The 57,671-nt window shown below is 37.4% G+C and carries 54 protein-coding genes and 1 pseudogene (2 of these 55 cut by a window edge); 17 read left to right on the plus strand and 38 right to left on the minus strand.

The annotated features are described in order from the left end of the window. Positions 1 to 567: the 5' portion of an SDR family oxidoreductase gene (locus I7H67_RS13145; RefSeq protein ID WP_198078530.1), read on the minus strand. 219 nt of this gene lie to the left of the window's left edge; the window shows 567 of its 786 coding nt (coding positions 1–567); the start codon lies at positions 565 to 567; its stop codon lies beyond the left edge, outside the window. An 11-nt stretch (positions 568 to 578) separates the two neighbouring features. Then, positions 579 to 1,829: a dienelactone hydrolase family protein gene (locus I7H67_RS13150; RefSeq protein ID WP_198308047.1), complete on the minus strand. Its 1,251-nt coding sequence runs from the start codon at positions 1,827 to 1,829 to the stop codon at positions 579 to 581. A 368-nt stretch (positions 1,830 to 2,197) separates the two neighbouring features. On the opposite strand from I7H67_RS13150, the gene I7H67_RS13155 reads away from it, so the two are divergent. Both I7H67_RS13155 and I7H67_RS13160 read left to right on the plus strand, forming a co-directional pair. Further along, positions 2,198 to 3,409: an OprD family outer membrane porin gene (locus I7H67_RS13155; protein ID WP_413784434.1), complete on the plus strand. Its 1,212-nt coding sequence runs from the start codon at positions 2,198 to 2,200 to the stop codon at positions 3,407 to 3,409. A 16-nt stretch (positions 3,410 to 3,425) separates the two neighbouring features. Beyond that, the gene (locus I7H67_RS13160; RefSeq protein ID WP_198308049.1) at positions 3,426 to 4,769 is read left to right on the plus strand and encodes an MFS transporter; all 1,344 of its coding nucleotides are present in this window, start codon (positions 3,426 to 3,428) and stop codon (positions 4,767 to 4,769) included. A 70-nt stretch (positions 4,770 to 4,839) separates the two neighbouring features. On the opposite strand, the gene I7H67_RS13165 is transcribed toward I7H67_RS13160, so the two are convergent. The 8 genes and pseudogenes from I7H67_RS13165 to I7H67_RS13200 all read right to left on the minus strand — a co-directional run bounded on the left by I7H67_RS13165 (position 4,840) and on the right by I7H67_RS13200 (position 11,226). Further along, the gene (locus I7H67_RS13165; RefSeq protein ID WP_086497619.1) at positions 4,840 to 5,826 is read right to left on the minus strand and encodes an AraC family transcriptional regulator; all 987 of its coding nucleotides are present in this window, start codon (positions 5,824 to 5,826) and stop codon (positions 4,840 to 4,842) included. Between the two features lie 325 nt (positions 5,827 to 6,151). Continuing rightward, positions 6,152 to 6,937: a 3-hydroxybutyrate dehydrogenase gene (locus tag I7H67_RS13170; RefSeq protein ID WP_198308050.1), complete on the minus strand. Its 786-nt coding sequence runs from the start codon at positions 6,935 to 6,937 to the stop codon at positions 6,152 to 6,154. Positions 6,938 to 6,970: 33 nt separating this feature from the next. Continuing rightward, positions 6,971 to 8,392, minus strand: a complete 1,422-nt coding sequence (locus tag I7H67_RS13175) for a GntP family permease (protein ID WP_198308051.1) — start codon at positions 8,390 to 8,392, stop codon at positions 6,971 to 6,973. Positions 8,393 to 8,855: 463 nt separating this feature from the next. Continuing rightward, positions 8,856 to 9,272 (minus strand): hypothetical protein, encoded by a 417-nt coding sequence (locus I7H67_RS13180; RefSeq protein WP_151988127.1) that lies wholly within the window; start codon positions 9,270 to 9,272, stop codon positions 8,856 to 8,858. A gap of 127 nt (positions 9,273 to 9,399) precedes the next feature. Continuing rightward, positions 9,400 to 9,657 (minus strand): hypothetical protein, encoded by a 258-nt coding sequence (locus I7H67_RS13185; protein ID WP_227602585.1) that lies wholly within the window; start codon positions 9,655 to 9,657, stop codon positions 9,400 to 9,402. 219 nt (positions 9,658 to 9,876) lie between these two features. Continuing rightward, positions 9,877 to 10,230, minus strand: a complete 354-nt coding sequence (locus I7H67_RS13190) for a hypothetical protein (RefSeq protein ID WP_198308087.1) — start codon at positions 10,228 to 10,230, stop codon at positions 9,877 to 9,879. Between the two features lie 173 nt (positions 10,231 to 10,403). Next, positions 10,404 to 10,676 (minus strand): annotated as a pseudogene (locus I7H67_RS13195) (glutamate 5-kinase); the annotation flags it as partial. 106 nt (positions 10,677 to 10,782) lie between these two features. Beyond that, positions 10,783 to 11,226 (minus strand): BLUF domain-containing protein, encoded by a 444-nt coding sequence (locus tag I7H67_RS13200; RefSeq protein WP_198308052.1) that lies wholly within the window; start codon positions 11,224 to 11,226, stop codon positions 10,783 to 10,785. 230 nt (positions 11,227 to 11,456) lie between these two features. Here I7H67_RS13200 and I7H67_RS13205 point away from each other — a divergent pair, with 230 nt between their 5' ends. Together I7H67_RS13205 and I7H67_RS13210 are read left to right on the plus strand one after the other, a co-directional pair. Then, entirely contained in the window at positions 11,457 to 11,720 is a 264-nt protein-coding gene (locus I7H67_RS13205; protein ID WP_198308053.1) for a hypothetical protein, read from the plus strand. Positions 11,721 to 12,345: 625 nt separating this feature from the next. Beyond that, positions 12,346 to 12,759 carry a hypothetical protein gene (locus tag I7H67_RS13210; protein ID WP_198308054.1) on the plus strand — a complete coding sequence of 138 codons (414 nt, stop codon included), beginning with the start codon at positions 12,346 to 12,348 and terminating at the stop codon, positions 12,757 to 12,759. 252 nt (positions 12,760 to 13,011) lie between these two features. On the opposite strand, the gene I7H67_RS13215 is transcribed toward I7H67_RS13210, so the two are convergent. Then, on the minus strand, positions 13,012 to 13,413 hold the full coding sequence (locus tag I7H67_RS13215) for a J517_1871 family lipoprotein (protein ID WP_198308055.1): 402 nt from the start codon (positions 13,411 to 13,413) through the stop codon (positions 13,012 to 13,014). Between the two features lie 276 nt (positions 13,414 to 13,689). Here I7H67_RS13215 and I7H67_RS13220 point away from each other — a divergent pair, with 276 nt between their 5' ends. The 5 genes from I7H67_RS13220 (at position 13,690) to I7H67_RS13240 (ending at position 18,929) form a co-directional block, all read left to right on the plus strand. Then, a complete protein-coding gene (locus tag I7H67_RS13220; protein ID WP_198308056.1) occupies positions 13,690 to 14,571 on the plus strand; it encodes a LysR family transcriptional regulator in 882 nt (293 codons plus the stop codon). Positions 14,572 to 14,817: 246 nt separating this feature from the next. Continuing rightward, positions 14,818 to 15,522 carry a CoA transferase subunit A gene (locus I7H67_RS13225; RefSeq protein WP_005040846.1) on the plus strand — a complete coding sequence of 235 codons (705 nt, stop codon included), beginning with the start codon at positions 14,818 to 14,820 and terminating at the stop codon, positions 15,520 to 15,522. A 1-nt stretch (position 15,523) separates the two neighbouring features. Then, positions 15,524 to 16,165, plus strand: a complete 642-nt coding sequence (locus I7H67_RS13230; RefSeq protein ID WP_004642758.1) for a 3-oxoacid CoA-transferase subunit B — start codon at positions 15,524 to 15,526, stop codon at positions 16,163 to 16,165. A gap of 116 nt (positions 16,166 to 16,281) precedes the next feature. After that, a complete protein-coding gene (locus tag I7H67_RS13235) occupies positions 16,282 to 17,691 on the plus strand; it encodes a short-chain fatty acid transporter (RefSeq protein ID WP_198308057.1) in 1,410 nt (469 codons plus the stop codon). Positions 17,692 to 17,756: 65 nt separating this feature from the next. Then, on the plus strand, positions 17,757 to 18,929 hold the full coding sequence (locus I7H67_RS13240) for a thiolase family protein (protein WP_132069951.1): 1,173 nt from the start codon (positions 17,757 to 17,759) through the stop codon (positions 18,927 to 18,929). Between the two features lie 49 nt (positions 18,930 to 18,978). Here I7H67_RS13240 and I7H67_RS13245 read toward each other — a convergent pair whose 3' ends face one another. The 4 genes from I7H67_RS13245 to I7H67_RS13260 all read right to left on the minus strand — a co-directional run bounded on the left by I7H67_RS13245 (position 18,979) and on the right by I7H67_RS13260 (position 22,068). Further along, entirely contained in the window at positions 18,979 to 19,872 is an 894-nt protein-coding gene (locus tag I7H67_RS13245; protein WP_003651675.1) for a LysR family transcriptional regulator, read from the minus strand. A 243-nt stretch (positions 19,873 to 20,115) separates the two neighbouring features. After that, complete coding sequence (locus I7H67_RS13250; RefSeq protein WP_198308058.1) at positions 20,116 to 21,009, minus strand: LysR substrate-binding domain-containing protein; 894 nt, start codon at positions 21,007 to 21,009, stop codon at positions 20,116 to 20,118. Between the two features lie 543 nt (positions 21,010 to 21,552). After that, positions 21,553 to 21,774, minus strand: coding sequence for a hypothetical protein (locus I7H67_RS13255; protein WP_080645707.1), 222 nt, complete (start codon positions 21,772 to 21,774; stop codon positions 21,553 to 21,555). Positions 21,775 to 21,885: 111 nt separating this feature from the next. Beyond that, a complete protein-coding gene (locus I7H67_RS13260) occupies positions 21,886 to 22,068 on the minus strand; it encodes a hypothetical protein (protein ID WP_005305057.1) in 183 nt (60 codons plus the stop codon). A gap of 413 nt (positions 22,069 to 22,481) precedes the next feature. Here I7H67_RS13260 and I7H67_RS13265 point away from each other — a divergent pair, with 413 nt between their 5' ends. Next, on the plus strand, positions 22,482 to 23,900 hold the full coding sequence (locus tag I7H67_RS13265) for an aspartate ammonia-lyase (RefSeq protein WP_198308059.1): 1,419 nt from the start codon (positions 22,482 to 22,484) through the stop codon (positions 23,898 to 23,900). 55 nt (positions 23,901 to 23,955) lie between these two features. Here I7H67_RS13265 and I7H67_RS13270 read toward each other — a convergent pair whose 3' ends face one another. Beyond that, entirely contained in the window at positions 23,956 to 26,163 is a 2,208-nt protein-coding gene (locus tag I7H67_RS13270) for a TonB-dependent siderophore receptor (RefSeq protein ID WP_198308060.1), read from the minus strand. Positions 26,164 to 26,687: 524 nt separating this feature from the next. On the opposite strand from I7H67_RS13270, the gene I7H67_RS13275 reads away from it, so the two are divergent. Beyond that, the gene (locus tag I7H67_RS13275) at positions 26,688 to 27,974 is read left to right on the plus strand and encodes an MFS transporter (protein ID WP_049836597.1); all 1,287 of its coding nucleotides are present in this window, start codon (positions 26,688 to 26,690) and stop codon (positions 27,972 to 27,974) included. Positions 27,975 to 28,013: 39 nt separating this feature from the next. Here I7H67_RS13275 and I7H67_RS13280 read toward each other — a convergent pair whose 3' ends face one another. The 9 genes from I7H67_RS13280 to I7H67_RS13320 form a co-directional block, all read right to left on the minus strand. Continuing rightward, complete coding sequence (locus I7H67_RS13280) at positions 28,014 to 28,295, minus strand: DUF971 domain-containing protein (protein WP_198308061.1); 282 nt, start codon at positions 28,293 to 28,295, stop codon at positions 28,014 to 28,016. Further along, positions 28,279 to 29,277, minus strand: coding sequence for a HEAT repeat domain-containing protein (locus I7H67_RS13285; RefSeq protein WP_198308062.1), 999 nt, complete (start codon positions 29,275 to 29,277; stop codon positions 28,279 to 28,281). The genes I7H67_RS13280 and I7H67_RS13285 overlap by 17 nt, the downstream gene beginning before the upstream one ends. Further along, on the minus strand, positions 29,274 to 30,113 hold the full coding sequence (locus I7H67_RS13290; protein WP_198308063.1) for an ABC transporter ATP-binding protein: 840 nt from the start codon (positions 30,111 to 30,113) through the stop codon (positions 29,274 to 29,276). The genes I7H67_RS13285 and I7H67_RS13290 overlap by 4 nt, the downstream gene beginning before the upstream one ends. A gap of 1 nt (position 30,114) precedes the next feature. Then, positions 30,115 to 30,969 carry an ABC transporter permease gene (locus I7H67_RS13295; RefSeq protein ID WP_198308064.1) on the minus strand — a complete coding sequence of 285 codons (855 nt, stop codon included), beginning with the start codon at positions 30,967 to 30,969 and terminating at the stop codon, positions 30,115 to 30,117. Between the two features lie 34 nt (positions 30,970 to 31,003). Next, positions 31,004 to 32,434, minus strand: coding sequence for an ABC transporter substrate-binding protein (locus I7H67_RS13300; protein ID WP_198308065.1), 1,431 nt, complete (start codon positions 32,432 to 32,434; stop codon positions 31,004 to 31,006). A gap of 19 nt (positions 32,435 to 32,453) precedes the next feature. Next, positions 32,454 to 32,699: a ferredoxin family protein gene (locus tag I7H67_RS13305; protein ID WP_000864073.1), complete on the minus strand. Its 246-nt coding sequence runs from the start codon at positions 32,697 to 32,699 to the stop codon at positions 32,454 to 32,456. 20 nt (positions 32,700 to 32,719) lie between these two features. Next, entirely contained in the window at positions 32,720 to 34,453 is a 1,734-nt protein-coding gene (locus I7H67_RS13310; protein ID WP_133224511.1) for a fumarate reductase/succinate dehydrogenase flavoprotein subunit, read from the minus strand. A gap of 28 nt (positions 34,454 to 34,481) precedes the next feature. Then, complete coding sequence (locus I7H67_RS13315; RefSeq protein WP_198308066.1) at positions 34,482 to 35,225, minus strand: GntR family transcriptional regulator; 744 nt, start codon at positions 35,223 to 35,225, stop codon at positions 34,482 to 34,484. A gap of 319 nt (positions 35,226 to 35,544) precedes the next feature. Next, complete coding sequence (locus I7H67_RS13320) at positions 35,545 to 36,399, minus strand: helix-turn-helix domain-containing protein (RefSeq protein WP_005305027.1); 855 nt, start codon at positions 36,397 to 36,399, stop codon at positions 35,545 to 35,547. A gap of 166 nt (positions 36,400 to 36,565) precedes the next feature. Here I7H67_RS13320 and I7H67_RS13325 point away from each other — a divergent pair, with 166 nt between their 5' ends. Then, entirely contained in the window at positions 36,566 to 37,483 is a 918-nt protein-coding gene (locus I7H67_RS13325; RefSeq protein WP_198308067.1) for a DMT family transporter, read from the plus strand. 33 nt (positions 37,484 to 37,516) lie between these two features. Here the strand turns inward: I7H67_RS13325 and I7H67_RS13330 are convergent, their stop codons facing one another. The 4 genes from I7H67_RS13330 to I7H67_RS13345 form a co-directional block, all read right to left on the minus strand. Then, entirely contained in the window at positions 37,517 to 38,521 is a 1,005-nt protein-coding gene (locus I7H67_RS13330) for a homoserine dehydrogenase (RefSeq protein ID WP_198308068.1), read from the minus strand. Positions 38,522 to 38,631: 110 nt separating this feature from the next. Continuing rightward, complete coding sequence (locus I7H67_RS13335; protein WP_198308069.1) at positions 38,632 to 39,423, minus strand: sulfite exporter TauE/SafE family protein; 792 nt, start codon at positions 39,421 to 39,423, stop codon at positions 38,632 to 38,634. Positions 39,424 to 39,633: 210 nt separating this feature from the next. Further along, positions 39,634 to 41,289 carry a bifunctional protein tyrosine phosphatase family protein/NAD(P)/FAD-dependent oxidoreductase gene (locus I7H67_RS13340; RefSeq protein WP_198308070.1) on the minus strand — a complete coding sequence of 552 codons (1,656 nt, stop codon included), beginning with the start codon at positions 41,287 to 41,289 and terminating at the stop codon, positions 39,634 to 39,636. Positions 41,290 to 41,298: 9 nt separating this feature from the next. Beyond that, a complete protein-coding gene (locus tag I7H67_RS13345) occupies positions 41,299 to 41,994 on the minus strand; it encodes an MBL fold metallo-hydrolase (protein WP_198308071.1) in 696 nt (231 codons plus the stop codon). A gap of 191 nt (positions 41,995 to 42,185) precedes the next feature. Here I7H67_RS13345 and I7H67_RS13350 point away from each other — a divergent pair, with 191 nt between their 5' ends. Both I7H67_RS13350 and I7H67_RS13355 read left to right on the plus strand, forming a co-directional pair. Further along, entirely contained in the window at positions 42,186 to 43,457 is a 1,272-nt protein-coding gene (locus I7H67_RS13350) for a sigma-54 interaction domain-containing protein (RefSeq protein ID WP_198308072.1), read from the plus strand. Positions 43,458 to 43,526: 69 nt separating this feature from the next. Then, positions 43,527 to 44,438: a bestrophin family protein gene (locus I7H67_RS13355; protein ID WP_198308073.1), complete on the plus strand. Its 912-nt coding sequence runs from the start codon at positions 43,527 to 43,529 to the stop codon at positions 44,436 to 44,438. A 47-nt stretch (positions 44,439 to 44,485) separates the two neighbouring features. Here I7H67_RS13355 and I7H67_RS13360 read toward each other — a convergent pair whose 3' ends face one another. From I7H67_RS13360 to I7H67_RS13385, 6 genes are read right to left on the minus strand one after another with little or no spacing between them, the layout of a single operon-like run. Further along, a complete protein-coding gene (locus tag I7H67_RS13360) occupies positions 44,486 to 45,544 on the minus strand; it encodes a 2,3-butanediol dehydrogenase (RefSeq protein ID WP_198308074.1) in 1,059 nt (352 codons plus the stop codon). A gap of 29 nt (positions 45,545 to 45,573) precedes the next feature. Continuing rightward, positions 45,574 to 46,359: an acetoin reductase gene (locus I7H67_RS13365; RefSeq protein WP_198308075.1), complete on the minus strand. Its 786-nt coding sequence runs from the start codon at positions 46,357 to 46,359 to the stop codon at positions 45,574 to 45,576. Between the two features lie 26 nt (positions 46,360 to 46,385). Beyond that, complete coding sequence (lpdA, locus tag I7H67_RS13370; protein ID WP_151283163.1) at positions 46,386 to 47,789, minus strand: dihydrolipoyl dehydrogenase; 1,404 nt, start codon at positions 47,787 to 47,789, stop codon at positions 46,386 to 46,388. Between the two features lie 10 nt (positions 47,790 to 47,799). Further along, positions 47,800 to 49,335 (minus strand): 2-oxo acid dehydrogenase subunit E2, encoded by a 1,536-nt coding sequence (locus I7H67_RS13375; protein ID WP_198308076.1) that lies wholly within the window; start codon positions 49,333 to 49,335, stop codon positions 47,800 to 47,802. 1 nt (position 49,336) lies between these two features. Then, on the minus strand, positions 49,337 to 50,356 hold the full coding sequence (locus tag I7H67_RS13380) for an alpha-ketoacid dehydrogenase subunit beta (RefSeq protein ID WP_049836581.1): 1,020 nt from the start codon (positions 50,354 to 50,356) through the stop codon (positions 49,337 to 49,339). 13 nt (positions 50,357 to 50,369) lie between these two features. Beyond that, positions 50,370 to 51,332, minus strand: coding sequence for a thiamine pyrophosphate-dependent dehydrogenase E1 component subunit alpha (locus tag I7H67_RS13385; protein WP_198308077.1), 963 nt, complete (start codon positions 51,330 to 51,332; stop codon positions 50,370 to 50,372). 352 nt (positions 51,333 to 51,684) lie between these two features. On the opposite strand from I7H67_RS13385, the gene lipA reads away from it, so the two are divergent. Together lipA and I7H67_RS13395 are read left to right on the plus strand one after the other, a co-directional pair. Beyond that, positions 51,685 to 52,671: a lipoyl synthase gene (gene lipA / locus I7H67_RS13390; RefSeq protein ID WP_198308078.1), complete on the plus strand. Its 987-nt coding sequence runs from the start codon at positions 51,685 to 51,687 to the stop codon at positions 52,669 to 52,671. Between the two features lie 156 nt (positions 52,672 to 52,827). Next, positions 52,828 to 53,967, plus strand: a complete 1,140-nt coding sequence (locus I7H67_RS13395; RefSeq protein WP_198308079.1) for a transcriptional regulator — start codon at positions 52,828 to 52,830, stop codon at positions 53,965 to 53,967. Between the two features lie 50 nt (positions 53,968 to 54,017). Here I7H67_RS13395 and I7H67_RS13400 read toward each other — a convergent pair whose 3' ends face one another. After that, on the minus strand, positions 54,018 to 54,770 hold the full coding sequence (locus I7H67_RS13400) for a TenA family transcriptional regulator (protein WP_005304987.1): 753 nt from the start codon (positions 54,768 to 54,770) through the stop codon (positions 54,018 to 54,020). A gap of 320 nt (positions 54,771 to 55,090) precedes the next feature. Here I7H67_RS13400 and I7H67_RS13405 point away from each other — a divergent pair, with 320 nt between their 5' ends. After that, complete coding sequence (locus tag I7H67_RS13405; protein ID WP_005304984.1) at positions 55,091 to 56,320, plus strand: GGDEF domain-containing protein; 1,230 nt, start codon at positions 55,091 to 55,093, stop codon at positions 56,318 to 56,320. A gap of 242 nt (positions 56,321 to 56,562) precedes the next feature. On the opposite strand, the gene I7H67_RS13410 is transcribed toward I7H67_RS13405, so the two are convergent. After that, positions 56,563 to 57,288 carry a hypothetical protein gene (locus I7H67_RS13410; protein ID WP_198308080.1) on the minus strand — a complete coding sequence of 242 codons (726 nt, stop codon included), beginning with the start codon at positions 57,286 to 57,288 and terminating at the stop codon, positions 56,563 to 56,565. Positions 57,289 to 57,621: 333 nt separating this feature from the next. Then, positions 57,622 to 57,671, minus strand: partial view of a chorismate synthase gene (gene aroC, locus I7H67_RS13415; RefSeq protein ID WP_151768570.1) — the 3' end only. It continues 1,042 nt past the right edge of the window; 50 of the gene's 1,092 nt are visible here — the last part of the coding sequence; its start codon lies beyond the right edge, outside the window; the stop codon is at positions 57,622 to 57,624.

Consider the following 57,671-nt stretch of genomic DNA (forward strand, 5'->3'; position numbering starts at 1 on the left):
TGCAATGACTCGAGACCATGTCCAACCCGGTGAAACGGAGTTGACGCGAATACCATCGCCAGCAAAATCCATTGCCATGCTTTGTGTGAGTTGACGTATCGCGGCTTTAGAAACCGGATATAACCAGCGCCCTGTTTGTGCCACTTTGGCCGAGATTGAAGTAAAATTAACGATTGAACCTTGCTGCTTTTTTAGGTCATGGTATAAAGCACGGCTCAGCTCAACTGTAGAGACCAAATTAATATCGAGTGCTTGTAACCAGTCTTGACGTGAAGATTTGAAACCTTCATCTAAATATGTACATGCCAGATTGACCAAGTAACTCACTTCACCTAAATGTTGGTGAATATCTGCCACAGCTTGTTGAATAGCCGCATCGCTGGTTAAATCGGTTTGAATAAACATCACGTCATGGTTAAAGCTTTCTGCAATCGCTTTGCCTTTGGCATCAATATCTAAAATAGCGACATGAGCACCTGCACTGACCAAAGCTTGTACAACAGCTTTACCAATAAGTGTTGCGCCGCCGCTCACCACAGCGACTTTTCCTTTTAAATCTATATTCATTGCAATACTCCTTAATTGACTGGCTTGCCTTCACTACTTGACCAAGATGGCATCAACATATTTGAAGGAAGATCTTCATCAAGAAGTTTTCGTGCTGTCTCGACACCTGCAACTGGCAAGCCTGTTGGGTCTAATAAACCAATTTGAACGAGCACCGACGCTTGGTCCCAGTAAATATGCTCATGGCATAACTTTGAACCTCTAAACTGAATTACACCCAACATTGGAATTTCTACATATTTACCAGTCGGTTTTACACCCGGTAATAACCAGTCAATTTCTGCATCGTGGGTAAAGCTCATAATGAATTCGTCTACCACTTGCGTTGAGCCAACCGTACGAGAGATCGAAGTGATCTTCATATCTTTCGGGTTTTGATGAACAAAGTGATATTGATAAAAACGGGCAAGCTGGCTTTGGCCTACACCACCAGTTAAGGTTGGAATATGGTTGACATAAGGTTCAGTAACCATTGTTGCCATGGTTGCTGTGACGTCACGCGTATCGAACTCATGACGAATATGCTCTTCCCATAAGGCAACTAAGTCATATTTCGGTCCAATCGTATCATGTAGAGCGGTTACTGTACGTTCGTGGGCAAAGCGTGCTGAAGGTTTGTGATAATGATTGCTCTTGGGGCGTGCAAAGGCATGATCAACACCTTTATAAACATAAGCTTGTACATTTGAATATTGGTTGGCTGCATCAACAATCGTTTGTCTCGCATCTGGCGGTGTAAATTGGTCCAGTTCTGCAATATGTAAAACCAAACGTCCTTTTACGTTGGCTAACTCATCTAACGCTTTTTCAATGCCTACACCGTAATAACCTACAGCACATGCCACTTCCGAAAGTCGACAGCCTGCTAGATACGCAAGCTTTCCACCTAAACAATAGCCCACTACGCTGAGGCCTGTAGAGGTGTCGCATTCTGGTCGAGTCTTTAAAAAAGATAGGCTGTCCTGAATATCTTCAATACCGAGGTTTTCATCATATTGCTGATAAAGCTCGAAAGCCTTTTGAAAATCTTCTGGTGTGTAACCCAGTTCGATATTAGGTGCTACACGCCAGAATAAATCAGGAACTAAAACGGTATAGCCTTCTTCTGCAAGAAATTCTGCTTTTTCTCGCATGGCTGCATTTACCCCAAAGATTTCCTGACAAAGCACCACTCCAGGTCCTTTTCCTGTTTCTGGTGTTGCTAGATACGCACTGAACTGTTTTCCAGATACTGTTTTAATTTGAACGGTTTGACCAGCCATAGTGTCAACTCCTGACATTGTTATGGCTTTATCTTCTATCCGAATATTTTTTTAGGCTGTCCAAAAGCTGCAAGCACTATCCAATCTCTGCGCAATTATCAAAATCCATCAAACTGGATAAAAACTTAAAAAACAAGAAAAACTTATATTTCAAAAGTTTAAACTAAAAAATTAAATTAATACTTTTTATCTAATTTGGAAAAACTGGATGAAGATTAGGACTTATTGGATAGTGACGATTGGCTAAAAATAGTTCAATCAAGTCATGTAATTAGTTTGATTACATAAAAAAAGCCCAGTCATTTTCTAAATTAAGGCGTTTATTTATGCATCGACCATGGCCAATTTATGGACAACAAAAAACGTTAATGCTCATCAATATTTTATGTTGTAGTGCATTCTCTACTCAGGCTTATTCAGCGGATGAAGAATGGAAATTTACATCAAAAAATGCATATATAGACAGAAATTATGACAATCCAGATGTAAAAGACACCGGTAGTTGGTCACAATCAGCTTCTCTATTTTACAACTCAAATATGCATGATACACCGTTAGAAATTGGAGGAACCCCGATTCAAATTGGCGCAAATGCTTCAGCACAATATGCGGTTCGTTTAAGCCAAGATAAACATGTTGCAGATACGGTATTACCTTTTGATAAAGCGACGCAGTCTCAAGCACCTGATTATCTAAAATATGGTGCGACCTTAAAGTTAGGCTATAACAAGACGCTACTAAGCATTGGTGAATTATGGCTGGATTTACCCGTAACCACTGTAGATGCAAGTCGACAACTCCTGACGTCTTATTGGGGAACTAATCTTAAGAGCCAGCTAAACGATAAGCTTTTTGCTGAAATCGGCCGTATTGAAAAAGTATCACCACGAAATGAAGAAGATTTCCATCGATTTTCTTTTACTTCAAAAGGTGTGACTGCCTATTCCGATGGACTTAACTACATAGATCTTCGCTATCAATTTACGCCTACGTTGAAGGGTGAATATTACTTTGGGAATATGGAGGATTTATATAACAAACATTATGTCGGCGTTGACCAACTATGGAAAAATTCTAATTTTTCGGTTAATTCAAAATTCAAATATTTCAATGCTAAAGATAATGGAAATCTTTTTGACATCGACGCACAAAATATAGGATTGCTAGAAACGCTTAAAGTAAAAAATCATAGCTTTGGTTTGGGTTATCAGCAAATTATTGGTGAGTCTGCTTACCCGTTACCAGATGGTTTCTTGCCTGAAACTTATTTCATTAACTGGAACACCACTGGTTTCTTCAAACAAGATGAAAAGTCTTATCACTTCATCTATGGCTATGACTTTAAAGATTATGTGCCTGGTTTAAATACGACTTTCAAATATGTATATGGCGATCACTTCAAAACAGCAGATGGCTTAAAAAATAAAGAAAGTGAAGCAAACGTTATTGTCAATTATGCCCTTCAACAGCCTTTTCTCAAAGGTCTGGCTCTTCAGTACATCTTCATCAATTACGACGTTAAGCATGGAAACGATTTCTCTGAAAACCGTTTCTTCGTCAATTACAGCAAAAAATTTTAATGAATAAGGAATACATATGAAAACGATAGATGCAAACACGATTATCAACCGTGAGAAACTGTCTACGCTACAGTGGATGGTTTTTATCCTAGGCTTTTTTGTCTTCTTCTGCGATGGTCTAGATACAGGGATTATTGGTTTTATTGCTCCTGCATTATTAGATGATTGGGGAATTACCAAGCCGCAACTTGCTCCGGTTTTAAGTGCTGCTTTAGTCGGTATGTCGATCGGTGCAATCATTTCGGGGCCTCTGTCCGATAAGTTTGGACGTAAAGGCGTCATTGTTTTTACAAGCCTTTTATTTTCAATATTTACAATTTTGTGTGGCTTTGCCGACTCAACCCAAGATTTAATGATTTATCGTTTTATTACAGGTGTTGGTTTAGGCGCAGCCATGCCAAACATCAGTACGATTGTCTCTGAATATATGCCTGTAAAACGTAAAGCATTCTTAACAGGTCTTGCTGGCTGTGGTTTTATGTTGGGTATTTCTTGTGGCGGTGTGCTATCAGCTTATCTATTAGAAAGTTATGGCTGGGCAAAAGTGATTATTATTGGCGGAAGTATTCCCCTAATTTTAGTGGTTGCTTTATTACTTAAATTACCTGAATCAACGCAATACTTAATTACACGTCATCAACAAGACAAAGCTCAGCGTATTCTAGAAAATATTCAAGGCCACTCGTTCCAAGAACCAGTAAAACTTGTTTTAACTCAAGCAGAAAATGCTTCAGATGAAAATCCGGTTAAAGTGGTTCTAGGTAAATACCTTTGGGGCTCAAGCATGCTTTGGCTCTGCTGCTTTACCAGTCTATTGGTGTTTTATCTTTTAACAAGCTGGATGCCAACAATTCTAAAAACAGCAGGTTTTAGTACTCAACAGTTTAGTTTAATTGCCGCAATTTTCCCTTTTGGTGGTGTGATTGGCGCAACCATTATGGGATGGTACATGGATAAACTAAACCCAACTACAGTGATTAAATATTCATATCTCATCGCTTTTGGACTATTCATTGTTGCAGGTCTAGTGAGCTCAAATATTTTCTTGTTAGGTCTTACTATCTTCTTAATTGGTGCATTACTCGCTGGCGCTCAGTCTTCATTACTGCCACTTGCAGCTATGTTCTATCCAGCAGTGTGCCGCGCGGTTGGTGTTTCATGGATGCATGGTATTGGTCGTATCGGTGCAATTTTAGGTGCTTTCTTTGGCTCTCTTATTTTTGCTTTCAACCTAAGCTTAAGCGGTATTTTCTTTATTCTCGCACTGCCAACCTTCATCTCATTTATTGCACTTAGCCTGAAAGTGATTTATGAGAAATCTAAAAACAAACAAGTGTTAAAGCTTGAAGAAAGTCTATAAATATTAATCAATAAATAAAAAAACTGATTTAGTCACCTAAATCAGTTTTTTTATTTGGAAAAATTAAATATTAGAAAATTTTGCCTTTAGTTTCACTTGGATTTTCTCCGAACTCTTCACGATATTCTTGAGAAAAACGACTTAAATGATTAAAGCCCCAGTCATACGCAAGCTTTGAAATAGAAACCTTTCTATCTGCTCCTGTGGTGCTCAAGATTTTGTAAATCTGTTGGAGGCGATATTTTTTTAAATACGACATTGGACTGGTGCCGTAGTACTGTTGAAATTCGTCATACAATTTTGATTTTGAAACCCCAGCCAGACGTTGTAAATCTTCTGCACAGATTTCTTCGTGCGCATGTTCAATAATAAAATTACGAACCTTACGAATATACGCTGGCTCATCCTGATGTGAGAGAGACTTTAAAGCTTCAGAGTAGTTATTTTCTTGAGACAACAATAACGCTTTAATTACAAAATTTTCATAGTCTTCAGACAACATCTGCAAACCATAAAAATTACTATATTGCGATTTTAACTGTACAAAATTTTGAATGTTCTTCCACCATGCACCAATCAATTGCTCAGAGTCTAAGTGCATTTCTGGGTTAAAAATGATAGGCGTTTCTATGGGTTTATTTAATAGATCCGCAAGGACAATCTGCATACTTCTCTCAGGAATAACCACCTGAAATTTTCTGCAATCTTTATCGATAATCAAATCTTGTTGATCGTTATTTGAAACAATAAGGCCCCTGTTTTCATCAGATTGATAATGAGCGCCACGAATGTTGAGAGCTTGTCGGCCCTGTATAGGTAAGCTAATGCTATACGCTTTTAAATTTGAGATGTTAATGGCAACGTTTGCACCATAACTGATTGTACCGATTGCCATTTTTTTATTAGGCAAACGCATTCCGTCATAGTGAAAATCGAGAGTGTCTTTGTAAATTGTGTCTAGACGGTGTTCACCACAAATTGTGGACATGAGATTCTGCGCAAATTCAGCTTTGCGTGAATAATGATTGAGTTCCGTCTGTTGGCTGAGTGATATCATATCCTTTTCACCTAGCTAAATAACTTATTACTTAAAAAGCAACTTGTATGCCAATTAATATCCTTTAATTGACGAGTTTTCCTGAAAAATATCGAATCAAGAAAGAGAGTAAAGATTACTTTCTCATACTCTATTAAATTTTAAAAATGGAAATAAGTTAAATACCTTTAAAGTATAATTTCATACCTTAACAAACTTATTTTATTAGCTTTTTTATAAAGAAATAGAGTAGAGATAAATCATTATTTTGAAAAGTAGACTATCGTAAATTTTAACGAATAAAAAAACCGCCTATTTAAAATAAGCGGCTTTTAAAACACTTAAATTATTGAGCTGTGTAGCCGCCATCCATAACAACAGCTTGGCCTGTTACCCCACCAGCTTTGCTACTCGCAAGGAAAATCGCATAGTCAGCAATTTCTTCAACAGACAATAAACGCTTTTGAGGAACCATTGCCAAAATTACATCTTCAAGTGCGCTATCTAAACTCACATTACGCGTTTTAGCCAAATCTGCAATTTGCCCACGAACCAATGGCGTATCTACATAACCGGGGCATAAAGCATTTACTGTAATACCGTCACGTGCACATTCCAATGCCGCAACTTTTGTTAGGCCAATCACGCCGTGTTTAGCACTGTTATAACCCGCCTTTCCAGCGAAACCAATCAAACCATTAATTGAAGCCATATTAATAATACGGCCATATTTTTGAGCTTTCATGATTGGAAAAACATGTTTAATACCAATAAATGCCCCTGTTAACATGACCTGAACTAGCTTTTGAAAAACAGCCGTTGGAAACTCTTCAATAGATGCAACATGTTGGAAACCAGCATTGTTAATTAAGATATCAACGGTACCAAAGGCCTTTTGAGTCAGCTCAATGGCTTGTTTATAAGCATCTTCATCAGTTACATCACATGGCGCAGATAGTGCATCAAAACCTTGCTCTTTAAGTAAGTTCGCCGTTTCTTGGCACTTTTCGGCATTCATATCAGAAATGACAACTTTGGCACCTTCTTGAGCAAATTTCTTAGCAATCTCTAGACCGATACCGCTTGCAGAACCTGTAATAAAAGCGACCTTACCGTCTAAAAGTTTTGTCATTTATTTACTCCTTAATACTTATAACGCGCTGATTTAAACAATACCTGTTACGGTAAAGACCGTAATCACCACAAATACCGCTAATGTCTTAATTACTGTGACTGCAAAAATATCTTTATACGATTGTTTATGGGTTAAGCCTGTAACAGCGAGTAAAGTGATAACAGCACCATTATGCGGAAGCGTATCCATACCACCCGATGCCATTGCAACCACACGGTGCATAACTTCTGGTGGAATACTTGCGGCTAAAATCGCGGCGTTATAATGTTCAGCCATCGCACTTAAAGCGATACTCATACCACCAGAAGCTGAACCAGTAATACCAGCTAATACGGTTGTGGTCACCGCCCCATTCACTAAAGGATTTGTAAAGGTACTGCTCATTGCATGACTAATCATGGCAAAGCCTGGTAATGACGCAATAATTGCACCAAAGCCATACTCAGAAGCCGTATTCATCACTGCTAAAAGTGAGCCACCAATACTGGCATTAATACCTTCTTTAAAGTTCATCACTACACGTTGATAATCAAATAAAATTGCAGAAATAATTCCTACAATGAGCGCAAGGCCAACTGCCCAGATCGCACCAGTTTTTGCTACATCTACGGTGTAGTCAGCTAAACCGACAGTGGCAAAATCAAAGCCATTTGGGTACCACTCTTTGATTGCTTTAGACAAATATTTGTTCATTACTGCAACAAGAATAAGAGGTACAAACGCTAAAAACTGACGTGCAGTACTTCCATTAGTCTGCAGTGCCATATCGGCTTCAATTTCTTGAGATGATGTATCGTCTACACCAAACCCAGAGAAGCCTTCACCAGTTTTTGCAGCAGCACGACGACGCCATTCTAAGTAGCTCAAACCCATGCATAGAACAAAAATAGCACCAATAATTCCTAGAAATGGTGCAGCATAAATATTGGTGCCAAAGAATGTAGTTGGAATTACGTTTTGGATTTGTGGCGTACCCGGCAAAGCATCCATCGTAAATGTAAATGCGCCTAGCGCGATGGTTCCCGGAATTAAACGTTTTGGAATATTAGCTTGTCTAAATAGTTGGTTGGCAAAAGGATAAATTGCGAATACAGCAACAAATAAACTTACTCCACTGTAGGTCAAAATTGCACCTAAAAGTACAACGGTTAAAATTGCCTTTTTCGCCCCAATCCATCTCACAATGGTTCGAGCAATAGACTCAGCAATTCCTGACATTTCAACGACTTTACCGAAAATTGCCCCGAGCAAAAACACAAGAAAGTAATCTTTAATAAAATTCACCATTTTCGGCATAAAAACACCCGAATAAAATGGTAAAACATTGGCTGGGTTAATGAGTAAAACTGCAAGTAAGGCACAAATTGGTGCCATGAGAATGACGGAAAAGCCCTTGTAAGCTGTATACATTAACAGCCCAAGCGAAAGTAGAATTACAAATAATTCCCACATATATTCTTTCTCCCTAAAGAATAGATACTAGGTTCAATAAAATTACCAAAAGATATTTAGGTTATCCCAAACCTAAAATGATAAAAATCACAGTATCTATGAGTGGTAATAGATAAATGAGCTTAAAAATAAAATACCACTAAAATATTTAAAAACAATGTAATTTATTTAAATTTAAAAATACCAATAAAATACAATAGTTTATATTCTTTAATTGGTAAAATATCACCATTTTAAAGCCTTTATTTTTTAATAAAACCTATTAATTATTGAGTAAATTAAATTAATACCTCTATATTATTTAATAAAGACAATTAAATAATATAGAGGTATTAATTTGGTGAATATTTTCTTAGCTAAGATCAGTAATCTTTTATAAGTAATAAAAAACCCACTTAATGACGAGTGGGTTCAATTAAAATTTAATATTACTCGACTGCCTTAGACACAAGCTCTTACGCTTTTATTTCATTCGAGTTAGTCTTAAATTAAAGTCAGATGGAAGTAAAATTCGATATTCTATCTCCGAGCCTGGTTTAACTTCAGTTTCTTGAGAAGTGGCAATATTTGGGCACATTCCACCGCCTGTTTCCAATCTAAAAATATAGTATTTGGGCTCAAGATAAATCGTAGCTATTTCATTTGAACGAATCGAGAATACTTTTTCGTTATTAACATACATATCATGACTACAACCAGATCCTAAAAAACCTTTATCTCTTAAAAAAGTAACTTTTGCTTGTTCAGGAGTGTGTTTCTTTAAATAGTTCTGATTGTATATTCTCTCATTAGGTACTGGCTTGGCTGTATTTGAAGCAACTGGAGCTGTTGAACACCCAATTAAGCTGAGAACTAGTCCTAAAAAAATAATGTTTTTCATGAAATTATCCCTTTTAATAATGAGTAAAATTTAACAGTTCAGAAAACGAAAAACCACCCAAAGGTTGCTTTAAACTTAATGAAATTTTAGTAGTGAGAATAAAAACTTAGTTAGTGTTAAATTAAAGTTAAATACTGTACTGAATTGAAACAGTTTTACCTAAAAATTTAGAATTAGGATTTGGTGATTGTATTCCTACACCATTAAAGCCAATATTTTTAAGAACATTTTCAGCAATTAAATTAAGATATCTATAATTTGTGCCGTTGATGATATGCCCCATTTTTTTACTAACCTGATTAGAGTAAAGTCCAACTCTAAATTTGCCATCTATTGGCATAGAAACAGAGATTGCTTTTTGATCAATTTCTTTGGCAATAACCACTCCTGAAGTATCTCTTTTTGACTTCTAGCCAGCGTTTACTGCACATGCTGAAATAGCGATAATGCCATAAAGGGATATAATCTGTACTTATCAACTTAACTCCTAAATTGCTCACACTAAAAAAACCACCGAAGTGGGTTTGAACTTATATCTATAAATTAATATTACAATTTGAATGCCCTCATACATTTTGGTTCCGTATCCACCTGGCTCGAAACTTTAATATTTAATCGATATCCATATTCCGGAAACAAAACTAAAAATTAGATAAATAAATGCAGCAATAATTACGGAAATAAAGACTATGATAATCCCGTCAGAAATATGATCTCCATTGGTATCATTCTCAGGATTTTCCTTGGGATTAATTATGATTGGAGTATTTAAAGATTTTTTCGCCTCATAGAATCCCCATCCTATACCCAGCAAAACAATTAGTATCGCGAAACCCACTCCAAGATCATAAATAACCTCTTCAGCAGCATATTTATCATTTGAAGCTGAAACACATTTATCAAAATATTTTTTTTCAGGTTCAGAAAGTGTAGAGATTGCTTTTTGATCTTTAAACAGATCTTTAAAATGGATATTGCATGTCTCAATAAATTCTTCTTTATCGTCAGTTCCATCTCCCTCGTAATTGCTTGGACGGGAAATATATATTGAACTATGTGTAGTTGTAGCCATCTAATTACAGTAATTTATATATAAATTGATATTTTAATTGATAGTGAAAACTATTCAATTTATACCTTCCTCAATTGGCATTTCCAAATAGTAGAGGCAGGATCCTGCTGAATATGAATGACCCGAAAAGAACCTAAGGAAGTTATCCACTCATCATCAAGTTTTGGAATTATAGTCAATTTATTCTGCAACACAGTTACCTTTTTATCTGTGGCCAAGCTCCAAAGGGTTTAGATTTTATATTGATTGTATGAGCAAAATAGAATTAAACAATCTGAGTAATTTTCTTTAACTCCATTTTTAGAGTTTTCATTTGTTTTTTCTGGTCGTTCTTCATCCAGCCCTTTAATACGTAGAAGAATCCATATAACTTAAATAGCCCTTTTCAAAGGGCTATTTAAGTAGAAAAAACTACTCTAATCCATATCCTATCGTTGATTAAATCTGATATTGATCAGCTTTAAGATTTGGTTGATCTACAAGCAGTTCAATAAAAGGTGGAATTGAGGTAGTGTTAAGCAAATACGGGTTAAACTCATCGACATGATGATGAAAAAAGAAATCTTTTATTTTGGTATTTATAGGCGCAAATTTCATACTCCAATGCTTAAATAACCGCTGCTCGGATGGTTCCGAAAAGATAATTTCACAGTTCTGATGCCGCGAATCTTTCAAAATTGAATTATAAAACAGTGATTCAACCTGTTCTTTCTCACCCTCTAAATACTGCAAGAAATACCCATTACCATAGTAAAGTACTCCCGTAATATCATTATAAGAGTTGAATTTGACTGCTTCTGTGAGGATATCAATTAAATCTTGTTTTACTTGACTATGTTCACTATTGGTTTTACTTGCATACATAAAGCCTATTAAACTCATAGCGATAACTCGAAGATATATGTCAGTTGGACATTTTGACAGCTACACACCACCCTTACAACCTGACCTATTTAAAACCTTGTATTTCAAGAGTAAAGATTATTATCGTTTTGAAAATGACAAACTTTAACAACCAGAAATCTTTTGTAAATTAATATCAACTTAACAAACTAACTAGAAAATATTAATTTCAGTAAAATCAAGAATTGTCTTTAATTTGTGGATGTCTAATGGAGAACCATGAAATTATTCTTCAAGACGAACATCATAAACAACTTAAGATTGTCAAAGTTCAGGATGTACGTTTTGATGTAAATACCCTTAACAATAGTTATCAATGGTTATGGGTATTTGATCATAGCTCAGAGTTTTTCCCATTTGAATTATGGGATCAGCTCGACAATGCAACTGTTCATCAAAAGATAAAGCTAGATAATCAAGTTTTTAAAATTATCAAGATTTTGACAAAGAAAACTAAAGTCATGCCGTCATAACATATAGCTGTACAGATACGATGGAAGCTAAGAAAAGGATAATTCTTCAAGGTTTTTGAATCATTATATGAAAATACCACTCTTATTATATTTAATGACTATTAGCCTTACATCTTGTATGTTAAAGCCTACTATAGCTACTAATGAAGATATCTTTATTCAACCTGTACTTATCACAAGCAATGTGAGAAGTAATATTTCAATGATGGCTTCAGCACAAGGAAAGCTCATAGTAGATAAAAATGGATGTATCAGACTTGAAGATCAAACGGCTCCACTAATTATTTAGCCCTATGGCAGCAAATTAGAAAACTTAGAAAACTTAGAAAACTTAGAAAACTTAGAAAATGGTAAATTTAAAATTACGAATGGTTTTACAAATCAATCTGCTGTAATTCGTGAACAGATATCACTAGGTGGTGGGTTATATGAGGTGAAATCTACTCAAGTTACTCCTTCTATTCCTAATAGCTTGCGCAGATTATGGTTATTGGTTAGCTGGCGCTATGGAAGTAAATTAAGCTCTTATTTGGCTTAATATCATCGTAAAATTAAGTCTTGGATATTATTGTGAGAAATTTGTTATTTGATAGAATCTTCTTAAAATTTTGAAAAGAGTTGAAAAATGATAAAAAAGACAATTTTAATTATTATTCTTTCCTTAATATCTTATAAATTTACCCATGCAGAACAAATTATTTACATACCTAAAAATGATTTGAATTGGCAGGGTTTTGATTTTCATTACGTATTCTTTTCGGATGGTGAAAAAGCATCTAGAGAAATTTTTGACCAAAGAATGAAAAAACAGGTTGATATCTTTAAAGCTCACCATGAACCAAGAATTAAATTTGCAAAGAATTTACAAGATAAACTTCAAGCAGAATGTGATTATGTTGCAGATGCTCAAAAACTTCTGGCAGTGTATATGCAGTACTATCCAAAGCTTTTACAACAGAAAGATGCGAAACCAATTTTCTTTCAATTTCAGGAATATTTAGATCATTTCAAAACCAATAATTCAAAATGTGAAACTTAAAGACGATTAAGTATTCTTTATTACATATTAATATCTTTTAGGTGCAATCATTAAGTGCTTGCTTTATTTTTCGTTTACTGTTCTATAGATTAGCAACCATTAAAAAAAGTAAAACTTGAAACTAACCCTAAAAAATAATTTTTTCATGAAATTATCTACGCTAACAATAAAAATGAACTGACGTGATTCTTATGCCATCTTTACTTTCCTCCAGACAATAAAAAACGACTACTGGTTTATGAAGATGGTTATCTATAATTCTTTGACACACTTTAATGAAGCTGCCTTTAAGTCATTATCAGCTTTGTAGATCATATTTGAACTAGAGGCACTTAAAATTGTTCTAGCTTCAATTATATCTTTGTTAAGAGTCTTAACGTCTAGAATCATACCATTTTCAATGTAAATCATATTATTTGCATACTTAACTTTGTTGAATACAACATGGCCACTAGTATCATCACAAAGTATTCCATTGCCATCAGCTTCTAGTTTTATGGTTGATATGCTTGGGCCGATTGAAATCGTCCATATACCTGATATTGAAGGTGTTGAAGGCTGCTCTTCGTTAAATTTATTATTAACCATTTGAGCAGTTGGGCTTACACACCCACTTAATAAAAAAAATAAGCTTAATGCAATGATCTTTTGCATGATAATTATCCATTTTAATTATGAATAAAATTTAACAGTTCAGAAAATGAAAAACCACCCGAAGGTAGTTTAAGTAATGTATTTAATATTTATTAATCTTACATTTCAGTTTTTAATGTAGGTACTAGCGGTGAAAGTTCGGTTTTATGTTTTATGAGTTAATCTGTATCATTGTTCTCTACATCTTTTTCATAATTTTTTTCAAAAAACATCTTATTAGACAAATTTTCGTATAAATTACAGCACTAGGCTGGAACTGTAATCTAAAGGAACGAAATGACGCTTAAACAACTAAAAGCTTTTTTGGCCCTTGCTCGTACCCTCAACTATGCCAATGCCTCTTTAGATTTACATCTTAGCCAGTCCGCTTTAAGTCTCACTATCAAAAGTCTAGAAGAAGAATTAGGTGGGAAACTATTTAACCGTAATACACGCCGTGTTGAACTTACTCAGGAAGGTAAATCACTTATTCCCTATGCAAAAAAATTAATTGCCAATTGGGATGAAATGGAAAATGATGTTAAACAAAGGTTTAAGCTTAATCGTGGAACCTTAAGTATTGCCTCTATGCCATTTGTGACTCATGCAATTTTGCCTAAAGTCATTCATGAGTTTTTGAGCCTCCACCCAAACCTTAACTTTTCAATTCATGATATTCCTAATGAAACCATCATCGAAAAAGTACAGGATGGTATTTTTGAGCTTGGCCTATGTTTTGAGCCAGATCTCACTGAAGGTTTAGAGTTTAAACCGCTTTTTGAAGAAGATTTTTTAGCTCTATTACCAAAGACTCATCCCCTTGCACAGGCTTCGTCAATTACATGGCAGCAGCTTTGTTCTAACCCATTTGTGACTTTGCAAAAACCTTCGATTGTTCGTTATTTGGTTGAGCAAAATTGTTTACGAAATAATATAACTCTTGATTTGAAAGTTGAATGTCATCAAATTTCATCACTTTCAAGTTTTGTTGCTTATGGAATTGGGGTAAGTGCAATTCCAAGACATTTTGCGTCTCACATTGATAAAGAACATAATGTTTTAATTGAGCTAAAAGACGAAGCTATTCATAAAACAGTTGGAATTGTCTATAAAAAGAACTTTGAAATTTCAAATATTTCAGCTCAATTTATTGAGGCATTGCTTCAATATAAATTTTAAAAAATTAAATACTGTATTTTAGGATGAGCTAAGCTTACGGCTAAGGTAAATTTCTTAATCATTATAAATTTCAATGCTATGAAATGATTTTTTTTAAGATTTTGTGCTTTTGTACTTCTTATCTTTTGTTGTTAATTTGATGCGATTCATTGATTATACTTATTAATCCTTTTAAAAAATTAACTTCTATAACATAAAACTAGATGCTAAAACTAAAACCACTAAGGGATATAGGAAAACAATAGAATGAATAAAGTTTATGCCAATGCAGAGGCAGCACTGAAAGATGTTATTGCAGATAATCAAACACTTGCCGTTGGTGGTTTTGGTTTATGCGGAATTCCTGAAAAACTGATTGTTGCAGTTAAACAAAGTGGTGTAACTGGTCTCACTTGTATTTCTAATAACGCAGGTATAGATGACTTTGGCTTAGGTATTTTGCTTCAAACCAAACAGATTAAAAAAATGATCTCTTCTTATGTTGGAGAAAACAAAGAATTTGAGCGTCAGTATTTAAATGGTGAACTTGATGTAGAACTCACCCCACAAGGTACTTTAGCTGAAAAGTTACGTGCTGGTGGTGCTGGAATTCCCGCGTTTTATACTCAAACTGGCGTAGGTACACTGATTGCTGAAGGTAAAGAAGAACGTACCTTTAAAGGCAAAAACTACATTTTAGAAGAATCTTTAACAGCCGATGTAGCACTTGTTAAAGCATATAAAGCCGATAAAGCGGGTAATTTAGTTTTCCGTAAAACTGCTCAGAACTTTAACCCTGAATGTGCAATGGCTGGAAAAATTACAATTGCTGAAGTTGAACAGGTTGTTGAAATTGGTGAATTGGATCCAGATGAAATCCATTTAGCGGGTATCTATGTAAATCGCATTGTACTTAATGCATCACCTGAAAAACGCATTGAGCATAAAACTTTAAGCACGGAGGCAGTATAAAATGGCTTGGTCACGCAATGAAATGGCACAACGTGCTGCAAAAGAACTTGAAGATGGTTTTTATGTCAATTTGGGTATTGGCTTACCTACCCTAGTTGCCAACTATATTCCTGAAAATATTAATGTTTGGCTTCAGTCTGAGAACGGTTTATTGGGTATTGGCGAGTTTCCAACTGAAGAAACTGTTGATGCCGATTTAATTAATGCAGGCAAACAAACAGTTACTGCTCGCCCTGGCGCTGCTTTTTTCTCAAGTTCAGCGTCATTTGCCATGATCCGTGGCGGCCACGTAAACATTGCAATTTTAGGTGCAATGGAAGTTTCCGAAAATGGTGACTTGGCTAACTGGATGATCCCAGGCAAGAAAGTAAAAGGGATGGGCGGCGCAATGGACTTGGTTGTTGGTGTTCAAAAAGTTGTAGTTCTTATGGAACATTGTGCAAAAGACGGTACGCCAAAAATTGTGAAAAACTGTAGTTTACCTTTAACCGGTAAAGGCGTGGTTCACCGCGTAATTACTGACTTAGGTGTAATGGACATTACCCCACAAGGTGTTGAACTGATTGAACTTGCTAAAGATGTCACTCTAGAACAGATTCAAGCTGTTACAGGCGTCGAATTCTATAAAACCTTAGTTGCTTAAATTTTAATTTTTAATTAGCCAAACAAGACTTAAGTTAGAAAGTGAGCTTAAGTCTTAGCCTCTTTAAGCACCGGATGTGCTGTCAACGAATAAGAATGAGAAGGATTTTTTCAGCTATGGAAAAACAGCAAGGAATTTTTGAAAGATTTGCCCTTCGGATTAGTGACTGGTCTGAAAAGTGGTTTCCAGATTCATATATTTTTGCTCTACTCGGCGTCATTATTGTTTCTATTGCCGCTTTGGGTATTGGTGCTCCAATCCAAGATGTAGCGACGTCATTTGGTAATGGTTTTTGGAGTCTTATTCCATTTACTTTGCAAATGACCATGCTAATTATTGTGGGTTATGTCGTTTCCGTATCTAAGCCCGTAAAATTCCTGATTCAAAAAATGGCGCGTATTCCAAATTCTGGACGTGGTGCTATTGTTTTGGTTGCGACCGTCAGCTTGTTAATTTCGCTGGTCAATTGGGCGGTAAGTACCATCCTTACTGCACTTTTGGTGATCGCATTGGCAAAACGTAAAGAACTCAATATGGATTATCGTGCTGCTGCCGCCGCTGCGATTATTGGTATGGGTGCAACTTGGGCGTTGGGAATTAGTTCGTCAGCAGCACAGCTTCAAGCGAATAAAAGCAGTTTGCCTGAGTCGATTTATAATTTGACCGGTGTTATTCCATTTACAGAAACAATCTTTCTTTGGCAATCAATTGCGATGACCATTATTTTGGTGATTGTTTCAATCGCAATCGCGTATTGGTCAGCTCCCAAAGGTGATAACGTTAAAACGATTGATAGTTTTAATGTGCAATTTGAAGAAGAAAAGCCACATGAAGAGAAATCTACCCGTCCGGGTGATTGGTTAGAAAACTCGCCTATTTTAACGATTATTGTGGTGGCTTTAGGTTTAATCTGGATGTTTTTTGAATTTTCAAAAAGTAATCCTATCATTGCCATTTCAAGCCTAAACACCTACAACTTTGTCTTTTTAATGCTAGGTCTAGCATTACATGGAACGCCACGAAACTTTTTAAATGCTGTTGCAAAGGCAGTTCCAGCTGTATCAGGCATTTTAATCCAGTTCCCGTTGTACGGAAGTATCGCGTTTATTATGACGCAAGCTTTAAACAGTCAAGATTTATCGTTGTCGCATTATGTTGCCGAATTTTTCGTCTCTATCGCTTCAAAAGAAACTTTTGCAATTGTGATGGGAATTTACTCTGCCATACTCGGGTTCTTTGTACCTTCTGGCGGTGGAAAATGGATCATTGAAGCCCCATATGTCATGCAAGCGGCAAATGATTTAAAAGTTCATTTGGGCTGGTCAGTACAAATTTATAACGCAGCTGAAGCTTTACCAAATTTAATCAATCCATTCTTCATGCTTCCAATGTTGGGTATTTTGAAACTAAAAGCAAAAGATGTGATTGGTTTTACAGTCACTCAGCTCGTCGTGCATTTTCCTTTAGTTTTATTTTTATTGTGGTTTTTTGGAAGAACGCTTAGTTACACCCCACCTACTTTTTAATTTACTGGCGCCTTTAGTTTCGGCTAGAGGCAAATTTAGCAAATACACCAATAAGAGATATTAAGATGAGTTCAATTGTTATAGTTTCAGGTAGTCGTACTGCAATGGGCGGTTTTCAGGGCAGTTTATCCTCTTTAACAGCTCCAGAGCTTGGTGCAGCAGTAATTCGTGAATCGATTAAACGTGCAGGTGTTGCACCAGACCAAGTAGATGAAGTTATTTTTGGTTGCGTACTGAGCGCAGGTATAGGCCAAGGACCAGCTCGTCAGGCTATGCGTAAAGCAGGTGTGCCCGATCATGTAGGTGCAGTCACCATTAATAAACTGTGTGGCTCTGCCATGAAAGCGGTATTAATGGCATCAGATACCTTAAAAGCTGGTAGTGCTAACATTATTGTTGCGGGTGGTATGGAATCTATGACCAATGCGCCTTATATTTTGCCCAAAGCTCGCGGTGGTTACCGTATGGGACATGGCGAAATTAAAGACCACATGTTTTTAGATGGTCTTGAAGATGCTGAAACTGGCCGATTAATGGGTTCTTTTGCTCAGGACATGGCAAACACCAAAGGCTTTACACGTGAGCAAATGGATAATTTCGCGATTTCTTCACTTAAAAAAGCGCAAACTGCGATTACAGAAGGTTACTTCAAGGAAGAAATTGTTCCTGTTGAAGTAAAAACACGTAAAGGTGTTGAAGTTGTTGATCAAGATGAACAACCATTAAAAGCGAATCTTGAGAAAATCCCAACTTTACGCCCTGCTTTTAGTAAAGACGGTACAATTACAGCGGCTAACTCAAGCTCAATTTCTGATGGTGCTGCTGCATTAGTACTCACCACTGAAGAATATGCTCAGTCTCATGGTTTAAATACTTTAGCAAAAATTGTGGCGACTTCTAGTCATTCACAGCATCCAAGCGAGTTTACAATTGCTCCAATTAGCGCAATTCAAAAAGTACTTGAGCGTGCTGGTTGGTCTGTTGACGAGGTAGATGCTTGGGAAATTAATGAAGCTTTTGCAATGGTCGCAATGGCGCCAATTCATGAGCTAGGCATTGATGAAGCAAAAGTCAACGTACATGGCGGTGCGTGTGCTTTAGGACATCCAATTGGCGCAACGGGTTCAAGAATTATCCTTTCTCTGATCTATGCTTTAAAACGCCTAGGTAAAAAGAAAGGTGTTGCTGCACTATGTATTGGTGGCGGTGAAGCTACAGCGGTCGCAATTGAAATCTAAAAATCAAACCACACAGAAGAAGATGTAGGGGTTTTTCTTACATCTTCTTTTAGACTTTAAAAAGTTCATAACAGGTTTGGCGGAACCATTTATGGCTACTTTTATGATGACAAGACATATGCCAATGTTGTTTAACATCATAAGTTGGGAAGTCGAGAGGTGCTGGTAAAATCTGTAAATTTTCTCTGACCAATAAGACTTGGCTCAAATAATACGGTACGGTTGCAATCGCATCTGTTTCTTGAACGACTAAACCAACGCCTAGATAACTTGGTAAGCGAATTAAGATATTCCTATCTAATCCTTTGTTCTGTAATTCATTTTTAATGTGGTAGTGACCGATTCCTGCATCAATATCGATATGATATTCGCGCATATAATCATCTAAAGTAAAATTATTTGGGTCTAAACGAGGATGGCTCTTAGAGCTAATCACCACATAATGTTGTTTGAAAAACTTCTGTTGATAAAAGCCTTCTTCTAATTGAGGTAAAAAGCCAATTGCAAGGTCAATTTCACCATTTGCCATTTGATAACTGGTTTCTGGAGTAATTGGCCGAATATTCAAACGAATTAAAGGAGCTTTCTCTTTTAAATAGTTTGTTAATTGCGGCAATAAGACCAGATGAGATACATCTGTCATCGCAATTGTAAAAAGTTGATCCGAAGTAAGTGGGTCAAAGTTCACACTAAAGTTGTTAATACTTTCAACTTTATCAATCACTTCACTAATGAGTGGAAAGATTTCTTTAGCTAATTCGGTTGGAATCATTTCATTCCCAACACGAATAAAAAGCGGGTCATTAAAATGCTGACGGATTTTATTCAGTCCATTACTAACACTCGGTTGGGTAAGACCAATAGCATCAGCAGCCATTGAAACGCTTTTAAACCGATAAATATGATAAAAAATATTTAGTAATCTACTATCTAGATCAAACAAAATTGTCTCCGTCTGGATCAAATAATCCATTCAAAAGGAATGAAAGCAGGTACAGCATATATAAAAATGCTCACTAGATTTCTGAATTATTGATATATGGTCTAAATTAACAAAGAATCTAGACCATGAGCAATGCTTTATAAAGCCTTTCGTCATAAAGACAAAGGGATGGGCACTTTAATTGATTACTTTGTATGTAAATATGTTGAATACAATACATATCCTTATAAGTTTTTATAAATTTTAATCAGGCTGAGTTTGGAAGCCCTTCCAGATTTGCTGGACTGCTTTGTTATCACTCAAATTATTTTTAAAAATGTAAATATCTTGAGGAAGACAATATTCATGATGATCCAACATGACCAGTTTTCCGTTAGCAAGATCTTCCTCTACATTAATTTTTGGAATCCATGCCACCCCTAGGCCTTGTAATACGAGCTCTTTCAAATTCGTTGCATTATCAGTCTCGTATAAGGTTTTATAATTCAACTTGCCTTCGATCAGTTGATCTACCAATTTTCGTAAATAAGCGTGTTTACTATAAGCAAGCAAAGAAAAATTAGTTTGAATTGTATGCTTAGGCGTATGATCCACTTCGGTAGCTGAGACAGGAACAATCTCTGTTTCAGCAATCTTGATCCCGCTTAAAATATCATCACCAACACGATTAATATTAGATCGATCTGCATAACAAATCATAAAATCGCAGGCACCTTCTTTTAAAAGAGATAAGCCCTCACCACTGTTCGTTGCGACAATTTCGATTTTTAAATCACGCATAAACGTTGGGAATTTTTTTAAAAAAGTCGTTAAAAAACCAGATGCTAATGAGTGAACAACACAGAAACGAATCGTAGATTCGGTTTCATTTTTGATGTTTTTAATCAGCTTGGCTGTTTCTTCTACCTGCTTCTCAATATTTTTAGACATGACCAGCATAATTCGGCCGATGTCTGTAAACTCAATATTATTTTTATTATTTCTAATAATAACTTCAGCTCCAATCATCTCTTCTATTTGCTGAATTCTACGCGTAAAAGCAGATTGGCTAATAAATCGTTTTTCGGCTGCTTTTGAAATAGAACGCTCTCGTTCAAGTGTCAAAAGGTCTTCTACCCAACGTACTTCTAAGTTCATTTTTGCATTCCCTTTTTATAGTTATGTCCTTAATTTGTTTGCTTGGGAAGCTGAATAAATAGCTGAATAGATGAATGAAAAATATAAAACATGGGAGTACCTGCAAAAATGCGATGGAAGGATGGCAAAGCCAAACGATAAAAGTAAGTATTTAATAATTCTGACATAGAAAAGAGTGTAAGAGAATAAAAGACTTTCATTTAGCGCAACAACTCATACAAATATAAAATTATTATTCTAAAAATTATTTTAAATCAAAAAGTAAGGTTGATATAAATCAAGTAAATAACCATTTAAGCTTTAATAAAAACCAAAAATACCCTCATCGTTTTATCAAGTCTTAATTTTTATAAAAAAAGTCCGCACCTTGGGGAAGAATACGGACTGTAAAACTAAAATTTTGCTAATTTGATTATTTCAGGATTTAAGCTTTCTGACCTAATCAACTAGTTCAAATCAGAAGATATATTTGCAGTATAGTTCAACTAAATAAACCTGACTATTCTACTAAAGTATCTATCCGAGATTGGCCTGAAAATTTTTTTAATATTCACCAATCAGATAATATAGCTTTCTTGAAATTTCAACCATCATATTCGCTGTATATTGAGTAATTTCAAAAACTTGCTTTTTCTGCGGATTGAATACCATATTATCTTTTTCATCACTAAAAAAGATATAAGTGGTGTATTTATCCATGTGATGGATATGCTCTTTTAAGCTTACTTTTTCCCCAGAATTGGGATCATAGGCGATAAACTTCATTCTCATGAATTTTGTCTCTATACATACAGTCTTTTATCAAAATTTTAAGAAAATTTAGATAAAACAATATTTTGATGGTTAATATAAAATAGTTAGGCTGAATAACCGTGGCTATTTATAAGATATTGGTACAATACTATTGGCTTTGTTTACTGAACTTTCAGCAGAAGCAATCGATTGCTCCGCGTCTTTAAGTAAACGGGAAGTTTTAGACTCACTTTTCTCTTCACCATGAAAAAGTACATAGTATGTAAAACTACCCAAAATGATTAATGCGGCTGTGACTTTTAACATAAACTTAAAAACTAAGATTTTTTCGTATTATAGTGTCTTTTATGTGAAATGCATCACATTTTTATATAAATTTGTTAGATAAGCTACACTTCTGATTTAATTACCCTCATTAAATTAGTTGATATTTCACTTAAATTAACAAGTCTAAAATTTTGTATGCAGCTCTTTTTCAAATTACATCTTCATTTAGTTCATCATAGAACTTTTTATTTTTAATTTATCTAAAAAGTAAACCATTAATTTATAAAATAAAATTTAGATGTAATGTGTGAAGGAAAAAGTTTTTCTATTTTTAGGTTTAGAAAAGGAAAAAACTGATATGCAAAAAATGCATAATTAACTTGATAAATGCATTAGAAGTGAAGCATTTCGAAATCTAATATGAATTATCTACTCTACTAATTCGAAGTTTAATGATGAACGCTGAAATTACCACCCGTATTGAGAAGGATCTTATTGGTTATAGAGAAATCAATAATAATGATTATTACGGAGTTCAAACATTACGTGCTCTAGAAAACTTTAACTTAACACAAAGCAAAGTGGGAAATTTCCCTCATTTAATTAAAGCATTAGCAATGGTAAAACTTGCTTGTGCTGAAGCAAACTATAATCTTAAAAGCTTAGATCAAACTAAATTTGAAGCGATTGAATACAGCTGTAATCAACTTATTCGCGGTAATTTTTATGACCAGTTCCCGATTGATATGATGCAAGGTGGTGCTGGTACTTCAACCAATATGAATGCAAATGAAGTATTGGCGAATGTTGCTTTAGAATATATGGGACATTCTAAAGGTCAATATCAATATCTACATCCAAATAACGACATTAACATGTCACAGTCAACAAATGACGTGTACCCTACTGCGATTCGCTTAGGTTTGTTATTAAGCTTAGATGAACTAAATCTTCCTTTTAATAACTTAATTTTAAGTTTCCGTAATAAATCTCAAGAGTTTGCTCACATCTTAAAAATGGGTCGTACTCAGTTACAAGATGCTGTACCTATGACATTAGGTCAAGAGTTTGGTGCTTTTGCAGTAACTCTACAAAAAGATCTTGAACAGATTAATACGCTCATTCCAAATGTTCTAGCTTATATGAACCTTGGTGGTACCGCGATTGGTACGGGAATTACCACTGAATATAGTTACCGTGAACTTGCGATTCAAGCGCTTGGAAAAATTTCTGGTAAGAAAATTAAGTCTGCTCCTGACTTAATCGAAGCAACTTCAGATATGGGTGACTTTGTTCTTTTATCTGGTTTATTAAAGCGTACCGCAACTAAACTTTCAAAAATTGCCAATGACTTGCGTTTACTTTCAAGTGGTCCACGTACTGGTATTAATGAGATTAACTTAGAAGCACGTCAACCAGGTAGTTCGATCATGCCAGGTAAAGTAAACCCAGTTATTCCTGAAGCGATGAACCTTGCTTGCTTCCAAATTATTGCAAATGATTTAGCTGTAACTTTAGCTGCTGAAGCTGGTCAATTACAGTTAAATGCAATGGAACCACTTATTGCATTCAAACTATTTGAATCTATGGATTTACTTGGTAACGCGATGGCAATGTTCCAAAGTAAATGTATTGATACGATTACGGCGAACCCTGAGCATTGTAAAGCTTTGGTTGAAAACTCAATTGGTATTGTGACTGCACTTAACCCATATTTAGGTTATGAAACTACAACTCGTATTGCTAAAACTGCAAATGAAACTGGACAAAGTGTATTAGCACTCGTTCAGAACGAAGGTTTATTATCAGCACAAGTGCTTGATGATATCTTGTCGATTAATAATATGGTTAAACCAAAAATGTCGGCTTAATTCCTGAAAATAAAAAAGGAGCTTTTATAAGCTCCTTTTTTATTTGTTCTATATTTTAAAAACTGAAAGTTGTAGAGAACTGGGCTGTACGTGGATTACCTAAGAATAAATAGTCATCCCCCATAAATGCCCCTACATCACGCCAATATTTCTTATTAAATAAGTTATCAATATTGAATCTGAAGGTCGTGTCATGCCCAGCAAAATTTGTTTTATAGGCAGCACCAATATTAAAGACGCTATAACCACCTACTTTTGCCGTTCCCTCTTTGTTTGCATATTTACTGCTACTGTATTGCATACCACTGAGTAATCTTAACCCTTCAACTGAAGGTACTTTATAAGATAACTGCGCAGTTGCGCGGACTTTCGGCACATTTTGAGTTTGATGACCTTTGTAGCTGTCACTCTCAATATCAACAAGACGTGATTTGGTATAGGTAACGCCAGAGCTTACGTCAACTGAATCGGTTAAAGCACCAGTTAAACCTAACTCAATACCTTGATTGTGCTGTTCACCTTGCTCAACAAATTCTAATTCTCCTGCAGAATTTGTAGTCGTATATTGATTGTCTTGTTTTAAATCAAAAATAGCTGCTGTTACTAAGAAGTTGCGTATTTGTTGCTTAATACCAAGTTCATATTGTTCAGAATTTCTAGGTGAGAGTACTTGATAAGCATTCGCGTCGGCATACCATGGAGCCTCTGCACCATCCGATAATCCTTTGGCGTATGAAGCATAAAGATTAGTCGTAGCAGTTGGGCTATACATGAGGGCTAATTGCGGTAAGAACTTATTTAAATCTGTATCTCGGCTTTGCTGACCATCTGCCTTATAGGCTTGCTCATCAAGGTGAATAAGTTTTCCACCCAATAAAGTTGACCACTGTTCGTTAAATTGAACTCGGTCAGATAGGGTGAAAGCAGTCTGATCGCTTTCTAAGGCTTTGTAACGATCACCTGGACTTTCCAATGAAGGATTGTAGTCGACCGTATCTTCATAAATATTGCCTGTTCCTACAGCTACATTCAGAGGTGTATGGTGCTTTAAGCTTTTATAAGTACGTTGTAATTCGAAAGCTACTTGATGCTGAATGTTGCCAGTGTTGAATTGTCCATTTAACCCAGCGGCAAACTGGTTGGTAATACGTGTGTCATCTGGGCTACGGAAATCGTAAATATCATAATTACCATGTTTATCAAAAGTATTGCCTAAACCAGTAACTTCACAATTATCGTTATAACATCCCCATGGGAAAGCGCTATTATCATCAATCACAACACGGCTTTGAGACGCACTTAAGCTACCATTCCATTGATCGTTAAATGCATATTGATATTTTAAACTCGCATTTACACTGTTATTTACAACCGGTTTACTCCAAGACTGATACCCTAATAAACGGTCTTGATCTACATTTGTTGGTACTTCTTGCCCATCAAGCAGTTGATAACCCGGTACTGAGCGTTGGCTTTGATGCTGTGCTTCAATGTCAAACAGTAATTTAGAGCGATCATTAATTTTCCAGTCTAAAGCAACTGAACCAAACTCACGCTTACCATTTGCATGATCGACATTTGGGTGAATACTTTCATGCGCTAAATTGACTCGATAGCCAAAATTATCATTTAAATAGCCGCCTACATCCGTTGCTAGTGTATAACCACCTTCTGAATTTGCATCGACCGTAATAGTTTTAACATCGGCAGGTCTTTTGGTTACATAGTTAACCACACCACCTGGTGTCGACATTCCACTTTGAATTGCAGAAATGCCTTTTAAAATCTCAACTTGCTCTTTATTTTCTAAAGCTACATTTTGCTCGCCACGTATGGTATGGCCGTTAATGAGATAACTAGAGCCTAAATCGAGGGAAAAACCACGTGCTACAAAGTTTGGATAGTAGCCAATAGCAGCGTAGCCATCTCCTAACGATGAATCATTTTTAATAACATCGGTCAGTGTTTTTGCATGTTGATCTGCTATGCGCTCAGAGGTAATGGTGGTAATAGATGCAGGAACTTTCTTTACATCGCCTGTTTGAAAACCAGATAAATTAACTTTTTTAGATGTATATAGCGCATTACTATTTTGTGTAGCGTTCACAGTAATGGTTGGGAGCTGCGAAACCTCCGCTTCATTTGCGTAGACTACAGATGTCATCAGTGCAATAGATGAAGCCAATGCTGTTTTAGAGCATGTTATGAAGTGAAGATTTAACGAACGTCTTTCCATTGAATAACTACCTGCCATACCGTGCATAATTTGAAGCGCTAGAAGTAACTGCTGAGCCTATTTTTAGCCACGCAAGAATACAGTGACAAATATCGAGAAACAACAAATTATATAATTTTTAGATCAAGTAAATTTTGTGTAATAAAGCGTCATCATTATATGAATATCGTTTATTTTCTATGAAATTAGGACTATAACTTTTTAAGTATTACCAAATAGTCAAAATAAAACTAAGCTCAGAAATAGGTCTAGACCAAGGAGGAATACAATAACGAATATGGTTAATAAATTAGATGTTTGATTTTAAATAAAGTTTATGGTGCATTGATCAACTCACTAAATTAAGGAATTGTTCGATTATCGGTAAAAATTTCTTTAAATCGAACAAAAGATCATAGAATCACTAGAATGGAAATTTAAAATTATAAAAAATGAATGGAGAGGAATTCTAAGAAAGTACTCAGGATTGAGTGATATCTAAAGATTCATTCTATTTCCTGTTCAGTACATCTGAAAATTTCTATTTTTTTCTGCTAACTGACGGAATATCTATGACATATACTAAGGAAGAAAAGAGCAGCAGAATACGAGGGATTGTAGGCGCAGCTTCAGGTAATTTGGTCGAATGGTTCGACTTTTATATCTATGCAGTATTTGCTGCTTATTTTACTCAGGCTCTAACTGCACCAGACATGGATAGTACGACCAAATCGATTTATGTTTGGGGTGTATTTGCAGCAAGCTTTTTTATGCGTCCTATTGGTAGCTGGATATTTGGGCGCATTGCAGACCGACATGGTCGAAAAAAATCAATGATTGTCTCAATTTGCTTAATGGCTTTGAGCTCTTTTCTATTTGCAGCCCTACCCACTTATGAACAAGTTGGGTTATTTGCCCCTTTCCTTTTACTGGTAGTACGCTTACTTCAAGGTCTATCAGTGGGTGGTGAATATGGTGCAGTCGCAACATACATGAGTGAATTAGGCTTAAAGGGTCAACGTGGTTTTTATTCCTCTTTCCAATATGTCACCCTTTCTGGTGGCCAGTTACTTGCCAGCCTACTTGGTGTAATCTTATTAACGTTTTTAAGTGAACAACAATTACTTGATGGTGGTTGGCGTATTCCGTTCATTATTGGTGGTATTGCAGCTATTCTATCTTTACTTGCCCGGAGTCGTTTAGAAGAAACGCTTTCTCATCAAGATAGTGAACGCAAAGAGTCTGGTAGCTTAAGAGAGCTCTTTAAAAAGCATTGGAAAACCTTTTTATTGGTGGTCGGATACACTTCTGCTGGTTCATTAACGTTTTATGTAGAAACTGTTTATTCAAAAACCTATTTAACTAATTTAGGTATGGATGGAAAAACCGTTGGTTATATCATGACCTTCGCACTATTTGTCTATATGTGTGCTCAACCTGTATTTGGTTCCATTTCGGATCGTATTGGGCGACGTTCTTCAATGCTGGCATTTAGCTTATTATCTGCAATTTTTATCTATCCAGTAATGGCAATTGGCATGCCTAATTATATAGATTCACCGATCATCATTACCTTGCTACTCATTTTTATGATGATGATTTTGAGTTTCTATACATCTATTAGTGGTTTAGTAAAAGCTGAGATGTTCCCACCTCACGTACGCGCACTCGGAGTAGGATTTTCATATGCGGTAGGTAATGCTATTTTTGGTGGTTCTGCACCTTCGGTAGCCTTGCAATTCAAAGCTGCCGGAATCGAAAATACATTCTTTATATATGTCATTGTCATGCTGATTATCTGTTTCTTGTGTAGCCTTGCGCTTCCGAAAAAACCAGATTATTTAGAACATGATCATTAATTAAATGAAATGCCTTCTGTCCCAAGCAGAAGGCATTTTTTAGCACTTAGCAAGTTCTTTTAAAAAAGCCCACGGAAAAATCCCTTTATCATGCCCATCGCTAAAACAAATTTGGGCACCGTAACCTTGATCGAACATAGCTGTTACTTCGACATTTTGATCTTCAATTTTAATTTGCTTAATTCGCTTCGCTCGGCAAAAGCCACATGGGCAAATTTCCCTTAAATTTTGATGACTCAGAGATACGCTTAAACCATCGGTCCATATAAAGTGAACCTGTTTATTTGTAGTATCAACACGAATATCAGGTCTGGCTTGCATATTTCACCTCACCAATTTGATTTAATCCAATACGAATCGCTTTTCGTACTTCTGGGTCGGAGTCATTTTGATGTTGTTCCAATAGCTTCTGAGCTTCTGCTGTACCAATTTCACCGAGTGCTAAAGCGACGTCTTTACGCAAGTTACTAATTTCATGATTAAAGTTATCAGACAAATGAGCAACTGCCAGACGCGACTTGAGTAACCCTAAGCTTCGAACTGCGGCAATACGTACTTGCCAATATAAATCAGATAAAGCATGAATTAAGGGAGTTTCGAGCTGAACGATATGTAATTTTCCAATCGTAAGTGCAGCTTCGACTCTTAATTGCCAACTTTCCGAGGTTAAAGAGTGTTGAAGTGCTTGAATCACCTCAGCTGATATGCTCTGACTATAGGCCAAACCACCTGTTGCAATGCGGCGAACCTCATCATCTACATCTGTTTCAGCTGTTTTTGCCAATAACGTAATCGCTTGGTCTTGTTGTAACCAACTTAATGCACTGACTGCCTCACGGCGTACTAGAGCATCTTCATGATGTACCAAAGCAGATATCTCTGTGAATAATTGCTGTGGTCGTAAAGGTTTTAAAGCACGTAAAATTGCACTAACAGCAAAAGTATCCGTATGCTTTAAATAAGGGGCAAGGATCTGGGCTGATGCCGCATTTTTTACTTCACTTAAACTTTGACTGGCAGCTTGTTTCACATTCACATCTGTATCAAATAAGGCTTGAGCCAATACTTGTAAACTAGTTGGATCTTCCCAACTTTCTAACTTTTTTGCCGCCTCTTCACGAACTAAAGCTGAAGAGTCGTGTTGCAGTGCCGCATGCAACCAAGGAAGTAAATCCGGATTTTCTTCATCGCCAATATTCATTAAAGCAACAAAGCGAATCTTTTCATCTTCGTGATTAAGCTGTGCAAGAAATTCCTGATTATATTCATCGAGGTCATCTAAAGCTTGATAATAAAAACTCATTCGTATTCCTTAATTTGTGATTTCTTTCCAAGCCCTAATGGGTTTAAACGGCTTAACTCTTCTTGTTGAGTAGCTTCTTTTAAAGTCTGGATACAATGCTTTTTAATGGCTGTAAATTCACTACTTGTTACAAGATCAACGTCTCGTGGACGTTCAAACTTAAGCGGAATTTCTTCAATAATTCGCCCTGGTCGATGGCTCATAATCAGCACTCGATCGGCTAAAAAAAGTGCCTCATCAATATCGTGGGTAATAAATAAAACCGACGTTTGGATTTCTTGCCAAATTTCGAGTAATAGCATTTGCATTTTTAAACGAGTTTGAGCATCTAACGCACCAAAAGGCTCATCCATTAATAAAATGCGAGGTTGATTAATTAGTACTCTCGCAATTTCAACTCGTTGCTGCATGCCACCAGAAAGTTCAGCTGGAAATTTATGTTCAAAGCCTTTAAGTCCGACCAGATCAATCATTTTCTGAGCTTGTTCAATACGCTTTTGTTTGGCGATGCCTTTCATTTTTAAACCAAAGGCAATATTTTCAAGCACGCTTTTCCATGGAAATAAGGTATGTTGCTGGAACACCAAACCTCTGTCTGGATGCGGTTCAAAAATAGATTCATTATCGACCGTTAAAGTCCCAGAACTAATGGGTAAGTGTCCTGCCAAAGCACCTAATAATGTTGATTTACCGCAACCCGACGGGCCAAGTAGACATATAAACTCACCCGGTTGTATTTCAAAATTAACCCGATCTAATGCCTGAAAACGATTTTTAGCTTGCCCTAAATGTAGCGATAGATTTTGAATACGTACATGGCCTTGTGTAATTGACATTTTATGATTTCCTCAGTTGATACCATGGGGTAAATCGGTTTCCAATCACACGCACCAAGGTACTGCTAAACATACCCAAGGCTCCGATCAACACCATCCCAACCACAATATTGCTATAGTTTTGCAAGGTGAAAGATTCCCATGTGAAATATCCAATTCCGTGTTGTCCGGAAATCATTTCGGCAGTCACTAAACAGAACCAACAAGTGCCCATTCCAATAGATAAACCGGTAATGATGTTCGGTAATGCTCCCGGAATGATGACTTCATAAATGATAGCTAGATCAGAAGCACCTAAGCTTTTCGCTGACGCAACGAGTCTTGGGTCAACTGCACCAACACCATGTACAGTGTTTAATAAAATTGGAAATAAAGCCCCAATAAAGGTAATAAAAATCATGGAAGCTTCTGATGATGGAAAAATCAGAATCGCTAAAGGAATCCATGCAACTGCTGGAATTGGACGTAATACTTCTAATGGCGGCATTAGAAATGCAGCAAGTTTTTGATAACGTCCTGCTAACAAACCAATACCTACACCAATTAAAGCCGCTAGCACAAAACCAACCACTACGCGAAACACACTAGATTCAACATGTTCAAATGCAGTGCTGAGTTGAAAGAAAGCCCAAAGCGCATGAATGACATCTAAAGGTGTCGGGACATTGCTAAAGTTCACAATACCTAAATTTATTTTAAACTGAGCTAGTCCTTGCCAAATGACTATCCAGAAAACTATCGATGTAAAAGCAATAACATAGCTTTTTAAATGCGCCAGATATGATCTCAATTGCTGAAAAAATTTAATCAAAAATGTACTTTGGTTTTTAGGTTTTGTCTGGACTAAACTACTCATTCGTCACCTCCTGCTTATTAGGTAAGACAACACATCAGCTCTGGGTTACAAGCTGAATAGCTTTAAAGTCATATACTTTTCCGCCCTGTTGTTTAGCCCATTTTTCAGCATCATCTTTTAATAAAAAGGCCTGAATTTGTCCTGCTTTATCTGTGGCATACCATGCCAGATTGGCAAGTAACTTAATGTCGGACTGATGATCTTGGCTATAAACCACACGCACCGTTTTTCCAGCGGCTTGAATTTTCTTTAAATCAGAAAAAGCATGCTCAGGTGTTTCATAGCTACGCACTTTTTCTTCACCCTTTACCCAAATTTGAGTTACCCGATCAAATGTTTTGATGGATTGGCCCGTTAAAGCGTCATTGGCAACCAAAGGTGATTTTGCATAGTCGGCCAGTTGCTGGCTGTAATTAAGTCCAGATGCTTGAAATGCGTCCTTAATATATTGGTCATCAATAAATTTATTTACATCAAGCGTACCGTCGTTTTTTCCTAGAACTTTTAAGGTGTCTATCGCAATTTGAGTGGCTTTTCGATATTCAGGTTTCCACGTTAAGTCACGAGTTTGCAGACCTAATGGACCATGAAACAGATAGACCACTTCGGCAGGAATACCGGTTTTTTCAGCAATAAATTCACTATATTTTTCAGGTTGTTCCCGAATCAATCGATTCGCTTCAATAGTTGCCTGTAAATAAGCTTTTATGACTTCTGGATGCTGCTGTGCATAATCCTTGCTGGCAAGTGAACCATGAAATGTAGGTGATTTTGCTTGTGAACCATCATAGATTTTTTTAGCAAAACCTTGGTAAGCAAATAACTCTCCAAATGGTACGAAGTCAGCATGCGCAGCAATCTTATGACTTTTTAATGCAGGTCCCGCCACTTCTGGCGCCTGAGCAATCACTTTAATATCTTTATCAAGTTGCCAACCTTCAGCTTGAATTGCTCGCAATAATAGTCCGTGAGCAGTTGAGGCAAAAGGTACAGAAATTGTTTGCCCCTTTAGCTCTTTAAGTGAAGTTACTTTTGAGTCAATTGGAACAACAATCGCATTACCGCTGCCATTAATACTGCCTGACAATGGCGCTAAAAATATGCTTTCTTTTCCAGCTTTTTTAAATGCCGCTAAATTATTAACAGCAGGAAAGTCAGCCATTGCTCCCAAATCTAGACGCCCAGCCACCATCTCACTGGTAAGTGGTGCACCAGAGGTAAAGTTTTTCCATTGAATGTCATATTTAACATTCTTGTATTCGCCATCTTTGGGCAAATATTTTGGTAATAGATTCAATTCACGAATCAGCAACCCACCTGTTGCACAGTTAATGGTCGTGTCTTGTGTACCAATCGCTACACGCACAGTTTCTGTTTTACTTCCGCACCCCAAAGTACCAAGTACAATGGCACCAATTAAGCTACTGAGTAATAGTTTTTTATTGATCAATTTATTTTGTCTCATGTTGCGTATTCCAAATTAATTATTTGAGTAGGTATGGGATATTTACTTTGACTGCATCTGTTGGGCAGTCCTTTTCACAAGGCATGCAGTACCAACATTCATCAAACTGCATGAAAGCTTTTTGAGTGGTTGGATCGATTGCCAATAAGTCCATTGGACAAACATCTACACAAACGGTGCATCCTTTATCAGCAATACATTTATCTTCATCGATAATGACGGGTGCGACAGTACGGTGCTGTACTTCTTTAAAAATAAAAGCCATGATTTAACTTCCTGATTTATTTAGTCTGCTAGAGCAACATCTTTTTGAATGCGTAAACGGTCATACGACACAGCTTCATCTTGATTAATCGGAACCACATAAGGCTCGATTGGCTTTTTGAAACTGACCATGTTGCCGTGTTCATCTTTTTTCAAATGCGCGTGACAGAACCAATCCGAGTTATTTTTTTGAGGGAAATCTGCCCTATAGTGGTACAGTCCCCAGCGGCTTTCTTCTCTAAACAGTGAAGCTCTAGCTGCCATTTCCGCACAGTCTCGAATAAAAGAAACTTCAGCGGCACGCATCAGCTCATGCGGGTTCCTTGCAGAGATTCGCTTAATATCCTGTTTGATTTCTTCAAAACGCTTGAGCCCAATTTCCATTTTTTGGCGAGTTTTAGGAGGCTGCAAATAGTCATTTACAAAACGGCGCAACTTATATTCCACTTGTTCTGGAGGTAAACCTTCTGAACAATCCAGTGGCGCAAATATTCGAGCTTTTTCTGCTTCTATTTCGCTTTGGTTTAATTCGCTATCTTCAATTGCATTCACATATTGCGCGGCATTTACACCCGCAAACCATCCGTAGGTAAATGCACCAAGCATATAGTTATGAGGTACAGCTGCCATATCGCCAGCGCTATATAATCCTTTAACCGAAGTCTCGGCTTTTTCGTTTACCCATACGCCAGAAGCACTATGTCCGCTACAGAAACCAATTTCTGAAATATGCATTTCCACCATATCTTGACGGTAATTGGTTCCTCGCCCCTCATGGAAACGACCACGGCTTGGGCGCTCATTGGTATGTAGAATCTCTTCAATGGTTTGAATGGTTTCTTCGGCCAAATGATCTACTTTTAAATAAACAGGACCATTACCACTTTCCAGTTCTTGGTAAAATTCCCACATCATTTGACCACTCCAGTAGTCACATTCAATGAAACGTTCACCTTTACTGTTGGCGGTATAACCTCCTAAAGGTCCGGTCACATAAGCACAAGCTGGGCCGTTATAGTCTTTAATCAGTGGATTAATCTGGAAGCATTCTAAGTTAGCAAGTTCAGCACCTGCATGGTATGCCATTGCATAGCCGTCACCTGCATTGGTTGGGTTTTCATAAGTGCCCATCAAGTAGCCTGAAGCTGGCAAACCTAAACGCCCTGCCGCACCACAACATAAAATGGCTGCTTTGGTTTTAATGACATAAAAGTCACCACTACGACAGTCAAAACCAAGTACACCATTGATTGCACCTTGCTCATTTTTTAAAAGCTTTGTGGTGACAATCCGATTATTAATTTTGACTTGAGCACGCTTTAACTGACGATATAAAACTTTTTTAACGTCATGGCCTTCGGGCATTGGTAAAACATATGCCCCCATGTGATGTACTTTTTTTACTGCAAATTCACCTGTCTCATCTTTTTCAAACTTAATGCCCCATTGGTCGAGCTGTTGAATGGTTGTGAAACTATGCTTCGCATATGCATATACAGTGGTTTGGTTAACCACTCCATCATTGGCAATCGTAATTTCTTTGGTGTACTGCTCAGGTGTTGCATAGCCCGGAATGACAGCATTATTCAGCCCGTCCATTCCCATTGAAATTGCTCCACTGCGTTTTACATTCGCTTTTTCAATGAGCAAGACTTTTAAATTCGGGTTTTCTTGTTTTGCTTTAATCGCAGCCATTGGTCCAGCAGTTCCACCACCAATAACCACAATATCGAACTCAAGATATTTAGTTTCCATTGTAAAATCCTTATTTTTATCTGAGTTATTAACGATGAATACGTAAACGGTACTGGAAGGTATCGCCCGAGAAATAGAGATATTCATAGTCAATCGGTTGGCCATTTGCATCATGAGTCAAACGTTCGACCCGTAATACAGGAGTTCCGATTTCAACTTGCAGCAAAGCCGCTAATTCTTCATCCGCAACAGTGGCATCAATGCTTAAATCCGCATGTCCCAAAGGGATGTCACACTCTTGTTCTAATGCCTTGAAAATATCGGTTGTACGTAAATCAATCGCTTTTTCTTTAAGCTTCAAACCAATATGTTCTGGCAAATAAGTCAACTCATAAGACACTGGTTGACGGTTGAGCAAACGAACACGTTGAATTTCATATACATTGGCTTTAACAGGTAACTTTAATTTGGGCACAACGTGCATCGGGATCTGTTTAAGCTCGGCCGAGATGACACGGTTTAAAATTTCGTGACCAGCAGATGACATTGCTTCTGCAAAACCCTGCAAATTTGAGATGTTCTGGAATGTTTTTGGCTTACTTACAAAGGTCCCTTTACCTGGTACTTTAAAAATATAGCCTTCCAACTGTAATTGGTTGAGTGCTTGGCGAACTGTGATTCGGCTTACACCGAACTGTTCAGCAAACTCGTTTTCAGATGGAATTTGACTCAACACGGCATATTCACCATTTACAATTTTGTTAAGGATGAGTTCCCTTAACTGATCATAAAGAGGCTTGTGATTTTTGGGATCGTGGGGTAGCTGGCTCACGGCTTAGAACCTGTTATAACAACTTGAGCAAATAATGTTTAAAATGTTTCCGCTTTGGAAATAATTTAAAGCGATAACTTTAGTTAAAAAAATAATTTCAATGAATATCAATAAACTATTGTAGGGTTATCTATAGAATTTAATTATTGTTATAAAAAAGATATATGTATTTGTGTTGAATAAAAACTCTAGATAGCCCAAGAAATTTGAACATATTATTAACTACTGCATGTTGTTACCCAATGCAGAAGCACAAGAGTTAGCAACCTACTAGTTAAATTAATTGTTTATTTTTTATAAAAAATTAAAGGTGGATCAGTTATCTTAATTGTGAAGGGCTCATTCCATAAAACTGTTTAAAGCGATGGCTTAAATGGCTTGCTGAACTAAAACCACATACTAGAGCAATATCTTGTAAAGAAAGCTGAGATGACTGAATGAGCCCTTTTGCCTTAGTTAAACGTCTTTGCATGACATATTGGTGAGGTGCCATATTCATAGACTGTTTAAACATATGGGCAAAATGGTATTCACTTAAATTCACAACATTTGCCAAGTCTGACAAAGTGAGTGCTTGATCTAAATGCCCTTCAATCCAGTCTTGAATATATTTGAGTTTATGAGGTGCCAGTCCACCTTTAATGACAGGCTGCTGCCACTTAACATTACTATATCTTCGAATTAAATGATTCAACAATAAACTGGCAGTAGTACTCATTTGTAAATGGTTTGATGAATCATTCCAATCACAATCAAGTAGGAAAAACTGATATAGCGCACGAATCTTTTCGTCATCATTAAAGACAACTTCATTTAGTTCAATTTGATTCGGCTCTTTGTCCCATATTTTTTCAGCAACATCACGCAAATGTTGGTCGGTATAATACAAATGAACGAATTTAAGCCCACCTCGTATATCCCAAGTCGACTCCTGATGTTCAGGCAACAAACAAAAACGACCCGGCCCACCGCCATTTTTCCAGCCAGCAGGTGTTTTTTGATAGCTTTCATAGCCATCTTGAATATAAAGACTTAAAGTATGGTGATCGCTACAGACACTTACCCGATCTTGTTCATTAGACCAAAATGCAAGTTGCATATTTTCATCAAGCACCACAGTTTCGTGAAGCTTGGCTTTAGATTGCTGTAGCTGTTCTAAAGTTTGATAGGCCATGCAAAATTAAAACGAATATCATTGAGCTTAAGTTAACCATATTCAGCAAAATTCAGCTAGTTCAGTCATATAAAAAACGCAAGATCTTACATGTACAACACAAGAATATATACGTGAAAAATGAAGCATTCCTAGATACTTAAGTTTGGTAATCGAGGATGAACTTATGAATATTTTACTCTATGTTGCGGTGGTGTTGATTTGGGGAACAACATGGATTGGAATTGCCGTTCAAAGCCACTATGCAACGCCCGTTGTCGCAATTTTATGGCGTTTTGCTATTTCAGCCTTATTACTGTGGGTTGTTTTACTATTTTCAGGAAAATTACAGCGAATTGCTTTAAAAGATCATTTGTTCTGTATGCTACAAGGTCTTTGTGTTTTCGGCCTAAACTTTATTTGTTTTTATACCGCCGTTAAATATGTAAATAGCGGTTTAGAGTCCGTTATTTTTTCGATGGCCGTTTTTTTTAATGCTATTAATACGCTTATCTTTTTTAAGCAAAAACCATCACCTAATTTTGCCCCAGCAGCACTTTTGGGCCTAAGCGGTATTGTTCTACTGTTTTGGCATGATCTGATTAATAGTCAGTTTAATGCACAGTTATTGATGGGTATTGGGCTATGTGCAGTAGGCACTTACGGTTTTTCTTTAGGGAATATGATTAGTGTTAGACACCAAAAACGTGGCCTAAATATTTTTTCAACAAATTGTTATGCTATGACTTATGGTGCACTGGTGATGTTAAGTCTAGCTTTATTTACAGGCCAAGATCTAATGCCTCCAATGAATTTCCCATTTTTAAGTTCGGTACTTTACTTGGCTGTATTTGGTACGGTTATTGGGTTCTCGGCTTATTTTTCTTTGGTTGGGCGAATTGGTGCAGCCAAAGCAGCCTATAGCACATTACTTTTCCCTTTAGTCGCTCTAACCGTTTCTACCTTCTTTGAAGGATATGAGTGGACCTTAAATGCATTATTTGGAATTTTATTGATCTTACTCGGTAACTACTTAATGTTTAGTAAGTTTGAAATTGGAAAAAAGTTATTTAATAGTCAAAAAAGTTGTGAGAAGCAGGCCTAAAAGCCTGCTTTTTTTATAAGTAATAATTCATCTCTAGCAGTACGTTTTTAGCATCAACTCAAAATCTTTTAAAGCCGCGGCTGCCGTAGCTAAAGGCGCAGATGCTCCTCCACTTACAACAAGTTCACCCATTTCTTGAGTTAACACCCGAATGCATTTATTAGAACCTTGCAGATGAGCAAAAGAATGATTTGCCGGAACTAATCTTAATTCAACACCTGTTTGAATTTGCTGATTTTTAATATGAATAAAACCGACAAGACGAGGAATTACATTTTCTTTTTTCCAAGCACGTATATGATCGGCTGTGACATGACTGATTCCTTGTCTTGGAATATCTTGAATTTTTACATCAGCCCCCAAAACAGTATTTGCCAATATCGTAATTTTAGCAGCGGTATCCCATCCATCTACATCGAAAGAGCTGTCAGGTTCTGCAATCCCTTTTGTTTGAGCTTTTCCAAGAGATTCTGCAAACGCACATTCATGTTGCAACATATCATTCAAAATAAAATTTGTGGTTCCGGTAAAAACACCTTCTATTTCTAAAATTTGGCAGCCAGCCAAGTTATATTCAAACAAATCAACTGTCGGTAAAGCCGCAGCCGTCGCGCCGCTAAAAAATAATTTTTGATGGTGTTGATGTGCCAAATTAATTAATTTTTTACCCTCTACAACTAAAGCACCTTTAGATACTGCTATCGCATTCATGTTATGTGTTAGAGCATAATTTAAATAAAACAGGCCTTTTCCACCTGTCACATAATCACTTGCCCCAGTCTCAATAATGACATCCGCTTGTACCTGCTCTAAAAACTTTTGTTCAGTGAGGCCTGCTTGATATTGAGTTTTATCTAGCCATTTGGCAGCTTGCAAACCGTCTTGGTCAATTAAGCCTGATGATGAATTACATACCCCCACTAAACGGGCATCAATTTGATATTTTTGTTTATAGTATGTCGATCGATTTAAAAGAAGCTCTGCAATTTGTTGCCCAATCCGTCCAAAACCACAAATTGCCACGTTGACTCGCTTCATATCGCTTTCTCAAAAACTTAAAGGGTTTAAATAAAAACTTTCCAAAGTTAATGTTAAGGCTTCATTTGGAAACTTTGTATTTATAAAGGTAAGTTAAAATACTATATCGCTTAGATATTTGTGAGATTAACAATCTTAACTACCATATAAATTGCGACAGCAAAAACCATTAAAGCAAAGACTTTTTGTACAATTGCAGAGGGAATAAAACGAATAGCTCTGCGCCCTAATAACATACCAACTGCACATGCGAGCGCAAACGCACTAGTAATGCTTACTGGATAGTGAAAACCCTCTGCAATATGCATCACAATACTCATTCCACTGATGAGAAAAATAATCATAAGTGACGTTGCAACAATACTATGCATATCCAAATTTGTGACTTTTCTAAGCGCTGGCACAATTACAAAGCCGCCACCAACCCCTAGCATGCCAGTTAAAAGCCCAGCAATAATTCCGATACTGGCAAGAACGCTTCCCGTTTTAAAATTCCAGATAAAACGTCCCGTACTTGGGTTAACCTGACACGGCGGATTATGAAAGTCTGATACTCGGTTACTAATAAGTCGATAACCTACTGTAAACATGACCAAGCTAAACATTAACATGAGCCAAACAGGTGAAATCGCGTTGGCTATTAAAATGCCGATATGTGCCATAGGTGCGCCAATAATGGCAATCCAGATTGCAGCACGATAACGAACCATCTTTTTAAATAGCCCTTCAATCGTTCCAATCAGTGTAGACAGCGCAACTGCCAATAAACCAATAGGGGCTGCTTGAGCTACACTCCAGCCTTGACTGGTCATGAGCGCAGGTACAGCAAGAATACCGCCACCGGCACCAGTAAGACCAAGTAAAAAGCCAATCACAATGCCTTCAACGACAAGTAATAACATATCAGAAGCCTAAAATTTCATGTTTTTCATTTGCAATGAACTACAGTATTTACTCGAACCTAGTTCTCACCTTCTTTCGAAGCTTTAATCGCTTCTCAGGGTAAAGCGTTGCTTTACTTATCCTCTTAACTCGAACATAGTTCTCGTCTTGCGCTCGTACAAAGCGTTACTTTGCTTAACCTCTTCCGCTCGGGTAAAGCGTTGCTTTACTTAACCTCGCTCAGGTTTGACCATCCACTCACGGCCTTTGAGCATGCCTTGCCAGTAAATCGGTGGCAAAATCCGTTCTTTAAGCAACCAAGCCAAACGAGAAGGTTTTTGCCCATCAATCACCCATTTGGGAAAACTTGGAAGTAATTTGCCGCCATAACCAAACTCCGCCAGAACAATCTTTCCACGCTCTACAGTCAGTGGGCAGGAACCATAGCCGTTGTACTCGCAGAAGTTTTGCTCACCGTTCAGTTGTGCTAGAACATTCACAGCAACGATAGGAGCTTGTGCCCGTGCCGCCGCAGCAGTCTTGGCATTAGGTGCATTCATCACATCGCCTAAAGCAAAAATATTGGCATGCTGTGTGTGTTGTAAGGTTTGAGGATTCACACTCACCCAGCCTGATTCATCAGTGAGTGTACTGGCACGAATAAAATCTGGGGCTTGTTGTGGTGGAACAACATGCAACATATCAAAATCAGTCTCGACCAATGCTGCACTTTCATCATTCACCACCTTAAACCATGCTTTTCTTGCAGGCCCATCTACTTTGACAAGTTGATGGTTAAAGTGCAGTTCAGAACCATATTTTTCGACATATTGCATTAGTGCAGGGACATATTCCTTCACACCAAATAAAACACCGCCGGTGTTATAAAAATGGATAGAGATATCTTTGAGTTTGCCTTGCTTTAACCAGTAGTCAGCAGAAAGATACATTGCTTTTTGAGGAGCACCTGCACATTTAATCGGCATAGGCGGCTGGGTAAAGATTGCCTTTCCACTGTTTAGTTGTTGCACCAGTTCCCAAGTATACGGTGCTAAATCATAACGATAGTTAGACGTCACCCCATTTTTACCTAAGGTTTCAACCAAGCCTTCAATGCCATGCCAATTCAGTTTTAAACCCGGACAAACAACCAAAGCTTTATATTGAATGGGTTGGCATCCTTCCAAAATAATCTGATTATGCTCAGGGTCAAATCCAGCAACGGCGGCTTTCATCCATTTTACTTTTGCAGGAATCACACTTGCCATTGAGCGTGCGGTTATTTCTGGTTTGAAAATACCGCCACCAACCATGGTCCAACCCGGTTGATAATAATGGGTATCTGCCGGATCAATAATGACAATATCTAAATTAGGTTCACGACATAAAAGACTAGACGCTACAGAAATTCCTGCTGCTCCAGCGCCCACAATCACAACGCTATAACAAGGAATTGTCGCTGATTCATGGTCACGTTTTAAAATACGTGGCACTAAACCTTTTAAGTTAAATCCAAGTTTGTTACCTGATTCAACTAACAGCGCTGCATCTTGTGGAACAACTTCAGCCAAAGCCCACAAACTGACTGCACGCATACCAGAACGGCAATACGCTAAAACAGGTTTTTGGGCATTCTGATAATGCTGCTTAAACTCTGTAACTTGTTGGTCGGTAATTTTGCCGCTGGTCACAGGCTGATAAATTACGTTTAGACCATATTGTTGAGCTGCTTCTTCAATTTCAATCACATTGGGTTGGTCTGCACCTTCTCCATCTGGACGGTTACATATCAGAGTTTTTACTCCCTGATCTGCAATTTTCGCGATATCGTCGGCAGTAATCTGGTCAGCAACATAAAATTCTTGATTAACTCGTTTAAGTTCCATATTGCCACCTTATGATTGTGAAGTTGAGCCACAGGCCTGATTGGCAGGTAGCGCTTTATCGATTTGTTTTGGATATGGCAGATTTAAATTATTCATCAATTTAATAAAATCTTCTCGTGAGCGATTCTGACCTAAACGTGAATTTTTTAAACGTTCATAACCAATCGTTGAAGACAAACGACCCTTATAGTCGTGTCCCGGATACACAATAGTTTCGTCAGGTAAGCTGAAAAGTTGTTTATGAATACTGTCAAAAAGTGTCCCTGCATTACCTTGCTGGAAGTCAGTTCGACCGCATCCATCAATTAATAATGCATCACCCGTGAAAACCATGTTTTCAACTAGATAACTCGTACAAGCATTGGTATGACCTGGTGTATAGCGTGCTTCAATACTGAGATTGCCGACTTTAAGCATGCAACCATCTGTAATTAAAATATCTCCGCAATTTACATCTGAATTACGGTGTAAAACCGATTTGCAATGAAAACGTTCACGAAGCAAACTGGCAGCAGTAATATGGTCTGCATGAACATGGGTATCTAAGGTATAGATGAGCGTAAATTGATGCCGCTCTAATTCTTTTGTATAAATCTCTATATCTGATGCGACTGGGTCAATTAAAACAGCCTCTCGAGTTTCTTTACACCCAAGCATATATGTATAAGTTGAACTTTCCTGCTCAAAAAACTGCTTAAAGAACATGATTTATACCCCAATAATTTATTTCTTTCCTATATTTTGCAAATAAGGTGCCAATTATTTAAAATTAAATAATAAATATAAAAATCAAATATTTAATATAAGATATAAAATTAAAGTTAGAAAATAAACTTAGCTTGATGTTCCTTTGAAACTCAAGTATGTTTCAATGAAACGATTGTGAAACACATGAAATGGCAAAGTTAAATTTTGAGTCAGAACAAGATTTTTTTATTTTATTTGAGCAATTAAAAGCTTTATTCCCAAATGCGAGTCTTTTTTTAGCAGATACAACGACTCAAGCAATTCACTATAAATTTAATACAGATGACATTTCTGTTGAGAGCATGGCAGCGCTTACTCAAGATCATCACAATCAATATCTCGAAATCAATACTCCTAAAATGAGAAAGCGATTTATCTATCAGGAAAATGATATTTACATCGCAGAGCATCGCATTATCGGGAAATTACATATTCTACAACCCGTTAGCATAGACAATGATATTGCTAATCAAGTAGAGCTAACAGAACAATTAGAAGACTTAGCTAAGGTTTTTAATAGCTGCTCGCCAGAAATGGCTCGTATGTTTTCAATTATTCAAAGAGTGGCAATTACTGAGTTTCCAGTGCTTGTCCGCGGCGAATCTGGTAGTGGTAAAGAACTGGTGGCAAAAGCAATTCATGATTATAGCCAACGTAAAAATAAGATTTTTGTAGCGATTAACTGTGCAGCTTTAAATTCTAATATTTTAGAAAGTGAACTCTTTGGACATGTGAAGGGTGCTTTTACGGGAGCAATTCGTGACCATAAAGGTGTGTTTGAACGTGCCGCTGGTGGAACACTATTTCTGGATGAAATTGCCGAGATTCCTTTAGAGCTTCAAGCTAAATTATTACGGGTATTAGAAACAGGTGAATTTACTCCTGTAGGTGGTGAAAAACCGATTCAAGCCAATGTCCGAATTATTACCGCAACACATAAAGCTTTACGTGAAGAAGCTAAGGCTGGGCGTTTCCGTCATGATTTACTCTACCGTTTGCGTGTCATTCCAATTTTTATACCACCGCTCAGAGAACGAAAAGTCGATATTCCACTCATTGTCGATCAGATTTTAAAAGAAAGCTCTACTCAACTCGACACGATGCCTCGTCACGTCAATCAAAAAGCCATGCAGATTTTGCTAAACTATGACTGGCCTGGAAATGTTCGTGAGCTTAAAAATACATTGCTTTATGCATTAACTATGGCAAATGGTAAGAACGAAATTGAAGTTGAAGACTTACCGAATGAGCTCTTAAATGCAGAGGATTACGTTAAATTACCCGAGACAAATACAGAACTTAGTCCTGAAAATGTACAAGCCGCTTTAGAAAAATATAACCATAACTTAAATATGGTCGCGAATATTTTTGGAATTAGCCGTACTACCCTTTGGCGATATAGACAAAAGCATAAGCTTTAGCTAGGTATTTAGCTCGTCTAAGGCGTATCATATTGCACTTGGTTAGGTTCATTAGTTCAAAGGCTTTATATGATTGTTCGCGATAAAAGCAATGTATTTAAATTATTATTTGCTTGGAAAGGAACAATTTTGCCGAAGGTTTTGCCTGCACTGAGTTTTGTTGTACTTATTTCAGCATGTGTAGTCTGGCTCTCTTATTATCATTGGATTCAAATTCCTACCGTACCTGCAATCGGATTTACTATCTTCGGTGTGATTCTGTCAATTTGTACGGGTTTTCGAAATAACGCATGTTATGACCGTTGGTGGGAAGGCCGCAAACTTTGGGGTGCGCTAATTGCCAATGCCAGACATATTGTTAGAGACAGCCATGTTTTATCTAATGAGCAACGTGAACATTTAATTCATCAGGTCTTAATTTTTAGTAATTTATTGCGCGATCGTTTGCGTCAACAAACAGTCGAACCCACAAAATTTCTTGAGCATGCTTATTTAAATAACTCTTCACTTAACTATTTAAATGAGCATATTAATGCACCTCAATTTGTACTCGAAAATATTCAAAAAGATTTAGTTAAAATACTTAAAGATGGTGAAATTAGTGACATCATCTATAGCACTTTGACGCGTCATATTGTTGAGCTAGGTAATATTCAAGCGGGTTGTGACCGTATTGCTGGGACACCTTTACCCTACTCATATTCAGTACTTTTACATCGTGCTGTTTACTGTTTCTGTTTTATATTACCGTTTAGCCTTGAAGCAGCTTTAGGTATTTGGACACCGCTTATTGTCGGCTTAATCGCTTATATGTTTTTAGGTTTAGATGCTCTAAGTGCTCAAATTGAAGAACCTTTTGGTTTACAAGAAAATGATTTACCGCTCGATTCTATTGTGCGTTTAATTGAACGAGAGTCTTTAAGTTCATTAGGACAACCATTACCGCCTATTATTGAAGCTCAAAACAACAACTTACTTTAATAAAAAAGAGCGAATCATCGCTCTTTTTTATCGGCTTAAGTACTTATTTAGGGTTGTACAATAATCTTAACAGCTGACTCATTATTATGAATTAAGGTTTCAAAACCTTGTGAAATCAAATCATCAAGTTGAATACGCTGTGTAATAAAAGGTTCCAGATTTATTTTACCTTCTTCGACCAGTTTAATAGTTTCTTGATGGTCATTTACGTAGGCAATTGTGCCTCGTACATCAAGCTCTTTCATTACCACACTATGCACATTAATTGATGCTGGATGGCTCCAAATCGAAACAATAACAATAACACCTGTTGGTTTGACTGACGCGACCAAAGTATCTAACACCTTGTTAACGCTACTACATTCAAAAGCGACATCGATACCATCGCCATTAGTAATTTTCATGACCTCAGAAACAACATCAACTTCTGACGGGTCTAAAATATAATCTGCGACTCCCGACTCTTTGGCTTTTTCTTTACGTTTGGCACTTAACTCGGTAATGATAACCTTAAGACCTTTCGCTTTTAAAATTGCCGAAAGCAATAAACCAATTGGGCCCGCACCTCCAACCAGTGCAATATCTCCAGCTTTTGCGCCACTACGTACGAAAGCATGATGACCCACCGATAAAGGTTCAATTAAGGCTGCCTGATCTAGCGGGATTTTATTGGAAATTGGATGCACCCAACGGCGTTTAACTGCTATTTTCTCCGACAAACCACCGCCACGACCGCCTAAACCAATAAAGTTCATATTTTTGGAAAGATGATAATTATCGCCCGGTCCAGTCGGCACATCATCGGCCACAATATAAGGCTCTACAACGACATGTTGACCAATTTCAATATCATCAACACCTTCACCTACGGCATAAACCACACCTGAAAACTCATGTCCCATAGTAATCGGCGCAGATTCGCCTGAAATAGGATGCGGATGTCCACACGGTGGAATAAAAATCGGCCCTTCCATAAACTCATGCAAATCTGTACCACATATTCCACACCAAGCTACCTTAATACCTACAGTACCGGGAGTGACTTCTGGTTCAGGGATATCTTCAATACGAATATCGCCTCTGTCATAAAAACGCGCTGCTTTCATTATTATCTCCCTCAAATCAGGATGTTGTTTTAGCGATAGACAATGCCGCCGTCCGTTAAAATGGATTGACCCGTAATATAGTCCGAATCTTCACTTGCCAGAAAAGCAACTAATGCAGCTACATCATCTGGTGTTTGAGCTCTACCTAAAGCAATGCCTTCCACATACTTTTTATAAGTTTCACCGATTGCTGCACCGGTAATTTCAGCAAAACGTTTATCGATTTCAACCCACATGTCTGTTCCGACAATTCCGGGGCAATATCCATTTACCGTAATACCATGACTGGCATATTCTTTTGCCGCAGCTTGGGTAAGTGCTCGTACCGCAAATTTGGTTGCTGAGTAAATACCGAGTAAAGCAAACCCATCGTGGCCTGCAATTGAGCAAGCATTAATGATTTTTCCTTTATGTTGACGTTGCTTAAATTTTGCAGCAGCAGCCTGTATGCCCCACAGCACTCCACCAATATTGATATCAACAATTTTTTGAAATTCATCCGGTGTGATATCAGCAATCGCTTGAACTTGTGCAATTCCAGCATTATTAATCATGACATCAAACCCGCCAAGTGTCTGCTCAGCATGATTTATAGCGGAATACACTTGCTCGCGGTCACTTACGTCGGCAATAAATGTGCTCGCATTTACACCTAAAGCCTGAATTTCCTGCTGCACATCGTTCAATCGATCTTGTTTCATATCAACTAATGCAATATGTGCTCCTTCTTGCGCCAAGCGCAGGGCAATCCCACGGCCAATGCCTTGAGCTGCCCCAGTCACTAAAACGACTTTATTTTTTAATCCCTTAACCATGTTCAACTCCTCTAAATGTAGAATTTCTACATATGAATCGCTCGTTGCATTGAGGCCAAAATGGATTCATGCATGGCTTCTGATAAGGTTGGATGCGGGAAAATCACTTGAGCTAAACTTTCATCAGTTGCTTCTAAATATTTAGCAATCGCAAAGCCTTGAATATGTTCAGTCACTTCATGGCCGACCATATGTGCACCAAGTAATTCACCCGTCTCTGCATGTATCACCGTTTTCACAAAACCTGATGCATCACCAATTGCCAAAGCTTTGCCATTTGCTGTTAAAGAAAACTTGCCGATTCGTATAGGTAAATTCTTAGCTTTTGCTGCATTTTCCGTTAAACCGATACTCGCCACTTGTGGATGAGTAAAAATACAACCCGGAATCTGGCTACGATCGAGTGAATGGACGTTTGCTACACCAGCAATTTTCTCAACACATATCATGGCTTCATGGCTTGCTTTATGAGCGAGACACGGCGCTCCAGCAACATCACCAATTGCATAAAGCCCTGCTACGTTGGTTTTACAATAGTCATCAATTGCCACAAAACCTTGTGGATTGAGTTCTACACCTAAACGTTCTAGTCCTAGCCCCGTGGTATTAGGCTGTACACCAATTGCCGAAAGCACGCGGTCAAAAACAAGCGTTTGAACGTCACTTGCTGTTTCAACCACACAGTGGACTTGCTCATTTTCAATCTGAATACTTTGAACGACAGCATCGGTTAAGACTTTCATACCTTTTTGTTCAAATTGTTTTCTGACAAATTGGGCAACTTCCGCATCTTCAGTTGGTAAAATCTGCTTGGCTAAATCAATAAGCGTGACCTGACAACCCAAATCTTGATAAAGGCTAGCAAACTCACTACCAATTGCACCTGAACCTACAACCAGTAAACTTTTCGGTAACTGCTCTGGAACAAGCGCTTCTTTATAGCTCCAGACATATGTTCCATCGACAGGAAGTTGAGAAACATGTCGGGCTTTAGCTCCAGTTGCCAAAATGATATGTGGTGCACTCAAATCCTGACTGTTACCTTGAGCATCGGTCACTGCAATTTTTTCTTTTGCCGTAAGCTGAGCACGACCATTAAACACGGTCACCTGATTCTTTTTAAGTAAATAATCGATGCCTTGTACTAACTGAGCTGACACTTGGCGGCTATGTTGCACAAGCTTTTGAATATCAAAATCGAGTTGAGATACCTGAAAACCAAACTGTCCTGCATGTTTAAACTGAGTTGCAAGCTCTGCCCCTGCAAGCAAAGCTTTAGTTGGAATACAGCCCCAATTTAGACAAATTCCGCCTAAATGTTGCTCTTCTACAATTGCGGTTTTTAAGCCGAGCTGGGCTGCACGAATTGCAGCCACATACCCACCCGGTCCCGCGCCAATCACAATTAAATCAAATTGAGCTTCTGACATGCGGGTTCTCCTACACCAAAATTAAAGCAGGATTTTCAACAAACTGCTTAAAGCTGGCCAAGAATTTCGCCCCAACTGCGCCATCAATAACTCGGTGATCGCAAGACAACGTTGCTGTGACAATTTCACGAACCACTACATTGCCATTTTCAACAACAGCGCGAGATTCAGAAGCACCTAATGCCATAATTGCACCTTGCGGTGGATTAATAATGGCATCGAACTGTTTAATGCCTAACATTCCTAAGTTTGAAATGCTAAAGCTACCGCCCTGAAACTCGTCAGGTTGTAACTTACCAGTCTTAGCACGGGTTGCCAAATCACGCATATCATCGGAAATCTGTGCTAAAGACTTCTGATTTGCTGCTTTTACAATCGGTGTAATTAAACCGTTTGGAATCGCTACAGCCACCGAAATATCCGCTTGAGAGAACTGTAAAATTGATTGAGTCGCCTCATCAAATTGAACATTCACCTCAGGTACTTTAATCAGCGCCGCTGCCGCTGCCTTAATTAGCATGTCATTAATAGAAAGTTTCACTTGTGGAACAGTCTCATTAATCTGCTTACGTAAATTTTGCAAAGCTTCTACGTTTAGATCGACCACTAAGCGAAAATGTGGTGCATTACGTTTTGCAGCCTGTAGCCGTGAAGCAATCGCCTTACGCATCCCATTCATCGCTACAGTAGTAACGGTCGATTGTGCTTGAGCAGCACATTGCACAGATTGTTCATTTACTGGCATTGGGTTGTTACGATAGTAAACTGCCTCAACATCTTCTTTACAGACACGACCACGAGTACCTGAAACACGGCAGTCATTTAGGTTAATGCCCCATTGTTTTGCTAAGCGGCGTGCTACAGGTGTCGCTAGAACTTGGCTATCATCGGCAGTAGATTTAACTACTTTAGCTTGAGTTTGCTGCTTAACATCAGGCCACTGACCACCAGCAGCTTGTACAGCTTTCTGGATGTCTTGAACACTAATGCGGCCTTCACGACCAGAACCTGTGACTTTTGCCAAGTTTACATTGTGCTTTTCTGCAAGCTTTAACGCATGTGGTGTTGCAAACAAATCATCAGATGTTTGATAGCCTTGTAATGGCTCTGGTACAGCGTAGTCACCTTTAGCTACCTTTACAGGAGTTGGAGCGCTAGCTGTTGCAATCTGTGGCTGTTCTGCTTTTTCAGCAACAGGTACAGATGTTTCCGCTTTACTTTGTTCCGAAGGAGCTTCAGAGGCCTTAGCTGCTGAACTACCTAGCGATGCGATAAACTTTTCAATTTCTGCATCAGAAACTTCACTATCAGCACATACGGCAATGAGACCACCAACAGGTAAAGTATCACCGTCTTTTGCTAAAATTTTACGGAGCGTTCCAGCAAAAGGCGCTTCTAATACATTGACGATTTTTGTGGTTTCAATTTCACAAATTTCATCGCCTTTATTAAAGCTATCGCCTTCTTTAATCAACCATTGGGCAATCGTGCCTTCTTCCATGGATAATCCCCATTTCGGGATCTCCAGCGTTTTAATTTCGCTCATCCTAAGCCTCCAATGTTTTTCGCACAGCTTGCTCAATACGCTCTACACTTGGAATCCATTCTTTTTCTAAAACTGGAGAGAATGGAACAGGCGTATGTGGTGGCGTTACGAGTTCAACAGGTGCTTTCAAATAGTGGAAACCTTTTTGTGCGACCAGTGCAGCAACATCATGACCAAAACCACAGCGTGCTGCTGATTCATCCACAATAACCACACGCCCAGTCGATGCAACAGACTCTAAAATTCCCTCTTCATCCAGAGGTGAAATTGTACGAGGGTCTACCACTTCAACCGAAATACCATCTTTTGCTAGTTTGTCTGCAACCTCATTGGCACGGTGTACCATCAGGCCTAAAGCAATAATGGTCACGTCTGTCCCTTCACGGGTGTAATTTGCTACACCAAAAGGAATGGTGTAGGCATCATCTGGAACTTCGCCTTTAATGTCATAGAGCATTTTATGCTCACAGAACACTACAGGGTCATCATCACGAATAGCTTGAATTAATAGCCCTTTTACGTCGTATGGACTAGATGGAACCACAACTTTTAAGCCCGGAACCGCGGCAAATACGTTATATGGCGACTGAGAATGCTGAGCTGCTGCAGAAAAACCTGCGCCAATCATGCCACGTACAACCATGGGCGCTTTTGCTTTTCCACCAAACATATAACGGAATTTAGCGGCTTGGTTATAAAGCATGTCATGACACACGCCATAGAAATCCATAAACATTAAATCAGCAACAGGACGTAAACCTGTTGCAGCAGCACCAGCGGCCATACCAATAATTGCGGACTCGGTAATTGGCGTATCAATAACACGTTCTGAACCAAATTCTGTCCATAAGCCTTTGGTTACACCAAGTACACCACCGAAGCCTTCAAGCGCGTTATCTTCGGTATTTTTACCACCATGTCCACCGCGAACATCTTCACCAACTACAAAAACCGTTGGGTCGCGGCGCATTTCTGATTCAATGGCTTCTTTAATTGCATTACGAAAACTTTTATTTGGCATCTTTACTATTCCTTTAGTAAGAGACATAGACGTCGGTAAGGAGTTGTTCTGGTTTTGGATATGCCGCAGCACGAGCTTTAGAAACGGCATCATCGACATTTGCCTTAGATGCGACATCGATCTCGTCTAGCTTAGCTTCATCAATTTTGCCTTTAACTTTCTCTCGGAAAATTTTCAAAGGATCTTTATTTTCTTTGATGAACTCGACTTCTTCTTTAGAGCGAATCAAGCCAGGGTCACCTTCGAAGTGGCCATAAAAACGGTTTGTAATGGTTTCAATCACGCTTGGACCTTCACCACGGCGTGCACGTTCAATAGCAGTTTGGGCTGCTTCATAAACTGCAAAGAAGTCTGTACCGTCAACTTTAACCGCTGGTAAACCAAAACCTGCTGCACGACCAGCAATGTCTTTGCTTCCTACTGCGTAATCATGACCAGTCCCTTCACCAAAACCGTTATTTTCGAAAACGAAAATGACTGGAAGTTTAAGAACAACCGCCATGTTCATTGCTTCAAAAGTAAGACCTTGGTTTGAACCGCCGTCACCTGTAAAAGATAGTCCGACGCCACCAGTCTTTAAGGTTTTCGCTGTCAACGCCGCACCAATTGCTAAAGGAGGCCCACCACCCACAATCCCGTTGGCACCGAGCATACCTTTATCTAAATCGGCAATATGCATAGAACCGCCTTTTCCACGGCATAGCCCGTCATCTTTACCAAAAATTTCCAGCATCATGGCGTGAATGTCACAGCCTTTTGCAATACAGTGACCATGTCCACGGTGTGTTGAAGTGATATAGTCTTTGTCGGTTAAGTTTTCGCAAATCCCGACTGCTACAGCTTCTTCACCACTATATAAGTGAATAAAGCCAGGAATATCACCATTGGTATTTTCTTCGTGAAGTCGATCCTCAAATTCACGAATATCACGCATGCGTTTATATGCTGCGAGTAATTGCTCTTCCGTTAATTGCATATCCTTTTCCTTTATTATCTTGATTTTAAAAATTCAACCAAGTTTCAAGCGAAAATCTAATTCGCTATAAATAATTAAACTCAAAATTAATAATCAATCTATTAGACTAAAAAGTTTTTAATTAAAATATATGTAATTATTTTTTAAATTTCAAAAACTTAATTATCAAAAATAATTTTAAAAATTTTTTATAATTTTCATTTATTTATAAAACAAACCTTTAACCAACCTTTCTTATTTTATAATACTCGCCACACCCTGTGTTTTTAATTAATTGCGCTTTTCAATATGATCTAATTAAATTAAAAATATAGGAGTTTAAGCGGGTTTTAAATAAAATGGAATTATGAATATGGATTTTAAAAGACAAGTAGAAACTGGTATCAAATTAAGAGGAGCAGATAAAGTCGCTCGCATTCCGATTAAAATTTTACCTACAGAAGAGTTACCGACTAAACCAGACTGGATTAGAGCCAAAATAACCGATTTTGAAGAAATTAAACGCATAAAAAATTTGCTGCGCCAACAGAAGTTACATAGTGTTTGCGAAGAAGCAGCATGCCCCAATTTACCTGAATGTTTTGGTGGAGGTACGGCAACATTTATGATTATGGGAGATATCTGTACTAGACGTTGCCCTTTCTGCGATGTAGCACATGGTCGTCCGATGCCTTTAGATGAAAATGAACCTAAGCATCTTGCAGAAACAGTCGCAAATCTAAACTTAAAGTATGTTGTGATTACCTCTGTAGACCGTGATGATCTACATGATGGCGGCGCTGCACATTTTGTAAAGTGTATTGAAGAAATCAGAAAACGCTGCCCAGAAACTTTGATTGAGATTTTAGTACCAGATTTTCGCGGTCGTTTAGAGACAGCTCTTTCGACTTTGAGCTTATCTCCTCCAGATGTGTTTAATCATAATATTGAGACAGTTCCGCGTTTATATAAAGCGATGCGCCCTGGCTCAGACTATCAACACTCACTAGAGTTACTAAAACGCTTTAAAGCATATTGTCCCGATATCAAAACCAAGTCTGGCTTAATGGTTGGATTAGGAGAAATTGAAGCAGAAGTACTTGCTCTACTGAACGACTTAAAAGATTATCAGGTAGACCTTATTACCATTGGACAGTACTTACAGCCATCAAAGTCACATGCACCTATTCATCGGTTTGTAAATTTACAAGAATTTGAAAGATACACGCGACACGGTAAACGATTAGGTTTTAAAAATATTTGGAGTGCTCCTATGGTCCGCTCTAGCTACTTTGCTGATCGACAATATTTTGGAGAAGAAGTACCAAAGCCTTTCAGCCGACAAGATGTCTTATCTTAAAGATCAGGTGATTAACAAAACTTATCCAATAGGATAATGGTCAAGGCTTATAAAATTATTTAAGGTAAGGAGATAACTAGGAAATAGCCACAATAAGAAAGTTATAACGGTTGAGCGGCTACGGATACGCCATTTCAATGATAAAGGAATTTCGATATGGATATGTCAAAACAATTATCATCACCCTTTTTAGATACCACGCCGTCATTATTCCGGCCAGAAAAGTCATCTCATTCTCAACAATTAGGAAAAAAAACACCAGTTGATCTCGATGCGGCTCCATTATTTGACCTAACCGAAGAATGGGAACATTCATTGTTTGGTCGATCGATTCACGAGTGTCATCGGAATTTAATGCATATTGCTGAAGATGCCGATATGGCAATTGGTGTGACCGACCCACATGGTACTTTACTTTGGACATGGAGTAGTACACCGATGCGCTCATCGGCAGAGCAAGTCCATTTTGTTGAAGGTGGCCAGTGGTCAACTCAGGCAGTAGGTCAAAATGCAATTGGTTTAGCATTAAATACTCATTCAGCTAACTGCGTTTACTCACACGAAAACCAAATGAATAGTGTAAGAGATTGGGTCTGCTATGCGGCACCAATTACCGATACAAATACAGGCCAATTTTATGGCATTATGAATTTGTCGACCAAATATCAAAAACATAATTCTCTGGGGCTTTTAGCTGTTGAAAGATGCGCTGATATTGTGAAGCAAGCAATTCAGCTTCATCAAAAAAATATTTTATATATTAAGGCCTTTCGTACTCCTAAAGTTCAATATAATCAGCATAGCCTTACATTGACTCAACGCCAGATTGAGATTCTGTGCATTCTAACCCTTTGTCCCGAAGGGATTAATCTTGAAGAACTTCACTATGCTTTATATGGCGATCGACCAGTAAGTACCACCACCTTAAAAGCAGAACTTTCTCAACTTAGAAACCTAATCCCCGATGTTATCGAGTCTCGCCCTTATAAACTTAACTGTGAAATTCAATGTGATTTCTTAATGGCAGAGCAAGCATTAAACCTAGGCTTCACATCGACTGCTCTTACTCTCTATAGAGGAAGTTTTTTAGCTAAATCAGAAAGTCCATTTTTGTGTGCATGGCGAGATTGCTTTGATGCTCGCTTGAGTCATGTGATTTATCAAATTGAAGATGTTGATCAACTATTACGAGTGGTCAGTCGTGTGCCAGATCGTGTAGATGCTGTTGAACGTTTACTTGAATTATTACCAGAAGAAACACCTTATCGAACTAAACTTTTAAAATTACTCGAATAAAATAAAAGGGAGAATATCGTATAGATATTCTCCCTTTTATTGAGATGAGATCAAGCAGAAGCTTGAAGCTGCACCCGATAACAATCATCTAAAGCTAATTCATAATAACGCAGCCCTTCTTCAGCAGCATGAAATGCTTTTTGCTGCCAGTCAGGACGATCATTACATAAACGCTTAATCAGCTCCATGGCTTCATAAGGATGAAGATCATCATAATGCGCATGTGCACGTAACCAAGCCAAAGAACGTTTATCAATCGTTACGTCAGGATGATCAGTGTATGCATGAATACCCTTATAGACCTGAATAGACCAGTCTCCAGTTGCCCATTCAATTGCTAGATTTGTTGCAGCAAGGCACTCTGCCAAATTACCACGATGACTCATATTCCATAAGAAATGGTTTACTGCATTCATCGCAGCTGGTGGCCGCACACTATCAAGCTTTTCTACAGTTAAACCAAAACCTCCAGCCCAATCGCGATACCATTTTAAGTGCCGCTCTTCGACCTTAATATTTTGGATTAACCAATCTCGTGCTTCTGTAACGCCAGGTTCAGAAAACCCTGTTGCTTTGCCTAACGCCCCAGCCATATATGACGGGAAATGCGCGACTAATGGATAGAAATTAAGTAAAGCATAACGGAAACTATTTAGGCTCAATCCCCCATTGGCCATTTCCGAAAAAAACGGATGTTTACTTACCCGTTCTTTCGCTGGTAGCAGGTCATCCCAGAACTGCTGTGACCATCCATTATGCGGTGTAATTTCTAAATGCATTCCATATTGATTTAGAGCAGTCATTGCTAATTTTCCTATTTATATGACAGCAATCATCTGTATTTCACGCTACAAGTCTATCCGAAAATGATAAAGATACAATCGTTAATCGACCATTTGTAACTTTTTTCGATGGATTGCGATGCTTTAGATAATTGTTACGCTAATCATTGAAATGTCGTGATTTTTATCACATTTAACTCAGATAAAAACCATTACTTTTTTAAAAAATCTGTATTATTATTTTGAATAAATCACACATTATATAATCAATATTTTTAGATGGAACTTTACTAAAAATAAGTCTCATTTTATGACAACTTCCAATATAGAGAGCATTAATTATGAAGTTGCAGGGTTCCAATATATTGGGACAGGAACAAATAGATTTATTAACCACACGAGGATTAAATTTCGTATGGTTTCCAAAGCAGCTTGAAACGATTTATCGTTTTCAATACCAAAACGGTGCTGCCTATGAGTTCCGCTATAGAGCGCCTATTATTTTAATATTATATATATTTTTAAGCTTTGGTATATATCAAGTATTGCCAACTGAACAAGTTTTACCCTGGTTTAGTTATTATTCTTGGGTGGGTGTAATTATTTTCCTTGCCTGGATTTTATCGTTTATTAAAAAATTAAATCAGTATTTTGATTATTATGTAGGAATTGGCTCAGCTTTAGCAGTCGCAATTACTTTTATTTTAATTAACGTTATAGAAAATGGCCAAGAGAACGTTCTTTTTCATGCGGCGATGATGTATGCGATTGTGATTATCTATGGTGCAGTAGGTATGCGTTTTTATACCGCCATATTTGCTGGGTGGGTTGGAGGACTTGTTGGAATTTTGGTAAGTAACTACTTAAATGGGGTGATCGACTGGACTTTCTTGAACCGGACTTACACCTTCAGTAGTTTCTTGGGAATGACCCTTGCCTATGCAACTGACCGCCAACATCGAGAAAACTACTTACAAAACTGCATGATCGAGCTGAATCGCATTGAACTGATGCAGCAAGCACAGCAATTATCTTTGCTTTCCCAGCAAGATGCACTCACCGGTTTAGCCAATCGACGCTATCTAGACGAAACACTGGATAACGAATGGCGCCGTGCTTTACGGCATGAAACACCCCTTACCATCATGATGGTCGATATCGACTATTTTAAAGCTTACAACGACACTTTAGGACATCTAAAGGGTGATGAATGCTTAAAAGAAATCGCTATTGCTATTTCCTCTATTGCTGCACGTAGTGGTGATTTGGTTGCTCGTTATGGTGGTGAAGAATTTTTACTGTTATTTCCAATGACAAATTCTCAGCAAGCCTTGATCCAAGTTGAACGTTTAATGAATGCTATTGATAAAATTGCAATTAAACACCCATGTAGTGATGTTTCACCACAAGTCACTATTAGCGTTGGTGTTGCAACTACGATTCCACGCCTAAACGATTCAATTTCTGCTTTCGTAGCACGCGCTGACCATGCTTTGTATAAGGCAAAAACGAATGGGCGTAATCAATATAAGATTGCTGTAAACGAAGAACAAATTGTAGATTTAACTTAAAAAGTCTGACTTACATTTGAAATGACTCAATATAAATAATTAGCTTTTCCATCCGTGGCAAAGCTAAAAAACAATTTAGAATCAGTACATATGAAAATCTCTTTTATTTAAGTTTTAAACCATCTGTTAAAAATGGCTTGTATAAACTTAATAAATTTAGCGACTTTCAATTAATCAACTTTTTTATTAGATAATAAAAATTATAGGCTCCAATCCATATAATGTAGAAAAATTCCATTTCATTAGAACCCACCCTTTAGTTTCTTCCAAAATTTAATTAAAAAATAAAGAAATGAATTTTGTTCTATTCTCTGCGGCACAGTAGAAATGGTTTCAGCCGAAAATGGTAAAATCGAAACAATATTTTCATGTATTGTTTCATAATTTGGATAAGCTTCTTTTTTTATTATTTCTATAATTTTTTGTATTTCATCAAGGGATAAATTCAAAAACCTCTTAATTTCTTGAGCTGTTTTTGATTCAATAGATAATAAAGCACAGACTCTAGTAACATTAACAATCTGCTCTGCATGAATGTTTTTAAAATTTGGATAACATACAAGTTTATAAAGAATCTTTGTCTCTAAATGATCTTTAGAGACTATATTCTCATTATTAGTTATACGTTCTTGATGACTAATTTTAAAATATTCATTCTTCTCAATATCTTGTAAAATATTGAGAAGCTCCTGATACCTTATTGGTCTCTTCAAGCCATACTGATAGCCTTTTAAAAGCTCAGGATTATTACTTAATACGATCTTAATTTTTTTTGGAATAAGTATATTGGTGTAACCGCTATCTAAATCAATAATATGTATGTCTGGATTGTCTTCGCTGTATATCCAATTTCCTAAAAGATGAGATGACAAAGATAAGTCATGAATAACTTTTATCATTGCCTCTAAATTTTTAGGCAATAGCCTATCCTTTGACATACAGCCAATTCTATATGTGCATTGATTCATTGATATTTCCCCAATTTCAATGATGACTTTGAAAACTCTTTGTTTAAAGTATTAAAAATTTAAATATGTAGTAAGCTTATATAAAAGCAATTTGATTAAATTAACTTTATTTGATAAATATAAAAATCTAGTTTAGTAAAAATTAACAATATTTAATTGCTGATTTTTACAGATAAATATATTCAAAAATAAATCGCAGAATATTATATTTATATAAACATTATAAGACAAGATAATAATTTAAAATTTAATCAAACTTCAGTGTAATAAAAACTTAAAACCCCATATTTAAATTAAATACGGGGTTTCATGTACTATAATCAAAAAATATGATTAAGGTTCAATTGGCGCAAATGGCGGAATAACATCTGCATTTTGAGCAC

The sequence above is a fragment of the Acinetobacter sp. ACIN00229 genome (assembly GCF_016106645.1).
GTDB lineage: Bacteria > Pseudomonadota > Gammaproteobacteria > Pseudomonadales > Moraxellaceae > Acinetobacter > Acinetobacter oleivorans.

Coding starts and splice junctions, on each gene's coding strand:
- I7H67_RS13280 (WP_198308061.1), bottom strand. CDS start 28,295: ATGCAAGCCAGACCTGATATTCGTGTTGATACTACAAATAAACAGGTT.
- I7H67_RS13300 (WP_198308065.1), bottom strand. CDS start 32,434: ATGAGACAAAATAAATTGATCAATAAAAAACTATTACTCAGTAGCTTA.
- I7H67_RS13380 (WP_049836581.1), bottom strand. CDS start 50,356: ATGCCAAATAAAAGTTTTCGTAATGCAATTAAAGAAGCCATTGAATCA.
- I7H67_RS13165 (WP_086497619.1), bottom strand. CDS start 5,826: ATGATATCACTCAGCCAACAGACGGAACTCAATCATTATTCACGCAAA.
- I7H67_RS13310 (WP_133224511.1), bottom strand. CDS start 34,453: ATGGAAACTAAATATCTTGAGTTCGATATTGTGGTTATTGGTGGTGGA.
- I7H67_RS13150 (WP_198308047.1), bottom strand. CDS start 1,829: ATGGCTGGTCAAACCGTTCAAATTAAAACAGTATCTGGAAAACAGTTC.
- I7H67_RS13275 (WP_049836597.1), top strand. CDS start 26,688: ATGACATATACTAAGGAAGAAAAGAGCAGCAGAATACGAGGGATTGTA.
- I7H67_RS13220 (WP_198308056.1), top strand. CDS start 13,690: ATGACGCTTAAACAACTAAAAGCTTTTTTGGCCCTTGCTCGTACCCTC.
- I7H67_RS13295 (WP_198308064.1), bottom strand. CDS start 30,969: ATGAGTAGTTTAGTCCAGACAAAACCTAAAAACCAAAGTACATTTTTG.
- I7H67_RS13215 (WP_198308055.1), bottom strand. CDS start 13,413: ATGCAAAAGATCATTGCATTAAGCTTATTTTTTTTATTAAGTGGGTGT.
- I7H67_RS13365 (WP_198308075.1), bottom strand. CDS start 46,359: ATGGTTAAGGGATTAAAAAATAAAGTCGTTTTAGTGACTGGGGCAGCT.
- I7H67_RS13205 (WP_198308053.1), top strand. CDS start 11,457: ATGGAGAACCATGAAATTATTCTTCAAGACGAACATCATAAACAACTT.
- I7H67_RS13325 (WP_198308067.1), top strand. CDS start 36,566: ATGAATATTTTACTCTATGTTGCGGTGGTGTTGATTTGGGGAACAACA.
- I7H67_RS13290 (WP_198308063.1), bottom strand. CDS start 30,113: ATGTCAATTACACAAGGCCATGTACGTATTCAAAATCTATCGCTACAT.
- I7H67_RS13175 (WP_198308051.1), bottom strand. CDS start 8,392: ATGTGGGAATTATTTGTAATTCTACTTTCGCTTGGGCTGTTAATGTAT.
- I7H67_RS13180 (WP_151988127.1), bottom strand. CDS start 9,272: ATGAAAAACATTATTTTTTTAGGACTAGTTCTCAGCTTAATTGGGTGT.
- I7H67_RS13410 (WP_198308080.1), bottom strand. CDS start 57,288: ATGAATCAATGCACATATAGAATTGGCTGTATGTCAAAGGATAGGCTA.
- lipA (WP_198308078.1), top strand. CDS start 51,685: ATGGATTTTAAAAGACAAGTAGAAACTGGTATCAAATTAAGAGGAGCA.
- I7H67_RS13345 (WP_198308071.1), bottom strand. CDS start 41,994: ATGTTCTTTAAGCAGTTTTTTGAGCAGGAAAGTTCAACTTATACATAT.
- I7H67_RS13360 (WP_198308074.1), bottom strand. CDS start 45,544: ATGAAAGCAGCGCGTTTTTATGACAGAGGCGATATTCGTATTGAAGAT.
- I7H67_RS13155 (WP_413784434.1), top strand. CDS start 2,198: ATGCTCATCAATATTTTATGTTGTAGTGCATTCTCTACTCAGGCTTAT.
- I7H67_RS13350 (WP_198308072.1), top strand. CDS start 42,186: ATGGCAAAGTTAAATTTTGAGTCAGAACAAGATTTTTTTATTTTATTT.
- I7H67_RS13270 (WP_198308060.1), bottom strand. CDS start 26,163: ATGCACGGTATGGCAGGTAGTTATTCAATGGAAAGACGTTCGTTAAAT.
- I7H67_RS13335 (WP_198308069.1), bottom strand. CDS start 39,423: ATGTTATTACTTGTCGTTGAAGGCATTGTGATTGGCTTTTTACTTGGT.
- I7H67_RS13250 (WP_198308058.1), bottom strand. CDS start 21,009: ATGAACTTAGAAGTACGTTGGGTAGAAGACCTTTTGACACTTGAACGA.
- I7H67_RS13305 (WP_000864073.1), bottom strand. CDS start 32,699: ATGGCTTTTATTTTTAAAGAAGTACAGCACCGTACTGTCGCACCCGTC.
- I7H67_RS13330 (WP_198308068.1), bottom strand. CDS start 38,521: ATGAAGCGAGTCAACGTGGCAATTTGTGGTTTTGGACGGATTGGGCAA.
- I7H67_RS13260 (WP_005305057.1), bottom strand. CDS start 22,068: ATGTTAAAAGTCACAGCCGCATTAATCATTTTGGGTAGTTTTACATAC.
- I7H67_RS13200 (WP_198308052.1), bottom strand. CDS start 11,226: ATGAGTTTAATAGGCTTTATGTATGCAAGTAAAACCAATAGTGAACAT.
- I7H67_RS13375 (WP_198308076.1), bottom strand. CDS start 49,335: ATGAGCGAAATTAAAACGCTGGAGATCCCGAAATGGGGATTATCCATG.
- I7H67_RS13210 (WP_198308054.1), top strand. CDS start 12,346: ATGATAAAAAAGACAATTTTAATTATTATTCTTTCCTTAATATCTTAT.
- I7H67_RS13320 (WP_005305027.1), bottom strand. CDS start 36,399: ATGGCCTATCAAACTTTAGAACAGCTACAGCAATCTAAAGCCAAGCTT.
- I7H67_RS13400 (WP_005304987.1), bottom strand. CDS start 54,770: ATGACTGCTCTAAATCAATATGGAATGCATTTAGAAATTACACCGCAT.
- I7H67_RS13385 (WP_198308077.1), bottom strand. CDS start 51,332: ATGCAATTAACGGAAGAGCAATTACTCGCAGCATATAAACGCATGCGT.
- I7H67_RS13255 (WP_080645707.1), bottom strand. CDS start 21,774: ATGAAGTTTATCGCCTATGATCCCAATTCTGGGGAAAAAGTAAGCTTA.
- I7H67_RS13230 (WP_004642758.1), top strand. CDS start 15,524: ATGGCTTGGTCACGCAATGAAATGGCACAACGTGCTGCAAAAGAACTT.
- I7H67_RS13240 (WP_132069951.1), top strand. CDS start 17,757: ATGAGTTCAATTGTTATAGTTTCAGGTAGTCGTACTGCAATGGGCGGT.
- I7H67_RS13405 (WP_005304984.1), top strand. CDS start 55,091: ATGAAGTTGCAGGGTTCCAATATATTGGGACAGGAACAAATAGATTTA.
- I7H67_RS13355 (WP_198308073.1), top strand. CDS start 43,527: ATGATTGTTCGCGATAAAAGCAATGTATTTAAATTATTATTTGCTTGG.
- lpdA (WP_151283163.1), bottom strand. CDS start 47,789: ATGTCAGAAGCTCAATTTGATTTAATTGTGATTGGCGCGGGACCGGGT.
- I7H67_RS13265 (WP_198308059.1), top strand. CDS start 22,482: ATGATGAACGCTGAAATTACCACCCGTATTGAGAAGGATCTTATTGGT.
- I7H67_RS13235 (WP_198308057.1), top strand. CDS start 16,282: ATGGAAAAACAGCAAGGAATTTTTGAAAGATTTGCCCTTCGGATTAGT.
- I7H67_RS13160 (WP_198308049.1), top strand. CDS start 3,426: ATGAAAACGATAGATGCAAACACGATTATCAACCGTGAGAAACTGTCT.
- I7H67_RS13340 (WP_198308070.1), bottom strand. CDS start 41,289: ATGGAACTTAAACGAGTTAATCAAGAATTTTATGTTGCTGACCAGATT.
- I7H67_RS13225 (WP_005040846.1), top strand. CDS start 14,818: ATGAATAAAGTTTATGCCAATGCAGAGGCAGCACTGAAAGATGTTATT.
- I7H67_RS13285 (WP_198308062.1), bottom strand. CDS start 29,277: ATGAGTTTTTATTATCAAGCTTTAGATGACCTCGATGAATATAATCAG.
- I7H67_RS13395 (WP_198308079.1), top strand. CDS start 52,828: ATGGATATGTCAAAACAATTATCATCACCCTTTTTAGATACCACGCCG.
- I7H67_RS13170 (WP_198308050.1), bottom strand. CDS start 6,937: ATGACAAAACTTTTAGACGGTAAGGTCGCTTTTATTACAGGTTCTGCA.